This is a genomic window from Bacteroides sp. ZJ-18 (assembly GCF_011038705.2).
Classification (GTDB): Bacteria; Bacteroidota; Bacteroidia; order Bacteroidales; family Bacteroidaceae; genus Bacteroides; species Bacteroides hominis.
Window position 1 is genome coordinate 4,613,723 of record NZ_CP072198.1, and the last position, 57,671, is coordinate 4,671,393.

Below are 57,671 nucleotides of genomic sequence, written 5' to 3' on the forward strand. Positions count from 1 at the left end.
TATCACCGATGTCGGGGATGGCATCCACCGGGATCGGGTTTCTCGGCACGATGCCCCCATGCCAGTTGAAGGGTGCGGTAGAGACTCCCCAGACCACGACCAGCGCCAGCAGGAGCATGGTTATTACCCTGTTTTCGAGGAAATAACGGATTATTTTGTTGATCATATAGAAAGATATTTATTGTATAATAGTAAACACTTGGAATGCCCAAAAGGATATGGGAATCCCTGACAGAATGTCCCAGAGAATAGGATATTCCCTAATGAAATGCATCAAAAGGGTATACCAATTCCTGTCCCACATTGAAAATCAGAGGGGAATAACTTCTTTTCTTCTCTCCGGAAAGGAAGTAAAGTGAATACTAAATCAAATAAGTACAATGATAAACAAACAGAGGAACTCCCGTTTGCTTGGGTGGAGAATCAAAAGCAATAAAACTCTGGCAGGTATCTTCCACCTCCAACGACAGAAACCCTGCATAGAGCACCGGTAACAGTTCTGTCACCACAGGTACCAGGTTCGTCACCACCACATGGTTCACGTCCTGATCTACCGCCAGCTTGATGTAATGTGCCTCATCCTTACAACAATCCGAAGTCTTCTTCTGTCCACACATGGTGCAAGCAGATGCACTCCCCCATTCCACATCTGCCATACGGCCCATGCAGTAATGAACGTTGACTGTAATGCCTGATGACACCACAGCATATAATAACGTAAGGATGATTAATATGAACTTCTTCATGCGCGTTTTTGAGGTTGCGAAAATAAGTATCGGGATGGACACTTTCGAGCCCCGTTACATATAATTAACGTATGAATATCCTTTTTGGTTTAATCCTTTTGGTTATCTTTACCCCACCAACTAATAAAAAAACTGTCATGAAACATATATCTATCAACTATATCTTCACTACTGCCCTCGCCTTGGGCGCCGGTATCAGTATTCCTGTCCTCGTGGGGAGCACTTGCCTCAGCGAGCAACATTCTGTACAATCGGAAGTACCATACTGTGTCACTCCGCCTACCGTCCCCGAACAAGCAATCTTCGATGGCGACACCATCGACCTCCGTCGTTACGACCGACGTGAACGCATGGACCGTGAAATGATGTCGTTCACTTATATGCACTCCACCACCATGCTGATGTTGAAACGCGCCAACCGCTACTTCCCCATCATCGAACCACTATTGAAAGCCAACGGTATCCCCGACGACTTCAAATATCTGATGGTGATAGAAAGCAGTCTCAACCCTATCGCACGCTCCCCGGCAGGTGCCGCCGGCCTGTGGCAATTTATGCCCGCCACCGCCCGCGAATTCGGTCTCGAAGTCAACGATAACGTAGACGAACGCTACCACATCGAGAAAGCCACTGCAGCCGCCTGTCGCTATTTTAAGCAGGCTTATGCCAAATATGGTGACTGGATGGCCGTTTCCGCTGCCTATAATGCCGGACAGGGACGCATTTCTTCGCAACTGGACAAGCAGCTGGCTGATCATGCCATGGACCTCTGGCTGGTAGAAGAGACTTCCCGCTATATGTTCCGCCTGCTGGCCGTGAAAGAGGTATTCGGCAACCCGCAACGCTTCGGCTTCTTGCTGAAACGGGAGCATCTCTATCCCGTCATTCCTTACAAAGAAGTGACGGTAAATACCGAAATCAGTGACCTGAGCGACTTTGCACAGAAACAAGGCATCACCTATGCCCAATTACGTGACGCTAATCCCTGGTTACGCGGCTCTTCACTGAAAAACAAAACCGGAAAGAAATACGTTATCCATATACCCACACAAGAAGGTATGAATTATGACCCGAAAAAGACCGTTCCATACGAACGGAAATGGGTAATTGATTAATAATTGACTCTGGCAGTTACATTAACATATTAACACATTGAAAAGTGATTCTTGGCTCTATCGTTTTCTGCACAACCAGGCTCTGAAGCGTAAGTTGTACGTCATTATTTTCGAATCCGACACACCCGCAGGGAAGGCATTCGATGTAGCCCTTATCATATGTATCCTATTGAGTATTCTGCTCGCCATTATCGAAAGCCTGCAAGGTCTTCCTTCCTGGCTTTCGACTCCGTTCATCGTACTCGAATACCTTTTTACGGCTTTCTTCACTTTTGAATACGTCACCCGTATTTACTGTTCGCCTCAACCACAGAAATACATCTTCAGTTTTTTCGGTATCATCGACCTGCTCGCTACGTTACCGCTCTATCTTGCCTTCTTTCTGCCCGGTGCGCGTTACTTGCTTATCATCCGTGCTTTCCGCATCATACGGGTATTCCGTATCTTCAAGCTCTTTAACTTCTGGCTTGAAGGCGAACGATTGCTCACCTCACTCAAAGAAAGTAGTAAAAAGATAGCCGTTTTTTTTCTCTTTGTCGTCATCCTCGTCGTCGCCATCGGTACGCTGATGTACATGATCGAGGGAACTCAGCCCAATACACAATTCAATAATATCCCGAACAGTATTTACTGGGCCATCGTCACCATGACCACCGTCGGTTATGGAGACATTACCCCCGCTACCGCCCTCGGCAAATTCCTATCCGCCTGCGTTATGCTGATCGGCTACACTATTATTGCCGTACCCACAGGTATCGTCTCTGTATCTATGATGAAGGAGTACAAAAAACTTAAAGATTTGCAATGTCCCAACTGTCACAAAACGGGGCATGAAGAGAATGCAACATATTGTAAATATTGCGGACATAAACTAAAAAACGAAGAAACGCCCCAACAAGAATCCCAGACTAACGGACCGCGCCGGACTACTTCATAAGTATCTTGTCACCTTCAATTTTAGCCTCTTCCCTGTCCAACAACATCTGGACTCCCCTACGCATAGCAGTCTCCACATTCAGTCCGAAACGAGCATAACCTAATAACTGGGCAGTTATTTTCATTAAGTCAGTCAAAGGTAAAGCTATTTGTTGTTCCAATATACTCAGAGCTGCATTGGCCACCTCACGTGGAGGTAAATCTGCCACCTCACGTTTGGAATCAATACGAAATTTAGTATATGCCTCTGCTTCCTCTTTCGTATTCCAATAAAAAGTCAGTCCGTCAACTTCTTGCTTGTAATAAGGGGTTCTACTCAATATATCATCCATCCAGGCAATCAAACGGGCTGTTTTACGAAGAATTCCATAAGCACTGAAAATTCTGTTACTCAACAATGAACGACTGATAGGCGCTTCTGTATGCATAATTTCATCCAACTGTTTTCTGATACGGGGTTCTCGTCGAGGCATCATAAAGTCCCAGGAAGAAAGATTCACTGAAACCAAAGAAGCTGTTTCATAGATCTCCGATTCCACAGACTTTACTCCCTCCCGAATCACCTGTTCCGGAACGTTTACCAAACAAGGTTGTGCACTACATAGCAATCCGGCTTTCTGTCCTTGATTCAATACAGGAACAGGAAGAGAAACCGATGCCGGAATCTCCGATTTACTGCAACGTGCTTTCTCCAATTCTCCCTCTATACGGTCAATCACTTTTTGAGAATTTTCCCACCAGTCCATTGTCCATACCTTACAGATATTCCATCCCAGCATCTTCAAGACACTGCTTTGCACAATTTCCCGATCCCGGGCAGTTTTCGCAGCCCGATAATTTTCACCGTCACACAAAATTCCGAGCAAATAACGGGAAGAATTATCCGGATCGACAACACCTACATCTACCCGGAATCCGGAACATCCGATTTTAGTTTTTACCTGATACCCCCTCTCACGAAGCTTTGAGGCCACCAGTGTACCGATATCAATACTCTCGGACGCCATTGCATTAGAGTGATTCAAAACACCGGTGCCTTTACCGGCATATTCGAGGAAGTATTTCAAACCTGCCACTCCTACGGAAGATGTTTTTTTCAGGTCAATCTGATCAGCCTTTAATGTAGAAAAGACTTTCATCTCATACCGGGCACGAGATACCGCTACATTCAAACGACGTTCACCACCATCACGGTTCAGCGGACCAAAATTAAGGCTGACCCGTCCGTTGATATCCGGACCATAACCTACTGAAAACAAAATGACATCCCGTTCATCTCCCTGTACATTCTCCAGATTCTTAATGAAAACAGGTTCTTCACGGTTAAAAGCAAGATTCTCCAAATCGGCATTTTGCATAACAACATCCGACAACATATCTTCAATCAGAGTCTGCTGTACAGAACTGAATGTTACCACTCCAATACTTTGACGACTCAGCTTCGGATCGGAAAGCCTACGAACAATCTCGTCGACTACAGCCTGTGCCTCAGCTTGATTCTGCCGGCTTTTTCCTTTATCATAATATCCCTCAACAGATACCAGCGTAACTTTTGCAGCCAGATCGTCAGGAGACGGAAAAGTCAACAATTTATTATCATAATACTGTGAATTACTAAAAGCAATCAGGCTCTCATGTTTACTGCGATAATGCCATAACAAATATTTGGAAGGCATAGACAAAGCCAGACAATCATCCAGGATACTTTCCAGATCTTCCATCTCGATATGCTCTTCATCTACAGAGTTGCTGGTGAAGAAACTGGTTGGCGGCATCTGCTTCGGGTCACCTACAACGACCACATGGTTTCCACGGGCAATGGCACCAACAGCTTCGCATGTAGGCATTTGGGAAGCTTCATCAAATACAACCAAATCGAACTTATCATGGTTCACATCGATATATTGCGCTACAGACATAGGGCTCATCAGCATACATGGGCACATGCGTGGCAATAAATTAGGGATAGAATCAAACAGTTTACGGATAGGTACCCCACGCCCATTACTACGGATACACTTCTGCAAAATTCCCACTTCCGAACTTTGGGCAGCCGCATACACAAACGATGGAATGTTAGAAGCCAATTTTGCATAAAGTTCTTTCTTTATCAATTCCTGATACTGTTCATTCAGTTCACGAAAACGGAGAATGCTGTCATTGAACAACTCTCCACTAAAGAACTGCAGTACCTGTTCCGTACCAATGGCATATTCCGTAAAACTACGATAAAATCCTTTCAAGTAAATATTCATCATCCGTTCGGTAGGCAGGTTACACTCCGTATACGCTGTAAATACAGACTCCAAGCCACAAGCTTCGAACCGACGGGACACATTCAGCCAACGATACCAGTCCTTCAATTTATCCGTGTTCTTTGCCCAAATTTCACACTGATGTAACGCTCCCGCCAGCCAATTGTCTTCACTGACATGAAGCACCTCTTTGGAAATACCCAGCAGTTGCAGCATCGATTCCTCCAATTGCTTTTCACGTTCCCAGTCCTGTACCACTCCCTCAAGTTGTTCCTTGTTCATTTGCCGGAATGAAGAATAGCCTTCTGAAAGCTGTTCTGCCAACTTCTCCTTAACCAAGCGTACTGATGACGCATCTTCGGCTAATCCCATCAACAATCTGTTCAACTGAAGCAGTCCCTCACTCATCGCTTCTATATCAGCCCACTGCTCTTCGCCTGAATGGGCCTTAGCACCAAACAAATTCTGCAGCCAACTGCTTTTGCTGTCCACTTCCTGCTTTTCTTGCTGATAAGAAAGCAATTGCTGCAATACCGGAAGTACCTGTTCTTTGCCTATACGCCCTTGCAACGAAAAGAGAGACATCTCTTTACAGAACTTACGTTGCTTCAGCCAACGGGGAAGGAACCAACTTTGTGTAATCTCTTTCCACTCCGCCAACTTTTGCTGTGCTGGAAAAGTAAAAAAAGCATCTTCAAACGATTGTTTCAGCAAACTGTAGACAGCATCCCTTTTTCGCCCATGTTCAATGATACGGCGTATCTTCTCAACATTCTCATTTGGCTCGGTCATCAATACCAAATTGGCAGTCATCCCCGGAAGTTGCATTAAGATACGAATAAACCGAACCAGACTCTCCAACAACTTCTCCGTATATTTATTACCTATTCCATATATTGAAAAGCACTTTCCCACCTTTTTCTCCATCACCTGTAAAAGAGTTATATACTCTTTCAAAAGCTTATCCGTTTCCTCTTTCAGTTGCGAAGAGTACTCCTTTATATTAATTCCGGTGAGGGGATGATGATAAGAATGTCCGCTTACTTTTCCAACTCCCACCAATTCTTCCACAGCATGGTTCCACTCGTTCAACTGTTCTTTGGTCAATGTGGTAAGCAGAAAAGCGGGTATCATTATTTCTTCTTTTTCGTCAATAGAACTGTAACGTGTGACCGCTTCATAAACGGAAATACCGCAAGGATATACCCGGTGCAGCGCCTCTACATATCCATTGATCTGCTGACGCATTTTAAACAGTCTCTCCGACTCTTCCTTAAACTCTTCCGGTTCTTTATACCGGAAAATCTCTGTTGACTCTTTTAACTGTCTGAGCACATCTGTTTTACGTGCTTTATTGGAATGTAATTCCAGACAAAAAGGAGCCAAGCCAATATTTGTAAGCCTTTTTTGTACCACAGAAAGTGCAGCCATCTTTTCGGCCACAAACAACACCCGTTTGCCTTGATACAATGCATTGGCTATAATGTTCGTAATGGTTTGCGACTTACCGGTTCCGGGGGGGCCGTGTAAAATGAAACTCTTTTCACTCACAGCTTCATAAACCGCTTCAAGCTGCGATGAATCCGCACTGACAGGCAGAGCAATATCAGTAGGCGTCAAAGTGTGGTCCAGCTCTATGGCACTGGCATCGACATCTGCAACTTCCCACTCCATTTTACCACTCATCAGGCTCCCGACTATCTTATTTTTACTTAACTCTTCAGCATTTGAATGAATGTCATTCCACATAATGAACTTACTGAACGAAAAAGTACCCAAAATAGCCTGTTCTTCCACATCCCAGCGTTTCTCATTCATCACTGCCTTCCTGAAAATAGAAAAGACACGTTTCACATCGGCACCATTCTCATCTTTCGGCAACGATTCGAGTCCGGAAATAGTAATGCCGAAGTTTTGTCTCAGCATCTCCAACAGAGTGATATTGAGCATACTCTCTTCTTCACGGGCACGGATGATGTACCCTTTGGACACAGACTTGCGAATCATCTCAACAGGAAGCAGCAAGATAGGTGCATAGCGGGGACGCTCACTATGTTCGGTTTCATACCATCTCAACAAGCCCAGAGCAAGATATAAGGTGTTTGCCCCATTCTCCTCCAGAGCTATTCTGGAAGAACGGTATAAATAAGTAAGCGACTTTTTCAGATCCTGTTCGTTCAAATAGGTTCTCAATCTTTTCTGTGTCAATTCCTGCTTAATCAAACCGAGCATCGGATCAGATTCCGTCAAAGCTCCATAAAGTCCGAAATCATACAATGGATTATCCCAGTCAGAGGGTTTGCCCAAGATCTGAAATTCCGTTCCGTCAGAAAAAGCATCCTCCATCTTATCCACATCCGCCGAAATCACCTGAAGAGCATTTCGGGTAATGCGAAGGTTCAGAAAATTATTACGGAGACTCAAGTCCAATAACTTTCTCTCCCATAAAAGTTGTTTGGTGACTTCCACGTAACAGTCCTGATTTCCCCAATCATATTGCTTAATCTCTTCCGGGGCATTGCTGTAACTGACGTGCGACTCGTCTTCCGGTGTCTGAATCATCTCCGGATTTACGCTCCATGCTTTCCCATGCATTATCCTCTGAGGCAAAGGCAGGATATGGGCAAAACGGCTACGTGCCACATCAATAAAACAAATAAAATCGTTCACCGCTAACATTTTACCATTAGCCAATCCGACTGCTGCATCGAAAGTCACATTTTTTCCATCGTTCATGCAGGTAGCTTCCAGCAAAATAATTTCGTTGATCCCGTCTGCAGTTCGTTTTGTCAACAGCGAAGGATCATCATTCACCGCATCAGGAAATGTTCCGTCAATCAGCCAGCATCCCACCAAAGCATGTCCTTGAATAACCACCAGTAATGGATGCAATCCCATAGCTTCGGCACACGAAGCATACAATAAGGACATATCCAGGCAAGTTCCCAATTTGCCGGAAAGCACATTATCCGAAAGTCTGATTCTCTGCCCGGCATCTCCAAAACTGGCAGGAGGTGTACAATAAGCAATGTGCTGCTCCTTAACAGCCTCGTACAAAGCAGCTAATTGTATCTTTACCCTATTAGGATTACAACTCTGATAAGCATCCAACGAGGAGCTACCTGACCACTCTTTCAGAATGGATGCTGTACGAGAAATAATTCCTGTAAGTATGGGATGATTGGGGACCACAAACGCCGACAAAAGTTCGGGCAACACCTGAATACCTCCCCACTGATCGAAGGCCAATATATCAATGGGATATTTACTTTGGAAGACTACTTCTTCATCACAAGAAACAATCAGTCCGATAGCACCGGAAAAACGTTCGGTTTGCCGAATGAAAAAAGAAGGATCCAAAAGTAGGTTCAATGTGGTTATTTTGATCATTTCACCTGGAGATAACCTTTCTATCATCACAGGTGAAGCTGCTGCAAACTCAGGTTCAAAAATCAAAGATACCTTTAAATCCGCAAGTGGATGTTCCGTATTATTTTTGATAGAAAACAACCGTACAACAGGTATCCGGTTTTGCTGCATGGAATAATTGACGACAGGCAAATAAATAAACTCCACATCCAATTTGGAAGAAGGATTCTCTTGACTCATGACAAACAAGATTAATTAGTTCACACTCAAACAATAACATGCAGCAAAATTACATAATAATTTATAAACGAAGCCTACTTATTTCAAAGAATTTACAAAACAAGCAGAAAAACCGTTCTTATTTTCCTTTCTTACCCCAAAAACGTTCCACCAACAGAATAAATACATATCCGCCGGCATAACTGACTATATCTTTCAAATCGAAAGTAGACCCAAGTATAATACGGGTCACAGGGTTCGTTATTCCCAACACATCGACTAACTGGAAGTACTGAAGAACCTCAATAAAACAGGCAAAAGCAAATACATAGAAAGGTAATTGAGATAAACCTTTCGGAATAAAAATCCGTATAAAGCAATAAATCAACACAACAACCAATGCATCACCCATATAAGGACGTACAAAACGATCGTGAACATACATACCGATTATGATTTCAACTGCCAATATTATAGCAAAGCCAATCAAATAAAAAAGTCTTTTATTCATTGTGTGTTTTAAGTTTTATGCAGTACTGAATATATAGTCTTTCCGAAAGAAATAATCTTTTAGCTGCGAATATACGTTATTTCTAAAAACAATCGTATCTTTAGGTTACGAATAAATTATTGGAATAAAGACAGAAAGGAGATTTTCGTATAATGTTGAACTTCGATTTTGTATTAAGATTATTGGTTGCCGGCATCTTGGGTGCCGTCATCGGTCTGGATAGAGAATACCGTGCCAAGGAAGCCGGCTATCGCACACACTTCCTGGTTTCACTGGGAAGTGCACTGATAATGATCGTTTCCCAATATGGCTTTCAAGAGATAATAAAAGAGGATAGTGTTACGCTCGACCCAAGTCGTGTAGCGGCGCAGGTAGTAAGTGGCATTGGCTTCATCGGTGCCGGAACAATTATCTTCCAAAAGCAGATAGTGCGGGGACTGACTACAGCGGCCGGTATCTGGGCGACAGCGGGAATCGGTCTGGCAGTAGGTGCGGGCATGTACGTTATAGGCATTGCCGCCATGGTACTGACTCTCGTGGGTCTTGAAGTATTAAGCTACTTGTTCAAAAGTATAGGGATGAAAAGTTCAATGATTACATTCTCCACCGACAATAAACAAGTATTGAAAGGAATAGCGGACCGTTTTAACTCCAAGGATTATCTGATAGTGTCGTATCAGATGGATAAGCAAGAACACGGAGGAATAGAAACTTATCAGGTGACTATGGTCATTAAGTCCAAACGGAACAATGACGAAGGGCATTTATTATCATTGATACAGGAGTTTCCCGAGGTGACAGTAGAACGGATTGAATAAGGTCATTTCTGTTTCTCAGTGATATACTTCCAATAACGTACCGGCATATCTTGCTTGTGTTTCCGGGGATTCAGCCTCTCTCTGATCGTGATAGATTTAAAATAAGTCTTCCAAAGCTGCTGAAACAGTTTTTCGTCTTTATCCATCAGGCTTTCGTCGAGCATACCGGTAACCAGGTGGGCGGCTGGGGTATCCTGATCAAACGTCACCTCTTCCACTGTATGCAGGTCATAATAAAACCCATAACGCCGTTTCATATCATAAATCAGCCACCGCTGATCGGCAAACCGATCTTTAAAGTGAGCAACCGTCAATGGTAATGCGTTGTGCTGAGGTTCAAAAGCAGCAAAGAAAGTGCCATCCGCTGCTTTCTGAAAGCGAACGAACTGCAACATACGCAGCCGCTCCCAATCCACTCGTTTCCATATCCTGGAAAGGGCAAGTACATCCGGATCACCAAAATTCGTTTCAATGGATACAGGGGAATCAATGGCTTTACGGATGTACCGGAACAGGAGTAAACCCACCTCGGGCAATTCCGACAGCCAACACCAGGTAATGGCCGAAAGTGCAGACGCCGATACTTTTTTTTGCAATCCCCGCCAGACACGTCCTGCCTTTTCGTCATCGGTAATAACCGTAAAAACTTCATCATAAAAAAGTGGCAACGCCTCCCCATCCGTAAGTAAAACATCGGGGAAAGTCTTGCGGTAATAAGCATCAAATACTGCTGTCAACAAGCCATCAAGCGTTTTATCGTAAATAAAAAGAGTCATAACAATCTCAATCGGAAAAAACAAACGACAACTGATTTTCATCCGTCTTTTTCCTAACAGGCTTAGGCAGCAACAGGCTGCGTACGGTCTGTGGTGTCATCTCATTCACTGTCCGTACAGGCAATTCACTGCAAGTAATAAAGTATTGTGCTTTTTTCATGACCACACCTATCTTTTTAAGTTGATAATATCCCAACTTTGAGTAGCGGCGAGAAGCAACAATCAATTTAGCTGATTTCACTCCTATTCCCGGAACACGGAGTATCATTTCATAATCCGCTCTATTGATATCGACAGGAAACTGTTCCGGATGACGCAACGCCCAAGACAACTTGGGATCTATCTCCAAATCAAGATCGGGATAAGCGTCATCCACAATTTCATCAACCTTAAACTGATAAAAACGCATCAGCCAATCCGCCTGATAAAGGCGGTTTTCGCGTACCAGAGGAGGTTGCTTAAGTGCCGGCAAACGGGTATCGTATGTATTCACTGATACATAACCGGAGTAATAAACCCGTTTCATCGTAGGGCGTTGGTAAAGAGCCGAAGAGAGAAAAAGGATATCCTTATCAGTTTCGGCTGTGGCACCGACAATCATTTGTGTACTCTGCCCTGCCGGAGCAAAACGAGGAGCATAGCGAAACTTTTTCCGTTCTTCACTACTCTCCAGTACCCCTTGCTGGATATAAAGCATCGGTGCAAACACGCTCTTATGATCTTTTTCCGGAGCCAGCAGTTTCAGATTCTCTTCTTTAGGTATCTCCACATTCACACTCAGGCGGTCGGCATAACGCCCGGCTTCATTCACCAGTTCACGGCTGGCTCCGGGAATGCTTTTCAAGTGGATATATCCATTAAAACGGTGCACTTCACGCAAATCTTTTGCCACACGTACCAGACGCTCCATGGTATAGTCAGGGTTACGCACCACACCAGAGCTTAAAAACAGTCCTTCAATATAATTCCGGCGATAAAACTCAATCGTCAGATCTACCAGTTCGGATACGGAAAGCGTAGCTCTGGGCAAGTCGTTACTTCTCCGATTGATGCAATAAGCACAATCATATATACAATAGTTGGTGAGCATCACCTTTAATAGCGAAATGCAGCGACCGTCTTCCGCAAAACTATGGCAGATGCCCCAGCCTCCCACAGTATTGCCCAACATGCCGGGTTTGTTGGAGCGCACCGTACCACTGGAAGCACAAGAAACATCATACTTGGCCGACTCTGCCAGTATCTTCAGTTTTTCAAGTACATTCGCATTCATAAGTGATAAAGGGTTTGCATATTTCTTATCTCATCTTTTATCGTATCCCTTAATGACCGGGGCTCTAACACCTCCAATGCCGCTCCCTTAGACAACAACTCCTGTACAAAATCATACGTATGTGATATATACAACTCAAAATCAACGTAATTCTCGGTAACAGCAATTTCCTTCTGACTGGAGTGTAAAGGAAGGTTTCTCAGATATGGTGCCTGCGAAATTGTGGCCCTAAGTACTGTACGCTGAGGAAGCAGACTCTCATCTCGAATGATACCAAAACTATTGCGGAAATGATCTTGGGGAGTGAATTTACGCGGAAAACTGAAAGTATCTTCTGAAAGGCTGATCTCCCTGACCCGATCGAGAGAATAAGAACGGAAAGCCTTATATTCCCGATTCACTCCTACCAGGTACCAACGGTGCCGAAAAAGTTTCAGGAAATAAGGTTCAAGCAATACACTCTTGGATTGCTCCCAATTATATGCCTGATATTCCATAACAAGCACATTCCCGCTACGCATAGCATTGATAATGGTATCCATAAATTGTATTCCTGAAGGAACTTCTTCAAACACAATCCGGTTCTTCATATCTACATTTTCTTGCAGTACATTGTTTAATGAAAAACTATTCAGTAACCACATCTTCAACTTATCGCCCAACATACCCTCGGCATCTGCTATATAATAGGTATTATCCCGCTTATCGCATTCAATGTTGATGTCGAACATCTCCTCGATAGCTTGTCGATGGTTGTGGAAAGTCCGCAAAGGAATATCCACACGGCTACCGTCTCCCGCCCGCCAGCGACGGTTGATTTCGGCGAATGTCACAGGTCCGTTCCGAAAGATCGTATCCACCAGCCAAATTAGTTTATTGAATTGTTGTTTTGCCATACTGAACTCTTTTTCTGCTGCAAAGCAAGAGAATGTTTATGCCAAAAGTAAGCACAATCCCTTGAAAGAACAAAAGATAATCTCTTTTTAACCACTTTATGGAAGGATACAACAGTTCTTAATAATCAGAAATTGATGTTCATTTGTTATTTATAAAAGAGACCAAGGATTATGAAAAAGAAGTTCACTATATTTGTCGTGCTGTTGGCAGGTATCATTTATACCGGCTATGCACAAGGCGTACAATGGATTTATCAACAAAAACAGGAGAAAAAAAGTATGAAAAATCAGAGTGAGATATATTTTGCGGGCGGCTGCTTTTGGGGAACTGAACATTTCCTGAAACAAATCAGAGGAGTAAAGTCAACCCAGACCGGATATGCCAATGGAAACATTGCCAACCCAACCTACCAACAGGTATGTACAGGGAAAACCAATTTTGCGGAAACCGTTAAAGTGGACTATAACCCACAAGAGGTGTCATTGAAACTTCTGATTGACCTGTTTTTTAAAACGATTGATCCCACAAGCCTGAACCGGCAGGGAAATGACCGTGGAACACAATACCGCACCGGTATCTATTATACGGACGAAGCAGATCTGCCTGCAATCCGGAGCGCCATCGGTGAATTGGCCAAAGAATACTCTAAACCTATTATAGTGGAAGTGAAGCCTTTGTCCAATTTCTATAAAGCAGAGGAATACCATCAGGATTATCTGGATAAGAATCCCGGAGGATACTGCCACATAAATCCGGCACTCTTTGAATTGGCAAAGAAGGCCAATGCACAGGGTGCCGAAACACCACAGGCAAGTTATAAAAAGCCGGATGATGCCACACTTCGCAACAAGCTGACAGCCGAACAATATGCCGTCACACAAAAGAATGCAACCGAACCAGCCTTCCATAACGAATACTGGAATGAAAAACGAGATGGCATCTACGTAGATATCACCACCGGAGAGCCCCTTTTTATTTCAACAGATAAGTTCGATTCCGGATGTGGTTGGCCCAGCTTCACCAAACCGATCGAAAAAGAGTCAGTGAAAGAAAAGACGGATACATCACACGGAATGGTGCGGACGGAGGTACGGAGTAAAACGGGAGACGCACATCTGGGACATGTTTTCACCGATGGTCCCAAAGACAAAGGAGGATTGCGCTATTGTATCAACAGTGCATCCTTACGCTTCATCCCCAAAGAGAAAATGCAGGAAGAAGGATATGGAGAATACTTGAAACTTTTACCTCAGAAATAAAAGAGGAAACAGTATCTGCAAAAAAAGAGGATACCTGCTAATTTACTATTTCTGCCAATAGATACAAGCTTAGTTTCTGTAAAATAAAAAAGCCGGTCACAAAACTGAGACCGGCTTTTCATTTTCTTCTATTCGTAAGATTACTTCTTTGATTCTTCTAAAGATACTTTACGGAATTCTTTCATTGCTTTTTCGATTTCCAATGAAGCTTTACGGGCACGAGTTCCTGCAGCTTTGTTACCATTTTCGATCTGAGCATTTGCATCTTTGTTGAACTCAGCTACCAAAGTAGCAATCTTTTCTACTAATTCTTTCATAATCCTTATTTATTTCTTCGTTAATAATGATGGGCAAAAATACATCCTTTCCCGAAATAAACGCATAAAAACGATATTTTTTTTGAAATTATCGGCTAAAAATCGGCAAAAAAATGAGGTTTAGTCTTTTTTATCTACTTTTGCAAGCATGAAACCGCTTACAGATACTGATTACATACACGCATTGATAGCCGAAGGGGAGCATCAGCAACAAGACTTTAAATTTGAAATATCCGATGCCCGCAAGATTGCCAAAACGCTGTCGGCCTTTGCCAACACCGATGGAGGACGGTTGTTGATCGGAGTAAAAGACAATGGGAAAATTGCCGGTGTACGTTCGGACGAAGAAAAATACATGATAGAAGCAGCTGCCCAACTTTACTGTCAGCCGAAAGTGCATTATTCCATGCAAACATTTCACGTCGAGGGACGTTCTGTATTAGTCGTACAAATAGAGGAAAGTGAGAACAAGCCTGTTTATGCCAAGGATGAAACCGGTAAACCACTGGCATATATCCGCATTAAAGACGAGAATATCCTGGCTACTCCGGTACATCTGCGCATTTGGCAGCAAAGTGGAAATCCGGCAGGTGAACTGATCCAATATACCGAGCGAGAACAGTTATTACTCGACTTACTGGAAAAAAACACCTCACTCTCACTGAATCGCTATTGCCGGCAAGCAGGTATTTCCCGACGGGCCGCAGAGCATTTATTGGCTAAGTTAATCCGGTTCGACATTGTGGAACCAATATTCGAAAACCACAAATTCTACTTCCGACTGAAATAGAAGGGGGGGCCGGAGAATACGGTGTTTTGACGCGCACCCTAAGGGAGAGCATCTGCTGCCTTGAATGCCAGTTCCATTTACATGCCGAGGTAAATGCTTTTACATACCGAGGTAAATGGATTTACATGCCGAGGTAAATGCTTTTACACGCCGAAGTAAATGGATTTACATACCGAGAAAAAAGCAGGTAAATATAATCTACTGATTATCAACATTATTAAAACGATGGTTCAACTACGTATCGGCCGGATGAACCATAGCACAATGCACCGATGATTTAATTAACAAAGACATGGATCTGATTAACGATATATTATGGACCTACATCCTTATTGCAATGCTGTTGGGGTGCGCCGTTTGGTTCACGCTTAAAACCCGTTTCGTACAATTCCGGATGATTGGCGAAATGGTACGTCTTCTGAAAGATTCCGGCGGAAAAGAGGAGAACGGAGAAAAACATATTTCTTCATTCCAGGCTTTCGCCATATCACTGGCAAGTCGTGTCGGGACAGGAAATCTTGCAGGCGTAGCTACAGCTATTGCCGTAGGCGGACCGGGTGCGATATTCTGGATGTGGATCATTGCCTTGTTAGGAGCATCAAGTGCTTTTGTCGAATCTACCCTTGCACAGTTATATAAAGAAAAAGGAAAGGAATCATTTATAGGAGGTCCTGCTTATTACATGAAGAAGGGATTGAAGAAGCCATGGATGGGAATTCTTTTTGCCATACTAATTACCATTACTTTCGGTTTCGCTTTCAATTCGGTACAGAGTAATACCATTTGTGCGGCCGTAGAGCATGCATTCGGCATCAACCACATACCGATGGGAATCATCCTGACCGGACTCACTTTATTGATCATCTTCGGAGGCATTCAGCGCATCGCCAAAGTAAGCAGCATCATTGTCCCCATTATGGCACTGGGATATGTAGGGCTGGCACTGGCCATTGTACTCCTGAACATCACGCATCTGCCAGGTGTTATCGAAACCATCATCAGTCATGCTTTTGGTTGGCAACAAGCTTTGGGAGGCGGTATGGGAGCTGCTCTGATGCAAGGCATCAAACGGGGCCTGTTCAGCAATGAAGCCGGTATGGGTTCCGCACCCAATGCAGCCGCCACAGCATACGTGTCACATCCCGTCAAGCAGGGCCTGATCCAGACTTTAGGAGTTTTTACAGATACACTTATCATCTGTTCGTGTACGGCATTTATCATTCTTTTCAGTGGTGCTCCGCTCGACGGTTCGACCAATGGAGTGCAACTTACCCAGCATGCACTGAACAATGAAATAGGGAGCCTCGGAGGTATTTTTGTGGCAATCGCTCTCTTCTTTTTTGCGTTCAGCAGTATCATTGGAAATTATTATTACGGTGAAGCAAACATCCGCTATCTTACCCACAGGAGATGGGTGGTATACCTCTACCGGATATTGGTAGGCGCCATGGTATGGGTAGGTGCCATGTCCACACTCGACTTCGTATGGGGACTGGCAGATATTACCATGGGATTAATGGCTGTCTGCAACCTGATAGCAATTTCCTTCCTCGGAAAATATGCTTTCCGCTTATTGCAGGACTATCGTGAACAGAAGAAAGCGGGCATCCAAAGTCCGGTATTCACCAAAAACAAAATGAAAGACATAGAGCAGGACATCGAATGTTGGTAAAGTACCTCAAAAAGAATAGATGTTATCCATATAATCTGTAGCAATTTAACAAGTTATTTAGTAAATTTGCAGCCTCAATCTATAAATTGACCAAATGACTTATGAGCATATTCGCTAACTTATTCAAGAAACAAGCCGACGCTGACGCAAAAGTAGTGGGCAATGTCGAAGACTTCGTATCACTGACACGTGTATATTTTCAATCTGTAATTGCAGTAAATTTGGGTATCACAAATATCCGCTTCCTGCCGGATGTAGCCAACTTCAAACGTTTGTTCAAAGTAGCCACGCAAGGAGGTAAGTTAGGATTAGCCGAGAAATCGGCATCCCGCAAGATGCTGATGCAGGATTACGGCATCAGTGAATCATTCTTTAAAGAGATAGACACATCTATCAAAAAAAACTGCCGTACGCAAAACGATGTACAAGCATACCTTTTCATGTATCAGGGATTCTCAAGCGACCTGATGATGCTGATGGGCAACCTGATGCAATGGAAATTCCGTATGCCGGCCATATTTAAAAAGGCCCTGCGCTCCATGACAGAAAAAACAGTACATGATGTATGTACCAAAACGGTATGGAAAGCAGATGACGTACACAAAACGGCAGCGGCTGTACGTCAATACAAAGAACGTCTCGGATTCTCGGAACAATGGATGTCAGAGTACGTTTATAACATTGTCTTGTTGGCTAAAAAGGAGCCTAAACACAAGGACGAAGAAGCAAAAACAAAATGAAAAGCTGAATGTTATTAAACAAAAAAGAATCGTAAAGAATAGCACGAATAGCAAAGCGGAGGTTTTCTACCTCCGCTTTTTTTATTATATTTATGCAAATATTTCAATTTTAACAACTTAAAAACAATCGCGTATGAAACAAAAGAAAATGCTTTCACTCACACTTTCCCAAATCCGTCAACTATACTGTCAGGAGTTACCCGAACTCACAGCAATGGCCCGGCAAAGTCTTGATGACACAGACTTTAAAAGCCACCTGCAAGAGTTCCTTGCTTCTCACATATCCGGAGGGAACAAAGCGGGTGAGCAAATTCGACTCCTTATCAACTACGACGGAAAGACAGTTCATGAATTGTCTAACGAACAGGATATGCAAATACAGACCTTATCCCTTCTCCGACGCTTCTTGACCGGGAATCTGGAAAATGCAGAAATGCCTACTGACTTGTTCCTGGATCTGTATAACCTCTTCAAAAGACTGGAGGACCCGGAAATGCCCCTACCCTCTCCGCAACGAATCAAAAACAGAACCGAACGCTGGGCCACGGGACTGGACGAAGACGTGATAGAGCTACGCACCGAAAACAAAGAACGAATGCTGCATCTGCTGATACAGAAAATAGAGAACCGGAAATCAAAGCCATCCTCCCGGTTCCACTTTGAAGAAGGATTGAGTTATGAGGAGAAATACCATCAGGTCTGCCGGTGGTGGGATGATTTCCGCTTCCACCTTTCGATGGCTATCAAAACTCCTGCCGAACTCAACCGCTTCCTCGGAAATTCTCTTTCCAGCGAAACAATGTATTTATTGTCCAGAGCCCGTAAAAAAGGGATGCCTTTCTTCGCCACGCCCTATTATCTTTCTTTGCTCAACACCAACGGCGAAGGATACAATGACGAAGCTATCCGAAGCTACATCCTCTATTCACCCCGTTTGGTGGAAACCTACGGCAATATCCGTGCCTGGGAGCGCGAAGATATTGTAGAAGCCGGAAAACCGAACGCTGCGGGATGGCTATTGCCGGACGGGCATAACATTCACCGTCGCTATCCGGAAGTAGCTATCCTGATTCCCGATACAATGGGACGTGCCTGCGGAGGACTGTGCGCTTCATGTCAACGTATGTACGACTTCCAAAGCGAACGACTGAATTTTGAATTCGACGCACTCCGCCCTAAAGAAAGTTGGGATAAGAAACTACGCAGGTTGATGACTTATTTTGAAGAAGACACCCAGTTACGAGATATATTGATTACCGGAGGAGATGCTCTGATGAGTCAGAACAAGACTTTGCGAAACATTCTTGAAGCCGTATATCGCATGGCCGCACGAAAACGAAAAGCAAACCAAGAACGTCCGGAAGGAGAAAAATACGCTGAATTACAGCGTGTCCGTTTAGGATCGAGATTACTGGCTTACCTGCCTATGCGCATCAATGACGAACTGATAGAGATTCTGAGAGAATTCAAAGAAAAAGCCTCTGCCATCGGAATGAAGCAATTTATAATTCAAACCCACTTCCAGAGCCCGTTGGAGGTGACACCACAAACCCGGGAAGCCATCCGGAAAATCCTTTCCGCCGGATGGCTTATCACTAATCAGCTCGTATATACCGTGGCAGCATCCCGACGAGGACATACCACAAGGCTACGCCAAGTGCTCAACTCGCTGGGAGTGGTCTGTTACTATACCTTCTCTGTCAAAGGATTCAATGAAAATTATGCTGTATTCACACCTAACAGCCGGTCGATGCAGGAACAGCATGAGGAAAAAACATTTGGTAAACTAACTCCGGAACAAGCTGACGAACTATATTCTCTTCTCGAAACAGGTGAAGACACAGCCGCCCGTATACGCCGTTTCATGAAGAAACACCATCTACCGTTCATGGCTACAGACCGAAGCGTACTCAATCTGCCTGCTATCGGCAAGAGCATGACATTCAACCTGGTGGGAATCACCGAAGAAGGTAAACGCATCCTTCGCTTTGACCATGACAGTACCCGACGCCACAGTTCTATTATTGACAAGTTGGGGAAAATATATATCGTGGAAAATAAATCGCTCGCAGCTTATTTAAGGCAATTAAGCAAAATGGGGGAAGATCCGGAAGACTATGCCAGCATCTGGAGCTATACGGAAGGAGAAACAGAGCCCCGCTTCAAACTATATGAATATCCGGAATTTGAATTCCACACAACAGACCGGATGAGTAATCTGGAAGTATTATAAACGATAAACGAGGGTGTGTCGAAACTTCTTTCACCACGGAGTAACACAGAGTATCACAGAGTCTTTTTATTGATAATCAACAACCTAAAATCGTCTCTATGTTACTCTGTGTACTCTGTGGTGAGTTTTGACACAGTCCCGTTCATCATTCATCGTTCTTCTTCCTCTTTCACCCGAATTACGATATTTGCTATAATCGCAGTCAAGCCACCGGTAGTGATGCCTGACGAAAAGATACTGCGGATAGCTTCGGGAGCCTGACTCAATACATCAGGCATCAATTCCACTCCCAGCCCTAATGAAAGACTGACAGCCAGCACCAATGTCTCCTTACGTCCGATGTTTTGTGACGAAACGATGCGGATTCCGGCTGCTGCCACTGTTCCGAACATCAGCAAAGTAGCTCCGCCCAACACCGGGTCCGGCATCAACGAAAAAACAGCTCCTACAATCGGGAATAATCCTAAAAGAATCAGCATTGCCGCTATATAGTAACCCACATACCGACTGGCTACTCCTGTCAGCTGAATAATTCCATTATTCTGCGCAAAAATAGAGTTCGGGAAAGAGTTGAAAATACCTGCCAGGAAAGAATTAAAACCATCGGCCATCACACCACCCGAAACCCGTTTCAGGTAGTCGTCACCTTCAATCTTCAAACCTGAAATCATTGAATTCGCCGTCACATCTCCGGTCGCCTCAATAGCTGTAATCATATACACCAGCCCGATAGCGATAAAAGAAGACACATTAAAATCAAGTCCGTATTTAAATGGTTGAGGAATATTAAAACTCATCAACATCTCTACATTCAAAGCACTCATATCTACTTTTCCTAAAGCAAAAGCGAGCCCATATCCTAAACAAAGTCCCAGCACAATAGAACTCATACGCAAATATTTATTTTTGCAACGATTGAAAAACAAAACGCTGAGCAAAACCACACCTGCAATCGAAAGGTTCTCCCAAGAAGCAAATGTTCCATTATCCATCGCAGCATAACCACCTCCACAAGAAACAATGCCTACCTTTATCAGACTCAACCCGATAAGCAATACCACAATACCCGAAACCAGCGGAGTGATGATATTGCGCATATACTTGAAGGTACGACTAATAACCATTTCAATGGGAGCTGCCGCCATACAGACACCAAAAATAAGAGGAAGTCCGCCTACAAGCCCCGTAGCAATGATGGGACCAATAAACGAAAAGCTCGTGCCTTGTATACAAAGCAGTCTCGCCCCGATAGGGCCAAAACGTCGGCACTGGATAAAAGTAGACACTCCCGAAGCAAAAAGAGACATCGATACCAAAAATCCGGTTTTCTCTACATCCAGTTTCAGAGCACTGGCAATAATCAACGGAGGAGTAATAATAGCTACAAAAATAGCAAGCAGATGTTGCAATGCCGCAAATAAAGCATCTTTAAACGGCGGACGGTCCTCAATACCGTATATCAAATCAGTTTTCATCAGTTTTTTAGTTTATTGTCCATTTTAGCGCCAGTGTAGGGATGACATAAAAACCATCGCGTCCACCGAAATTATTACTCAGCTCGACTTCTGAACCTACACTCAGATTAAACTTGTCACTGATACCTTTTATACGGTTCAGATTCACCCAAAACTGAGGTTCGGTAAGAAAAATCGTTTTGCCATAAGCCGTCTCTTCGCGCCACCAATCAGCAAATCCGGAGAAAGTAAGCAAGTTCCTGCTGAAATTCATGTACCAGGTCCCGGTCAACTGGAAGTTATGGGGAGAACGATGTTTCTGAATATACTTATACAGGACCGACAATGAAAATCCACGTGAAAAAGAAGCATTATTATAAGTATATGTTGCACCACCCAAATAGGCGTTATTATAAGAAAAACCTTTGGCAAGTCCACCGTTATATTCCACATGTACCGAAAATGGATTCTTCCAGAATTTCAATTCACGTGCTATTTCCCAATAAGCGGCAGCCACTCCGTCCGAAGTATAATCCATATCGACAAAGAAATAAGTGCTTCCCCACTTGTCGGGATGAAACTTCTCCACAGTAGAGGTTAGTACAGGACGACCTTTTAAATCTTTATCATACAAAGAACGTCCAAAATCATAATGCAACTGGATGTTCTGTGCCTTTAACCCGACGCCGACAGACAAGATAAACAGACAGAAAATAGCAATAGCGGTTCTTCTCATGTTGAATGTTTTTTGAATTAAGGCGCAAAAGTAATTAAAAATCGTGGGAGTACGTTTCTATAAAATAGATATTATCACTATTTTTGTTCCCAATCAAATAGCGAATAATGGACATAGAAATAGAAAACCACCCGTTAGAACCTTTTCTCCCGGCCAATGCCCGATTGCTGATGCTGGGAAGTTTTCCGCCCCAGAAAAAGCGATGGTCAATGGATTTTTATTACCCGAACCTGAACAATGATATGTGGAGAATCGTTGGACTTTTATTCTTCAACAACAAGGATTATTTTCTGAACGAAAACAGGAAGGCCTTCTGTCGTGAACGGATAACAGACTTCCTTAACGACAAAGGAATAGCACTGTTCGATACCGCATCATCCATCCGACGATTACAGGACAATGCTTCCGATAAGTTTCTGGAAGTGGTGCAGCCCACTGACATAAGCCGGCTCCTCAGGTTAATTCCGGAATGCAAAGCCATCGTCACAACAGGACAAAAGGCAACAGACACTCTCCGGACACAATTCGAAGTGAGAGAACCCAAAGTGGGAGATTTCTCTGAATTTGTTTTTGAAGGACGTCCGATGCGACTATACCGGATGCCTTCTTCTTCACGGGCATACCCATTGGCACTGGATAAAAAAGCGGCAGCTTACCGTGTCATGTATCAAGATTTACAAATGCTTAATATAGAATAAATATGAAACCTCTTTTTTTGCAATATCCTGCATGCAGTACTTGCCAAAAAGCCAAAAAGTGGCTGACGGAAAACAAAATTGAGTATACCAACCGCCTTATAGTGGAAGATAATCCCACGACAGAGGAGTTGAAAGCCTGGATTCCATTGAGCGGACTACCCGTTAAGAAGTTTTTCAACACCAGCGGAGTAGTATATAAAGAGCTGAAGCTCAGCAGCAAGCTCCCGACAATGAGCGAAGAAGAACAGATCGCCCTTTTGGCCACTAACGGCAAACTGGTGAAACGGCCATTAGTAGTAACAGACCATTTCGTATTGGTAGGCTTCAAACCCGAAGAATGGGAAAAATTAAAATAATTAGCAACTTCTTTGCATAAAAGCTTGCCAATTCAGAAGTTTATTCTACCTTTGCAGCCGCAAACACGGGAGTAGCTCAGTTGGTAGAGCACCGGTCTCCAAAACCGGGTGTCGGGAGTTCGAGCCTCTCCTCCCGTGCAAAAAAATCCCGCTTAAGTCATATGACCTAAGCGGGATTTTCGTTTATCAGAAACGGATACTCACCTCTACCGGTTCATCACCAATAGTCCAGTCAGGTCCCTCTTCAATCAGACGAATGGCCTCTTTATCGGCCGAAGCACAAAGTCCCTTTTTAACATTAATGGATTCCGGACGTCCATCCTTATCTACCCGGAAAGTAAGAATCACTTTTCCCTTGGCACGTGCACACTCTTTGTCGGAAGGATGCACCAGATTCTCTTTCAGATACCTCCGAAAAGCTTTTCGCCCTATAGACGGTTGCGGCGTACCTGACATCTTTAAGCTCGTTATAGCACCTGTAACGCTACTCTTCGGCTGCGAACCGTATCCTACCACTACAACCTCGTCAAGTGTAGCATCATCTACGTTCATAGCTATCAATAAATCTTTAGTCGTATCAACAGGAAGGACAACAGATTCATAACCGATATAATCGACTGAAAGTTCCCGATTCCCATCTGTCTTTAAAGTAAAATCACCATTTTCATCTGAGATAGTCCCCTGATTAGTCCCTTTCACCCTGACTGTGGCACCAACAAGAGGTTCACCACTGGGATCGGTCACTTTACCACGCACCTTACCAACAACAGCCACTTTAGCGTTAAAACTACTATCATTAGCCACCGAAGCTCTCATAACCATTTTTTTGTCCATAGCCGAAGGTTCGTCGTCAATGGTGGCTTCCAGCGCTTCTTCCATCAATTCCTGAGTCATTATTTGAGGAACCTCAGATGAAGGTGCAAGCATTTTTTTCTTCTTACTCTCTGAAATCAATTTCTTCGACGGGCCTGCCGAATCCTTTATTACCGCCTCAGCCAACTCATCTTTCTTCTCTTCCTCATATACCGACAAGGGTTTCGGATGAACCGCTTGTTCCATTGCCATCCGTGCTTCATCCGACAAAGGTTTCTCCTGAAAAAGGAAATAAGAGCCGATACAAACTCCAATCAGCAGGCTGGCGGCGATACTCCAGACCACAGCATGGTTACGCTTTTGCACAGCACGGGCTCTAATCCGACGGCGCAACTCCTCAATCTGTTCGTCGGCTCCATTCCCTACACGGCTGTAACCTTCGAGCGCGTCGGCCAGAAAAGGATCACGCATAGCCTCTTTCTCCAGCCGATGCGCCTCTTTTCCTTTGCGGGCTCCCCGTATGTAGTCTAATAGTTTCATTCCTTAAGCTGATTTTTAATACAAATCTTCAAATTACGTTTTCCGTTCTGGATATAGCTCTTTACGTTATTCAGCGTAAAACCGGTTTGCGCAACTATATCGGCATAAGACATTTCTTCTATAAAGAAATGCCGTATGCTGACGCGTTGGGGTTCAGAAAGTTTCTTCAGACAATGATGCAAAGCTTCCAATTGGTCCGCATTACTTTCCTCTTCACATAAAAGATGCAAAAATTCATCGGATTCCACAATATGAACAGTATAATCCAATGAAATCTCTTTAGAGTCTTTCCGTAATATTTGCAAGCAATGATTCTTTACTACCCGGTATATCCAGGTCCGGAAAGTTTTTATTTCATAATGGGTGACTTTAGGAAGCAAATCTTCAAAAAGTTCCATCACCGCATCCTGAGCCCGGGCTTCATCTTTGAGATACTTCAGACACACGCCATACAACAACGGAATATAACGGTTATAAAGTTCACCGAAATACTCTGTTTCACCGGACTTCATATAATGCTGCAATAGTTCCTCGTCCGTCTGTTCCGATATGTTTCTTCTGAAAAACAGGATTTTTTTTTGCAAAGTTAAAAAAAAGAGGAATCTATTTATGGAATCTATAAGAGAATTGCATCTATTGAGTAAAACAAGGAATCAAATTTATCCACTTAAAACAATAAAAGTATGAAAACGAATCAATTCAGAGCTTTGATGCTTATACTGCTAATGACAGTAATTTCATGGGGAGCAGTCAGTGCACAGCCTTTCATAGTAAAAGGTATAGTTACAGACGCTGAAAGCGGAGAAGCGGTGGCCGGTTGCTCCGTTGTAATAAACGGTACACAGAACGGAACCATTACCGGCACAGACGGTACCTATTCCATTCGTGCAAACAAAGGAGCAACCTTAGTATTCTCTTTCATAGGATATCGCACTCAAAAAATAAAAGTGACTTCTGCCCGTTTAGATGTCGCCTTGGAAACGGATACACAACAGTTGGAAGAATGCGTAGTGATAGGTTATGGGGTAGAAACACAAAAAATGATTTGCGGTGCTACCCCCATCGCAATGAACCACAGCCTGTTATACAACGTAGGGATGTCTGCCGAAGAATATAAAGCAATACAGGAAAATGGATTTAAGAAAGTGTGGGATAATCCGCTATCTACTTTCTCGATCGATGTGGACGTAGCTTCATATAGCAATATGCGCCGATTCCTTAATAAAGGAGAGCTACCTCCGGCTGATGCCATCCGTACAGAAGAATTAATAAACTACTTCTCTTACAATTATGCACAACCAACAGGGAACGATCCGGTAAGAATCACATCAGAAATAGGTACTTGTCCTTGGAACGAACAGCATCGGTTAGTCCGCATCGGATTGAAAGCAAAAGAAATTCCTACCGAAAACTTACCTGCTTCGAACCTAATCTTCCTGATCGATGTATCCGGTTCGATGTATGGTCCCGAACGTCTGGATCTGGTAAAATCATCATTAAAGTTATTAGTTAACAATCTGAGAGATAAAGATAAAGTAGCAATCGTGGTATATTCGGGCGCTGCCGGAGAGAAACTGGCATCCACACCGGGAAACGATAAACAAAAAATACGCGAAGCCATTGACGAACTGGAGGCAGGAGGCTCTACAGCGGGAGGAGAAGGAATTAAACTGGCTTATAAAATTGCCCGGAAAAACTTTATAACCGGTGGCAATAACCGCATCATCCTCTGTACCGATGGTGATTTCAATGTGGGCGTATCATCGGATCAGGAACTGGAGAAACTGATTGAGCAAAAACGTAAGAGCGGTGTATTCCTCACCGTATTAGGATATGGGATGGGAAACTATAAAGACAGCAAGATGCAGACTCTTGCCGAAAAGGGAAACGGCAATCATGCCTATATCGACAATCTGCAAGAAGCCAACCGGGTATTGGTGAACGAGTTTGGAGCAACTTTACATACGGTCGCCAAAGACGTAAAACTACAAGTGGAGTTTAACCCGACACAGGTACAAGCCTATCGGTTGATTGGCTATGAAAGTCGTTTGCTGGCAGATGAAGACTTCAACAACGACACAAAAGATGCAGGAGAAATGGGAGCCGGACATACAGTCACAGCTTTCTATGAAGTGATTCCTGTAGGGGTAAAAAGTGATTTTACCGGAAAAGTGGACGATTTGAAATATCAGAAGAAACAAAAGACTGCCACCTCTGTCAACGACTCTAATGAATTACTAACCGTCAAACTACGCTACAAAACACCGGACGGCAATGCCAGCAAAAAGATAGAACAGGCGTTGACTGACTCTAAAAACAACCGGGTTTCCGCCGATTTTCGTTTCGCAGCCGCAGTAGCCATGTTCGGACAACTGCTGAGAGATTCTGAATTCAAGGGAAATGCCAATTATGACAAAGTGATTTCTTTGGCAAAGACCGGCTTGGAAAACGACGAAAAGGGATATAAAAGAGAATTTATACGGCTCGCAGAAACTGCCAAAGGTATCTGATACTGTGGAAGTTTTCCACGTTATCCACACCCCAAAACCCCAATTTCCACAGATTGAGATTTAGACCTTTGAATATAACAATCTAATAATCAGCAGAATAATACATATACCTTTATTCTGGCACACCGCTTGCACTACTATTATCGTAAGCAAACGGCTTACAGAAAAACAAACCCCATTTATTAACTCAAAACTTACAATTATGAAAAAGGTATTAGTAGCAATAGCATTGGTTATGGGATTAGGTAGCTCAGTAGCATTCGCACAGAACGTAGAAAACGCTAACGCAGTAGTAGCGACTGCACAGGCTCCACAAGACGAGTATACAAAGATTGAAGTAAAAGATCTCCCTGCAGCAGTAACCGAAGCCCTCGGAAAAGCTTATCCTGAATCGACTATCAAAGAAGCATCAGTAACAGCTAAAGAAGACGGCAAACTCTACAAAGTAGTCGTTACACAGAAAGACGGTACAGAGACAACTGTAGTAATGAACGAAAAAGGTGAAGAAGTAAAATAAAAAAGATGCATCTTTAAAGGGCAAAAAGCACTGTTTCATTTTTGGAGCAGTGCTTTTTTATGAATAGATGTACTCCGGAAAACATTTAAATCAGCTCGTAACTGCTACTCTGAATTGGCATATCAAGATTATGGAGTATCTTTTCTAACAGAATACCTTCACGGTTATCATACTCATAACCGAAAGTGGCACGAATTCCCTGCAGGATAAACTGGGTAGCACGATCCAAAGCAATGGGAAGGCTGTCTCCCTGCAGCAAAGCTCCGGTAATGACACTCGTAAATGTATCTCCCGTACCCGGATAATGGGCAGGCAGATAAGGGCAAGTGATTTTCCAATAGCGATTTCCTGTCCGGTTATAAGCATAAACCGAAGTTTTATGAGGTTCATCCAACACAGGCACACTGGTTATGATCACCACCTCAGGCCCTTTTTCCGACAGGCTATGCAGATAATCCTTTAATTCCTGATCGGTATTGGTCTCTTTATACGGACGGCCGAGCAGATAGAAAAGTTCCGTCAGATTGGGGGTTATCACATCGGCATGTGTGATTAACTGCTGCATCTCTGCCACCATCGCTTCATCAAAATTTGAATAGAGTTTACCATTGTCTCCCAAGACAGGATCTATCACCGTCAAGCTATCTTTCCGGCGAAAATCACGGATAAAGTCAGATACAATCTGAATCTGCCTGGGTGATCCTAAATAACCGGTATAGATAGCATCGAACTCCACCTCCAAACGTTTCCACTCGGCAATAATACGAGGCATTTCATCCGTCAGATCAAGAAAAGTGAAATGCGGATATTGCGTGTGATTAGAAAGGATGGCCGTAGGCAACGGACATACCTGAAACCCCATAGACGACAGAATAGGAATTACGACTGTCAGAGAAACCCTTCCCATACCGGAAAGGTCGTGAATGGCAGCCACTTTCTTTACTTTATTTGCAAACATATATTTGTACAAGAGGATATTGCAGAAATCTGTTTCACCACAGATAAACATTCCCTCATCACTTCAATATTACCAATACATCTCTCGCACCGTGCGCTCCCATCACCAACGCTTGCTCTATATCAGCAGTTTTTGAAGGGCCGGAGATAAATGTACCAAATTTATATTTTTCATCTTTTATCAGCTCGTAAGCCTGATGCATATTGCTCACAATACGGTTCTTGTCCAAAACAATCACCAGTTTTTCGGCTATAAAATAGAGCGCTTTGTACTTCACCGTTTGGGGAATCCAGACAGCTGCATTCTCGGCCACCCCAATTTCGCCTTTAACAACAGCTATATCGGTTCCATCCAGATCTTGTGCGCGAGTCAGCAAATCAGGATTGAATGTAGCGCAGGTGATTTCCTCCAGATCGGAAGCAATACTGGCAGCATCAGGGTAAGTACGACGGATGACAGCATTGATATCTTCTCCCTCCCCCAATACAATAGCTTCACCTCCGACGGCAAAACTCATCTCGCAGAATTTGGCAACCACATCCGGATAAGTAGTGGTTTTGATTTGCCAGTCAGGGTATTCATAACGGTTCTTCGTATTTTTACGGATACTCGCCAATATCTCTTCTTTACTACTCATTTGTTTTCCTCCTTTCCTTGCACTTTATTTTTCTTCCACATCTCGTTGAACGATTCGCTGGCAAACTCAGGCAGTTCGCGACCCTTACCCCAAGCATCCAAGTCATTGTATTTGATAAAACGCGGCAGATAATTAACTGCCGGAGCAGCCCAAAGAGCCGCATTGAATAGAGCTGGATGGTCCATCAATACTTTCATGCCACCGGACATTATTTTTTTACCCGTATTAGCTTTTCCAATCTTATCCAGATCCTGCCGCCATTTATAAATCTGTTCAGCCAGGTCTACCTTTGCCGGACAAACATCCGAACAAGACATACACAGCGAACAGGCTGACAGGTTATCATAATACTTTTCCGGATCATGTGCCATACCCAGATTGATACCGATAGGACCGGGAATAAAGTAGGTGTAGGAATATCCCCCGCTCCGACGATACACCGGACAAGTATTCATACAAGCACCGCATCGGATGCAATTCAAAGTCTTGATATGATCGGGATGGGCAAGCAAAGCGCTTCGTCCGTTATCTACAATGATAATATGATATTCGCCTCCTTCACGGGGATTGCGATATTGAGAGGTATAGGTAGTGATAGGTTGCCCTGTTGCCGAACGCGCCAACAAACGGGTAAACACTCCCAAAGCCTCCATATCCGGCACGATCTTCTCCATACCGAAAGCAGCAATATTCAGTGTCGGGCACGATGTCCCCATATCAGCATTTCCTTCATTCGTGCAAACCACTATATCTCCAGTGGATGCTACGGCAAAGTTGGCTCCCGTCATGGCAGCTTCCGCATTCAGGAAGATGTTCCGCAAGCTTTTTCGAGCGGCATGGGTCAGATAAGTAGGATCAAAATTACCTTTCTCCGTTCCCATTTCCTTTTCAAACAGCTCTCCCACCTGTTCACGCTTGATGTGAATAGCCGGAAGCACAATATGACTTGGCGCCAGATTCATCAACTGAAGAATGCGCTCTCCGAGATCAGACTCCACAACGTCTATTCCTTTCTCTATCAGGAACGGGTTTAGTTCACACTCTTCCGCCAACATCGATTTGCTTTTCACAAAATGTTTCACTCCATGACTGCTCAATATTTCATAAACAATGGCACGATACTCTTCCGCATCCTTTGCCCAATGAACGATGGCTCCGTTGGCTGTGGCGTTTTTCTCAAATTCCAGCAAGAGTTCCTCAAGGTGGCTGTTGGAATAAAGTTTCAACGCACATGCCTTGTCACGCAATTCTTCCCACTCGGGTACTTCCTTGCTCATCTTGTCTCTTTTGGCACGGACCATCCAAAGGGTCTCATTGTGCCATGCTGCCATCACCGGATTTTCCAGAAACTTCTCGGCAGCTTTTGCATGCTTGGTACTCATAATTGTGATGCTAATATTTCTACAACATGAATAATTCGGATAGGCAGGTGTTCACGCTCAATGATACCCTGCATATGCATCAGACAGGAGCTATCGGCTCCGGTTATGTATTCGGCCCCAGTCTCCATGTGGTGCCGTATCTTATCACGTCCCATGCAGACGGATACAGCCTGCTCTTCGACTGCAAACATACCGCCGAAACCACAACATTCGTCCACGTGGCTGGGTTCAAACACTTCAATCCCCTCGACCATCTGGAGCAAATCGCGCAATTTATTGAAATAAGGTATGTTCAATTCACTCGGAGCAGATAGAAAAAGTTCACGTACACCGTGACAGCTGTTATGAATACTGACTTTATGGGGAAAACGAGCAGGGATTTTCGTAGGTTTTATCACATCGTGAATAAAGGCACAGAGGTCGTAAATCTTATCTGCACTCTGGCATTGATGACCCTCTTTAGCCAAAATACCGGGATGGTTTTCTTTCACAAAAGCCACACAACTGGCAGACGGGCCTACAATGTAATCATACTTCTGAAATAAATCATTGAAACGGATAGCCATCTTTAAAGATTCATCTTGAAAACCGGCGTTTGCCATGGGCTGTCCGCAACAAGTCTGATCAAGAGGATAATCGACATCCACCCCTAAGCTCTTCAGTAATTTATATGATGCCACCCCTACCTGCGGATAGATGGCATTGATATAACAGGGGATAAACAAACCTACTTTCATAATATATCATTAATTAGTTACAAGTCACGAGTCATAAGCCACGAGTTATCAACAATGAAATACGTACGGGGACAGCAAAGCCACTCATAATGCACAGCTTATGACATGCAGCCCTCGTATCAGCTTCCGTAGCTCACAAAATATTTATCAGTTTGTGCGTTTGCAGGCTAAGTCTCCATCTGGGATGTCGCATCACGCAATCCACCGTTTCTGCGGTGTTATTACAAGAACAAGGCTGAAGGAAGAAATGTTCGGCAGGAAGCTGTTCATAAACGTCAATATTTTGTCCTTCGTAAACAACTTTAACTTCATCCATCCGGTTTAAAGCTAATTTGACACCCTGCTTAGGCGAACAAGTTACCCAGTCGATAGCAGCAGGCAAAGGTTTCGTTCCATTGGTTTCGATACACACATACTTGCCCGCCCCGTGCAACAAATCGATAAAGGCATCGTCAATCCAAAGCGAAGGCTCTCCCCCAGTAAGAATCACCATGACAGCCGGATACTTCTTTACTTCATTTACAATTTCTTCGTCTGTCATCATTTCACCGATTTCATGCCGGGTATCACAAAAGTCACACTTCAGATTACACCCTGAGAAACGTATGAAAACAGCAGGGGTACCTGTATGATACCCCTCTCCCTGTAAACTATAAAAAATCTCGTTAATCTTTCTCATAAATCACCGTATTTGCTTCCGACTCCTGTACCTCTACCTTATAACACTGTGGAATCTGCTTGCATACCCAACGGGCAATATTTTCCGCCGTGGGATTAAAAGGAAGTACTTCATTCAGATTCTGGTGATCCAGTTTTTCCTTGACGGTCTGTTTTATCTGGGTAAAATCCACTACCATTCCATCCGAGTTGAGCCGTTCTGAACGGCAATAGACAGTGATAATCCAGTTGTGACCGTGAAGAGTGGCGCATTTACTCCGGTACGGAAGAATCAGCTTATGTGCAGCCGATATTTCCATTCGTTTAATTACTGTAAACATCGTTATATGTATTATTAATGGTTACTGCACCTAATGTCACCTCGGTGCGGCTACAAAGATAATACAAAAGATAGTTTTCATTCAGCGAGAAAAGTTATTTTTCCTATTTTTGCGGAATGAAAACGATCTGTATTATATTAGGTACTCTTTCGCTGGGACTTGGCATTCTCGGTATTTTCCTGCCATTGTTACCCACTACTCCTTTCTTGCTGCTCACTGCCGCCCTCTACTTCAAAGGATCTCCGCGCCTATACCAATGGCTGCTGAATCACAAATATTTCGGTACCTATATACGTAACTTCCGTGAAAATAAGGCAATCCCCTTACGCGCTAAAATCATCTCACTCCTGCTAATGTGGGGCACGATGCTCTATTGCATTTTTTTCCTGATTCCGTTGGTTTGGGTCAAAGTACTCCTCTTCCTGATAGCCGTAGGAGTGACTTATCATATACTTTCTTTCAAAACATTGAAGAAGTGAGACAATCCCGCACGAGCATCTTCCAGCCGGTCTTGCCAATGCTTCACAGAATTCTGCCCGATCACATCCGAAACATATTTCACCGAAATAAAAGGAATTTCCTTAGCCCTGCACACAAAGGCCTGTGCATAGGCTTCCATATCTACCACATCTCCTTCAATATCCGTCAGTTCGGTCAGGAAGCTATCACCGGTATTGCAAGTTGCCGATTCGGTCCAGTGCCGGCAAAAGCCTCTGGCGGCAAGCAACTCTGACGAATCAATGTGGCACTCCATTCCTAATCCGGACATTTTATGCATATCCCGGTCGACAAAATGACGGCAGACAAAGACATCCCCCACCTGATGGTTAATCGTTCCGGCTGTTCCCTGATTGATCACAATATCCGGCTTCACCTGCTGAATGGCTTCCGCCAAATGAAAAGCCGCTTTCACTTTTCCAATGCCTGTCCGTACATAATATACTTCCACATCGGGCCACTTGATTTCTGTAAATTCGCCTTGTACGGCATAAGTCACTAATATCTTCAACATAAATACTATCTTTAATTTTATACATTCTATATCGAATGCAAAAGTAGTCAATTAAAGACAATTTGACCAGATATTATCTTTAAATGGTCAGATTCTGCACATATCCGCCCTGTTTTCTTCCTATCTTTGCCTGAAACTTAAAACACAAAATATCATGATTCAAAACTCTATCTCCGACAATCGTATTGTCTGGCTCGACGTCATCCGTTGCGTTGCAATGATAATGGTCATAGGCGTTCATTGCATCGATCCTTTTTACATTTCACCCACGATGCGGGCAATCCCCGAATACACGCACTGGGCAGCAATTTACGGTTCACTCCTCCGCCCGTCGGTTCCCTTGTTTGTTATGATGACCGGGCTACTTCTGCTCCCTGTGAAAAAACAGCCATTAGGTCAGTTCTACAAAAAACGCATATATCGTGTTTTGTTTCCCTTCCTCATCTGGTCGGTGTTATATAGTCTGTTTCCCTGGTTTACGGGAGTACTCGGATTGCCGAAAGAAATTATCGGGGACTTCTTCTGTTATACGCAAGGACAAGAATCACAAAGCCTGATAGATTCTCTGAAGGATGTAGCCATGATTCCGTTCAATTTCAGCCATAAAGAGAACCACATGTGGTACATCTACCTGCTCATCGGCCTGTATCTCTATATGCCATTCTTCTCGGCATGGATAGACAACGCTGATCAAAAGACCAAACGAACATTTCTCCTGATATGGATTATTTCACTCTTCATTCCTTATCTAAAGGAGTATGTTGCCAATTGTTTGTTCGACAGAAGCGGTTATGTATTCGGTACTGATACATGGAATGAATTCGGACTCTTCTACTATTTTGCCGGATTCAATGGATATTTATTACTGGGGCATTACGTCAAGAAGGGTAACAACTGGAGTCTGATGAAAACATTCACTCTTTGCATACTCATGTTTGCCGTCGGATATTATGTCACTTATACAGGTTTCAGCACCACAGCAGCCAATCCTAACGCAACAGAAACGGAAATGGAACTCTTCTTTACCTTCTGTAGCCCCAACGTATTGTTAATGACCTTAGCCACCTTCTTACTGCTACAAAAAGTAGTCATCACCAATCAGACTGTCATAAAAGCACTGGCCAACATGACCAAATGCGGTTTCGGCATCTATATGGTTCACTACTTCGTCGTAGGTCCTTTTTTCCTTCTAATAGGGCCCTCATCGTTACCTATCCCTCTACAGGTTCCACTGATGGCTATCTGTATATTCCTCTGCAGCTGGGCATTCACTGCGTTCATTTATAAGCTTATGCCCCAAAAAGCTGTCTGGCTTATGGGATAAGACCAATAATTTACGTGTAAGGTGGAAAAAGTTTAAGAACTCTTCGCACCTTACACGTAAGTCATTGATAGGAGACTACAGTTACAAGAATGTACCCGGTCCCAATATATCATCCATATAACTCACATTACGGGTACGCAGCAATGCCCCGTTCGGACTATAAAACAGCTGATATTGAATGTCTACATTTTGTTGCCCTACCTTGATGACAATAATCGGTTGCCATTTGGGAAACTCGACATAAGTAACATCTTCCACCTGCCAGCCGGAATAAGGACCGGAAGCAAACGCATTATATACCGTAGCAGAAAGTTCATCGGTATCCCCCCACTCCGTCTGGGTCATCTGCCATTGTCCCTGCGCATTGAACCAGACATTCTTTTCATAACCATTCATCATGAAATCGGCACAATAGTAACCGCTGTCCTGTGACCAGGCGATACCATCAGCTTTGGGATACATTTTTTTCAAAGCCGCCTGCGCCTTGGCAGGAGCATTATCTGCCCAAACAGACATGACAACCATCAACAGAGTCATTAACAAGCTGAATCTCAATTTTATCATAGCTAAAGCATTTTAATCGGATGAATACTTTTCGCTAACTAACAACTTACAAGGTTGCTTTGTTTCAGGCTGCCACAACTACACTGTCAGATGACAGAAGTGAGGTTTCCAATCGTATCCTTCACACGCTTCACAGTTGTCACATTCCGCTCATACTCGCTGATATGAACAGTTCCTCCCATAGATACAGCCTCGTTCTTGTATGCCATTCCGCTTTTGATACTCTCCCGTGCGGAGAAATGGAATTCCTGAATACCGGTCTCTTTTGCAATCCGGCAGATATTCTTTTCGTTCACCCCACAACCTGCAAGGAGAATGATTCTGCCGTTCGCCCTTTCACGGAGTTCCTTCAACAAAGGTATGCCAAGTTCAGCCGTTGCCTGTTGCCCCGAAGTCAGAATACGGTCACATCCCAGGTTAATTATCTGCTCCAAAGCCTTAGATGCATCACGGCACACATCGAATGCCCGGTGGAAAGTGACGGACAAACCTTCAGAAGCTTCCATCAACTGTTCCATCACCGGCACATCTATCTCTCCGTTTGCTGTCAGGCATCCAAACACCACCCCATCAGCTCCAAGTCGACGAGCCATTTCAATATCCTTCAACATAGTCTTTATTTCGATGGGAGAATAAAGAAAATCTCCTCCACGCGGACGGATAATGACATGCAACCGTGTAGTTGTCAGCACCTCACGTGCCATCGCGATTTCGCCATACGAGGGAGTCGTTCCGCCCTCCGGGATGCCTGCACAAAGTTCCACGCGGTTTGCTCCACCTTCCTGTGCAGCAATGCAACTCTCTACGGAGTTGGTACAAACTTCAAATAGGTAGTTCTTCATATTTCATGAATATTAAAATAACTGTTTAACGAGGAATTAAAAAAGGGCGAATTGCTTCGCCCTTATCATAAACATTTTCTTTTTCAGTCTTTATTTTGCAAAGCTCACCGCACGTGTTTCGCGGATAACGGTTATCTTCACCTGTCCCGGGTAAGTCATCTCATCCTGAATCTTCTTCGCAATTTCACCCGACAGATTTTCCGTCTGCTTGTCGTCTATTTTGTCTGCCCCGACAATAACACGAAGCTCGCGTCCTGCCTGGATAGCATAAGTCTTGGTTACACCCGGATAAGACATAGCCAACTGTTCCAGATCGTTCAGACGCTTGATGTAAGCCTCAACAATTTCGCGGCGTGCACCCGGACGTGCTCCGGAGATGGCATCACACACCTGTACGATAGGCGCAAGCAGGCTGGTCATCTCTACTTCATCGTGGTGGGCACCGATAGCGTTACAAATATCCGGTTTTTCCTTGAATTTCTCAGCAAGTTTCATACCCAGCAAAGCGTGTGGCAATTCCGGTTCTTCATCGGGCACCTTACCAATATCATGCAACAATCCGGCACGTTTTGCTTTCTTCGGATTCAAGCCCAGTTCAGAGGCCATCACAGCACAAAGGTTGGCAGTCTCACGTGCATGCTGCAACAGGTTCTGTCCATAAGATGAACGATATTTCATCTTACCGATGATTCGAATCAGTTCCGGATGCAATCCGTGGATACCTAAGTCGATGGTAGTACGTTTACCTGTTTCAATAATTTCTTCTTCCACTTGTTTACGCACTTTGGCAACCACCTCTTCGATGCGTGCCGGGTGAATACGTCCGTCAGTAACCAACTGGTGCAATGCCAGACGGGCTATTTCACGACGAACGGGGTCGAATGCGGAAAGAACAATTGCTTCAGGAGTATCGTCTACTACGATTTCAACTCCGGTAGCAGCTTCAAGAGCACGGATATTACGGCCTTCACGTCCGATGATACGTCCCTTGATTTCATCCGATTCAATATGGAATACAGTTACAGAATTCTCGATGGCAGTTTCCGTAGCCACACGTTGTATCGACTGTATCACGATGCGTTTAGCCTCTTTACTTGCAGTCAGTTTGGCATCGTCCATGATATCATTGATATAAGACTGCGCCTGAGTCTTTGCCTCTTCTTTCAACGACTCTACCAAGCGTTCTTTTGCCTCTTCGGCCGACAACCCGGAAAGTGCTTCCAGTTTTTCAATTTCCTGATGCTGGAGTTTGTCCAGTTCCTCTTTCTTTTTATCCACGATTCCCAACTGTGCTTCCAGATTCTCTCTGACAGCATCGGCTTCGGCTCTTTTACGCTGAATCTCTTCCTGACGCTGGCTCAGCACCATTTCACGTTGTTTCAGCTTATTTTCGGCCTGTTGGATCTTTTGGTTACGCAGGGCTACCTCCTTTTCCAAATCTGCTTTCTTATTGAGAAACTTCTCTTTTACTTCCAGCAGTTTGTTCTTCTTAATCACTTCTGCTTCTGTCTCTGCTTCTTTCAGGACATTATCATATTTGGCCTTCAGTCCGTATTTAAACAATACGTACGATAAGATTCCTCCTACGATGAAGCATGCAATGGATGCTACTATTGTTACTAACATTGTAATTTAATTTAAATATAAATAAAAACGCACTGCCAAATACTCGAAAGCTTCTTCTTCCGGGCATCTTTAGCAGTGCGTGGATTTTCTTTTATAAAAATGGAAACAGTTATTCCTCGTTCCTGAAATACTCTTCCAGCATTTCTGTAAGTTCTTCTATCTTGGCCGTATACGGTTGGGTATCATTACGTTGCAGCAGATGCAGCTTTTCCAGTGAAAACTGATATGCCACCATAGCTATAATCTTTTCCGGAGCTATGTTCCTGTAGTGCTCCCGATACGCATTGAGCCTGATATTTACCTGCTTTGCCGCTTCTCTTACGGTCTCTTCCTCGTCACGATTGATGGTGAGGGGATAATAAGAATCTGCTATTTGCAGGTTTATTTTTATTTTATCGTTCATACATCCTTTTTTATGTTATTCATTCAACAAAGCGATGCATTTATCGACTTCACGCACTAATTTAGACAATCGCAGCTTCGTCTCTTTTACGTCGCTGCCGTTAAGGCTGATTGCCGTAGCTGTTTTTAGGTCTGTGTAGTTTGATTCTAACGCTTTGTATTCAGCTTTCACCTTTTCGAGTTCGGCCTTCTCTTCTTCGAGAAGTTGCTTTAACTCAGCATTTTCGCGCTTTAATTCATCATGCAGATAGATTAAATGCCGCAGCCTTGCTTCAAAGGTACTTAATAGCTTCTTTTCTTCTTCTGTCATCACTACACCAAAATTGTACACAAAAATACGATTAACTCTGATATTACAAAAACTTTTCGGCGGAAAATAGTCATTTATAGTGAAAATAGTTGTCCGAGGCAACTTTTATTTATTTTTTTTAGCTATATGTCTTCTATTATAAGGATATTTATTTTCTGCACACAAACGTTCATTATAGAAAAGAGTATGGGTATAAATACAATTATTCAGAATCATCATCTCGTTTGTAATAAATATGCAGAAAGAAGAGAAAAAGCTGGATACATTTTCATCTTTTTGTGCCTTTTTGTTATTAATTTAATAGAATTTATATCAAATAGACTACGATTCCGAAGTTTTATTCCTACATTTGCGGGCAAATGATAACCTTTATAAAAACGCATAATCATGGCTAAAATAACCAAAGAAGCCGCTTTGCTCTATCACTCACAGGGCAAACCCGGTAAAATTGAGGTAGTACCTACCAAACCCTACAGTACACAAACCGACTTATCTCTCGCTTACTCTCCCGGTGTGGCAGAACCATGCCTCGAAATAGAAAAGAACCCACAGGATGCTTATAAATATACAGCCAAAGGTAATCTGGTAGCCGTAATCTCAAACGGTACAGCAGTTTTGGGATTGGGCGACATCGGCGCCTTAAGCGGTAAACCGGTAATGGAAGGTAAAGGTTTACTTTTCAAAATCTATGCAGGTATCGATGTGTTCGACATCGAAGTCAACGAAAAAGATCCTGATAAATTTATCGAAGCCGTAAAAGCCATCGCTCCTACTTTCGGAGGTATCAACCTGGAAGATATCAAAGCACCCGAATGTTTTGAGATAGAACGCCGCCTGAAAGAAGAGCTCGACATCCCTGTGATGCACGACGACCAACACGGAACGGCCATCATCTCGAGTGCCGGACTGGTAAACGCCTTGCAAGTGGCCGGTAAGAAGATAGAAGATGTGAAAATCGTTGTCAATGGTGCAGGTGCTTCCGCCGTATCGTGCACGAAGCTCTACGTATCATTGGGCGCCCGCCTCGAAAATATCGTCATGCTCGACAGCAAAGGCGTTATCAGCAAGGCACGCACCGACTTGAACGAACAGAAACGTTATTTCGCAACCGACCGTACCGACATTCATACACTGGCCGAAGCAATCAAGGGAGCAGACGTATTCCTCGGCCTGTCAAAAGGAAATGTATTATCTCAGGATATGGTGCGCAGCATGGCCTCCTCGCCCATCGTGTTCGCTTTGGCAAACCCCACACCCGAGATTTCATATGAAGACGCCATGGCTGCCCGTCCCGACGTATTGATGGCAACCGGACGTTCGGACTATCCGAACCAGATTAATAATGTAATCGGTTTCCCGTATATCTTCCGCGGAGCGCTCGACACTCAGGCAAAAGCAATCAACGAAGAGATGAAGATTGCCGCCGTACACGCCATTGCCAATCTGGCCAAACAACCCGTGCCCGATGTGGTGAACGAAGCTTACCATGTGAACAACTTCACTTTCGGTCCGGAATACTTTATCCCGAAACCGGTAGATCCGCGTCTGATTACGGAAGTATCTATCGCCGTGGCCCGTGCCGCTATGGAGAGTGGTGTGGCCCGCAAGAATATCGAGAACTGGGATGAATATAAAACGCATCTCCGCGAATTGATGGGACAGGAATCCCAGTTGACCCGCCAGCTCTACGATACCGCCCGCCGCAACCCGCAACGTGTGGTATTTGCCGAAGGCGGACACCCCAACATGCTGAAAGCCGCTGTCGAAGCTAAATCGGAAGGAATCTGCCACCCTATTATATTAGGTAACGAAGAACGCATCGAGAAACTGGCCAAGGAACTCGACCTGAGCCTGGACGGAATCGAAATCATCAACCTTCGCCACGACCGTGAGGCAGAACGACGCGAACGTTATGCCCACATCCTCTCTCAGAAACGTGCCCGCGAAGGTGCTACATACGAAGAAGCCAACGACAAGATGTTCGAGCGCAACTACTTCGGTATGATGATGGTTGAAACCGGAGACGCGGATGCTTTCATCACCGGATTATACACCAAATACAGCAATACCATCAAAGTAGCGAAAGAAGTTATCGGCATCCGTCCGGAATACAAGCATTTCGGAACCATGCACATCCTGAATTCCAAAAAGGGAACTTACTTCCTGGCTGACACTTTGATCAACCGCCATCCGGATACTTCCACTCTGATAGATATAGCCAAGCTGGCCGACCAAACTGTCAGATTCTTCAATCATACCCCGGTGATCTCCATGCTGAGCTATTCTAACTTCGGTTCCGACCAGGCAGGAAGCCCGCTGAAGGTACACGAAGCAGTAGCTTATATGCAGAAAGAATATCCCGAACTGGCTATTGACGGTGAAATGCAGGTGAATTTTGCCATGAACCGCGAACTCCGTGACTCCAAGTACCCCTTCACCCGCCTCAACGGAAAGGATGTGAATACATTGGTATTCCCCAACCTAAGCTCTGCCAATGCAGGATATCAGTTGTTGCAGGCCATGGACCCGGATACCGAATTTATCGGCCCGATCCAAATGGGGCTGAACAAACCGATCCATTTTACAGATATCGAAAGCTCGGTACGCGACATCGTGAACATCACCGCCGTGGCTGTTATCGACGCTATTGTAGAAAAGAAAAAAGCTAATAAATGAAACGTCCTTTATCCAAATCACAAATAGTTTGTATCATTCTGCTTTGGGTGGCGCTTTGTTACATAGTATTGGTATACGCCGAACGTATTGACGGTCCTACCATACTTATGCTTATCATTTCGGCAGCATTAGTCTTTATTCCCGTCTACAAATCACTTAAAAAGAATAAATAATATCTTTTTATTCCTTTTTTGCGGCATAAAATATCAATTTTGATGTTTTATGCCGTTTTTCTTTATAAAATGCTTGTTAGTTCGATTTTTATGTTTACTTTTGCAACGTCATCAACAGAGAGACGATAGAATTTAAAAACAATCATATTAAAAGAAAAAAGAATTATGAATGCAGCTAAGGTATTAGAAGATTTGAAGAGAAGGTTCCCCAACGAACCGGAGTATCATCAGGCAGTAGAAGAAGTTCTTTCTACGATTGAAGAAGAATACAACCAACATCCTGAATTCGACAAAGCCAATCTGATTGAACGTCTTTGCATTCCAGACAGAGTATACCAGTTCCGTGTGACTTGGGTAGACGATAAAGGCAACGTGCAGACCAACATGGGGTACCGTGTTCAGCACAACAACGCCATCGGCCCGTACAAAGGAGGTATCCGCTTCCATGCTTCTGTAAACCTTGGTATTCTTAAATTCCTTGCTTTCGAGCAAACCTTTAAAAACTCACTGACTACCCTGCCGATGGGTGGTGGTAAAGGTGGTTCGGACTTCTCTCCGCGCGGAAAGTCAAATGCCGAAGTAATGCGTTTCACTCAGGCCTTCATGCTTGAACTGTGGCGCCACATCGGTCCTGAAACCGACGTACCTGCCGGTGACATCGGTGTGGGTGGCCGCGAAGTAGGTTTCATGTTCGGTATGTACAAAAAGCTCTCTCACGAGTTCACCGGAACATTCACCGGTAAAGGTCGCGAGTTCGGCGGTTCACTGATCCGTCCGGAAGCTACAGGTTATGGTAACATCTACTTCCTGATGGAAATGCTGAAGACAAAAGGAACTGACCTGAAAGGTAAAGTCTGTCTGATCTCTGGTTCGGGTAACGTGGCTCAGTATACCGCCGAAAAAGTGTTGGAACTGGGCGGTAAAGTGGTTACCATGTCTGATTCCGATGGTTACATCTACGATCCGGACGGTATTGACCGCGCTAAACTGGACTACATCATGGAGCTGAAGAACCTCTACCGCGGACGCATCCGCGAATATGCCGAAACTTACGGATGTAAATACGTTGAAGGAGCCCGTCCCTGGGGTGAGAAAGGCGATATCGCATTGCCTTCGGCCACTCAGAACGAACTTAACGGTGACGATGCACGCAAACTGGTTGCCAACGGTGTCATGGCAGTATCCGAAGGTGCCAACATGCCTTCTACTCCGGAAGCTATCAAAGTGTTCCAGGATGCCAAGATCCTGTATGCTCCGGGTAAAGCAGCCAATGCGGGTGGTGTATCCGTTTCAGGATTGGAAATGACCCAGAACTCTATCAAACTGAGCTGGAGCTCTGAAGAGGTAGACGAAAAGCTGAAGAGCATCATGAAGAATATCCATGAAGCTTGCGTACAATACGGTACAGAACCGGACGGATACGTAAACTATGTGAAAGGTGCTAACGTGGCCGGATTTATGAAGGTTGCCAAAGCAATGATGGCACAGGGAATCTTATAATCAGCAAAGAATTCAATCATAATGTCATAGTAGAAGTCCCCGTATCTCTGTAACAGGAGTACGGGGATTTTCATTTCAAACTGTCAATGCAAGTGCTTGAAGAGAAAGAGCACAAAGATGGGATACTAAAAAATGTACTCAAGCTCCGGAACAGCAAAATAAAATATCTCCTTATTCAACATCACCTCCGCATTCCATTAATCGTTCAGCAACAAAAAAAATAATATTAACAGACTATTTAAACAGACAGTCCGGACAGTTTGCTATAAAAGAACTTATTGACATCAAAAAAATAAAAACAATCGTCCCAATCTTTCATAAAACGAAAAAGTAATCTCTTTTTTTAGTTCATTAAAAATTTGCTTGTTTGTTTTAAACCATTTACTTTTGGAATTTTAAAAACCAAAGCCTTATTTTTGAAAAAATCACAATCAGCCTTATATTCTACTAAATGATTTTAAATAACGAGCCTAAGAAGAAGAAATTTGAGCAGTTTTTCATTATGACTTACCCAAAAGTCAAAGCGTTTGCATGGAAATTGTTGAAATCAGAAGAAGATGCAGAAGATATTGCCCAAGATATATTCGCAAAATTATGGACCCATCCTGAGATTTGGGAAAACCAGGAAACTTGGAACAGCTACATTTACACTATGGTCCGCAATCATATTTATAACTTTCTAAAACATAAATCAATCGAACAGACCTATCAGGAGCAATATACAAAAGAGGATCTGTCTATATCCGAAGCCGACATTCACGATCAACTTTATGCCAGGGAAAGCGAACTTCTGATGAAACTCACGATTGCCAATATGCCCGAACAGAGAAGAAAGATCTTCCGGATGAGCCGCACACAAGAAAAAAGCAATCAGGAAATTGCCGATGAACTGAATATTTCAGTTCGTACGGTAGAGCGTCACATCTATTTGGCATTAATCGACTTAAAAAAAGTGCTCCTCACCCTATTTTTTTTCTACATCGGTTGAGTAATCAGCCACAACTAATTGTCTTATCTATATAAAGGCTATAAAAATGAAGAATTATATTCAGAGAATCATCCGTTTGTTTGCCGCTTCCGATCCCGACAAAAAAGTCACCGGAGAGATCCATCAATGGTTGCTCGACCAGGAACATACCGAGGAAAAGGAAACGGCCCTGCACGACTTATGGAACGAAACGGAAGGAAAGGTCGACCAGACCACCTGGGACTCTCTCGCATCAGTATATGCCAAAGTCGGAGCCAACTCCGGAGGCAGACATCAGCCACGCATCCGTTTTGCATATTACGCGGCTGCCATAGCGTTGTTGATCGTGTCTGTTTCGGTTACTTTTCAAATGACCAAACAGCACTTCACCGAGACTCCCCTAATTGAGAACATAACACCGGACGGGCGCCTGAGCACCCTCCGGCTTCCGGACGGCAGTATAGTGGAAACTAACTCAGGCAGCATCCTCCTTTATCCTGAAAAGTTCAAAGGTGAAACCCGCACGGTTTACTTAATCGGTGAGGCCAACTTCAAAGTAAAGAAAAACACCGGCCAGCCTTTTATAGTCAGATCGGGCACCATGGCAGTGACAGCCTTGGGAACCGAGTTCAATGTCGCCGCTTATCCGGGAGAGAACGAAATGATTGCAACCCTGATTCATGGAAAAATAAAAGTGGAATGCGACAATGGAAAAGAGAGTTATATTGTCACTCCCGGACAACAGGTCACTTACCATAAGAGCACGGGAAAAAGCAAGCTCGCCGAAGCAAATATTGAAGACGTTACGGCCTGGCAAAAAGGGATGTACGTATTCAGAGGAGTTACTATGTCGGCAATTCTAAACGAACTGGAAAGACGCTACGCAGTCACCTTCCAGTATAACGCCAATTTATTTAATGATGATAAATTCAACTTCCGTTTCCGTGAGAAATCCACTTTAGAAGATATCCTGAATATCATGCAGGAAGTCGTGGGAGGATTCAACCATGAACTGAAGGGAAATATATGTTACATTAAACGGGATGCAAAAAAATAAAATGATTTAGTATATTTATTTGTTTAACCTTAAAAACAACTATTTAGCATGTAAAAAAGTATCCGGAAAGAGGCGGCCACCTAATTCCGGATATGAAATCTGAATTCTTAGCGTTAAAGCTTATGCTTTACTTTTTGGGAAATAAATATTATGATTTAACACTAAAATTCGTTCAAATCTATGAATTTTTATCGATTAAAGTCTATTTTTTTTATAATTTTTAGCTGTTTTATTCTACAAACAGCTGCCTTTGCTCAAAACAACGTAAAAATAACGATCAAAAAAAAGAATATCACGTTGCAGGAAGCATTGCGGGAAGTTGAGAAACAATCTGATTATCTGATTGCTTTCAACGAATCCAAACTTGAGAAAACCAAACGCGTTAACCTGAATATTAATGCTGAATCTCTGGATAAGACGCTGACTTCTATCCTGTCCGGAACAGGTCTTTCCTACAAAATCAAAGACAAATATATCATGATTATTCCGCAATCAAAAGTGGAAGTTGAACACAAAAAGCTGTCGGGGATAGTGAAAGATGACAAAGGAGATCCCTTGATCGGAGTCAACGTCTCATTCAAAGGCAGCCCCACAGGAACCGTCACCGGTCTTGACGGACGATTTTCCATCCTGGCTGCCAAAGGAAATGTAATTGAATTCTCCTATGTGGGCTATACCACCAAATATATTACAGTGGGTGATGCTTCTTCACTGACTGTCGTATTGGACGAAGACGCCAAAGCGCTGGACGAGGTTGTCGTCACCGCACTGGGTATCAAACGTGCAGAAAAAGCGCTGAGTTACAGTGTTCAGCAGGTAAAGTCGGATGCTATCAACAGAGTGAAAGATGCCAACTTCGTAAACGGATTAACCGGAAAAGTAGCGGGTGTGTCCATCAACCGGAGCTCCTCGGGCATCGGCGGAGCAACCCGCGTAGTCATGCGCGGGGCCAAGTCCATTGTAGGAAACAATAATGTGCTCTATGTGGTGGACGGTATGCCCATCGGCAACCCTTCAAAAGGCGAAATCAACAATGACTATAGCACTCCGGGAGGAGGTGAAGGTATTTCCGACTTCAACCCGGAGGACATCGAAAGTCTATCGATACTGACAGGTCCGGCCGCCGCAGCCCTGTATGGTTCATCGGCTGCCAACGGTGTTATCCTGATTAACACCAAGAAAGGGCAGGAAGGCAAACTGAAAATCTCGATCTCCAACAATACGGAGTTTATGACCCCGTATGTAATGCCGGAATTTCAAAACCGATACGGTAATGCAAAAGGATCATACAAGAGTTGGGGTGAGATGCTGCAACAGCCTTCAACGTTCCGCCCGAAAGACTTCTTCAAGACAGGCGCCAATATCATGAATGCCGCCAATTTTTCAGTAGGAAACAAAAATAATCAAACGTTTGTATCGGTGGCAACAACAAACTCCACCGGCATCATTCCCAACAACGAATACTATCGTTACAACTTCACATTACGCAACACCGCGAGTATGCTGAATGACAAACTCCATCTCGACCTGGGAGCCAGTTATGTTCTGCAGGGAGACCAGAATATGCTGTCGGCAGGGCGTTACTTTAATCCGCTGGTACCTCTGTATCTCTTTCCGCGGGGTGAAGATTTCGAAGCAGTCAAGGTGTACGAGCGCTATGACACCAACCGAAAATTCCCCATACAGGAATGGTCTTATGGCGATCAGGGCCTGAATCTGGAAAACCCGTACTGGATTGTGAACCGCGAAATGTTTGTTTCCAAAAAGAAACGTTACATGTTTTATGCCAACGTAAAATACGACATTCTGAGCTGGCTGAACATAGCAGGACGTATACGTGTGGATAACACCAACACTACTTCCGAGCGCAAATTACACGCTTCGACAATCAAGCTGCATGCCCAATCGGACAAAGGAGCCTACAACCGGAGCATGGAAGAATATCAGCAGACCTATGCGGATATTATGCTGAATGTGAACAAGAATTTCGGTAACTTCAACCTGACGGCAAATGCCGGATTCAGTTATGAAGATCACCTGACCACCGGCATGGGCATCGGAGGAAAACTGTTTACCGTCCCCAACCTGTTCTCTGCCTATAACTTCGATCCGGCTTCCGGACCCGGTTCGCAATCGCACACCCATACACGTAACAATTCGGTTTTTGTAAGCACCGAGCTGGGATATAAAAGCATGCTTTACCTTACACTTACCGGACGACAGGAATGGGCTTCCCAATTAGTCAACTCTGACCAGCCCACCTATTTCTATCCTTCCGTCGGAGTGTCGGGCGTAATCTCCGAAATGGTAAGTCTGCCTAAATTCATTTCATTCTGGAAGATGAGAGCTTCCTTCGCCGAAGTAGGAGGACCGATCAATTATACCGGATTGACTCCCGGAACCGTCACCGATCCCATGAAAGGCGGAGTCATCAATCCGATATCGATTTACCCTTTCCCGAACTTCAAAGCAGAACAAACCAAATCGTATGAGTTGGGAACTAACCTGAGACTTTTCAACAATAAAATCAATATCGACGCCACGGTTTATCTGACAGATACCTATAATCAGACCTTCCTCTCCAGTATGTCTCCTGCTTCGGGATATTCGGGTTTCTATGTACAGGCAGGTAAGGTACGCAACAAAGGTATCGAACTGTCATTGGGTTATAACGACCGGTTCGGAAAAGTGGGATATGCCACCAATCTGACTTACACAGCCAACCGAAATAAAATCATGAAGATGGTGCATGACTACAGGAACCCGGCGGACGGCTCGCTGTTCAGCATCACCGAACTGACCCTGCAGGATAAAGGAGGAGTTTACCTGCGGGAGAAGGACGCAATCGGGGATGTATACGTAAAAGGTATCCTTGCCAGAGGCAAAGACGGTAAACTGATCGAAGAAGAAGGAGGGTATAAAGTAGACCGCTCACAACGTATCAAGATAGGATCGGTCAACCCGGATTTTTCAATAGGCTGGAGACATAATGTAACCTGGAACAACCTTACTCTGGACCTGTTGTTCAACGGACGCTTCGGAGGTATCGTAACTTCTTCCACCCAAGCCTTCCTCGACGACTACGGTGTATCGAAAGACACTTATAAAGCGCGTCAGAACGGTGGTGTATGGGTGAACGGAACACAATATGATGCGGAAAAATATTATACGACCATCGGTGGCGAACAACTGATGGCATATTACGCGTATAAAGCGACCAACATCCGCCTTCAAGAAGCCAGCCTGAGCTATACACTGCCGGGCAAATGGTTCGGTAATGTGATCAACCGGCTGACGGTTTCCGCCATCGGACGCAATTTGTGGATGATCTATAATAAAGCTCCATTCGATCCGGAAATGACCTCTTCGACAGGTACCTATAACCGGGGAGATGTCTTTATGCCACCCAGTTTGCGTAGTGTGGGATTTAGCGTAAAGATTGAATTATAACCTTTAAAAAATGCAACACTATGAAATTAAATAAAATAAAGAATATGTGTAGAACGCTATCGGCCATAGCCCTTTTAGGTTCAACACTATGCACCTCGTGTATATCCGAAGATATCAACCGGAACCCGTTGCTCCCGACGAAAGAAGACGAAAAGATGGACGGAGTTATTTACGGAGCCTACCTGCCCAATCTTGAAAAAAGTGTAATCCCCATCGGCACCGCTTCAGAAAGTACAGAACCGGTAAACCGCTATCAGATCGGAGTAAATCTGGCCGGTGACGCCTGGGCGGGATACATGTCTCCCCGAGACAACAAATTCAACGGCAGCAAGAATTTCACCAACTATTTCATGTACGAAAACTGGGTGAACTATGTGTATTCTTTTATGGTGACGGATGTTTATTCGCCATGGATGCAGATAAAACGCATCTCGCAGGATGAAGGAACAAGAAATGACGAGATTTATGCCTTAGCCCAGATCATTAAGATCGCGGCTCTGCACCGCACTACGGATATGTTTGGCCCGATTCCCTACTCACAAGTGGGCAAAGGTTCTTTTAAAGTGGCATACGACTCTCAGGAAAGCGTATACCGCTCTTTTCTGAAAGAGCTGGAAGAGGCTGTCCAAACCTTGGACGATTACTCGAATAAGAGCAAAGAAGTATTGCCTGCCTTCGACATTGTTTATAACGGCGATGTCAATAAATGGATGCGCTTTGCCAATTCGCTGATGCTTCGCCTGGCCATCCGTGTCCGCTTTGCCGATGCAGGACTTGCCAAAGAATATGCGGAGAAAGCCGTGAAACATCCCGCAGGCATGATCGACAGCAAAGAACTGGCAGCCCAGATGGGTAAAGGGGCCGGCCTGCAAATGAAGAATCCGCTGAAAGTGATTAATGAAGAATACAATGACACCCGCATGGGAGCCACCATCTATTCTTATCTGGCAGGATATAATGACGCCCGTGCTTCCGTATACTTTGTCAACAACAATGGCTTCAAGGCCGTACGGTGCGGAATCGCCAAGTCCGGAGACGCTTACAACGGGTTCACACGCCCCAACGTGCATGAAGACGATCCCCTCTATTGGATGAAAGCGTCCGAAGTATGCTTCTTGAAAGCCGAAGGAGCATTGGCCGGATTCGATATGGGCGGCAGTGCCGGTGACTTCTACAACGCAGGCATCCGTATGTCGTTCAACGAAAATGGGCTGAGCAGTTCATCGGCCGAGAACTATCTGAAGGATCACACCCGTAAACCGGCCAATTATACCGACACCGCCAATGGTGAGTTAAGTGCAAACGCTCCAAGCAGCATCACTATCCGCTGGGAAAACGGAGCTACGGAAGAAGAAAAGCTGGAACGTATCATCACTCAAAAATATCTCGCCATCTTCCCCAACGGACAGGAAGCATGGACAGAGTGGAGACGTACCGGATATCCCCGCCAAATAGTCGTTGCCGAAAACAAAACGAACTCCGCAGTATTGATCGGAAACGGATACGATGTGGGAGGTGTAAGAAGAATGCCCTACCCCCGCACCGAGTATGAACAAAACAGCGAAAACCTGCACAATGCCATCAACCAGCATTTAGGAGGAGCAGACAATGCCGCCGCTAAAGTGTGGTGGGACAAAAAAAGCAAATAGTAATGAACCTGAAAATTAAAGAAACATGAATATGAGAAATACCATTTTTGCATTTATCGGAACGGCACTCTTAGTAAGCTTTGCCGCATGCGATGACTGGACCTCACCGGAGAAACTTGATGTGGAAAACGAAGCCGTGGGCGATCTTTATTCCAAACGGGACTCCGTAAAATGGGCTGAAGAAGATAAAAGACATAAAGAGAATGAAGTTGCCTACGAAAAATATCTGGAAAACCTGAGAGCTTACAAAAGCACCAAACACCCCATTATGTTCGGGTGGTTCAATGCCTGGCAACCGGACGGAGCGGGAAAATATCCCCGGCTGTCTCTTTTACCGGACAGTATGGATGTTGTTTCGATATGGGGAAACTGGCACTCTTTGAGCGAAGAAAAAATCAAAGAGCTGCGGAGTGTGCAGGCCAAAGGAACCAAAGTCATTATCGGCTGGATTATAGAAGACATAGGTGACCAGATAAAATGGGGGCGCGACCAATGGCCCGCCGACGACACACAAGCCATCAAAGAGTATGCGCAAGCCATCGTAGATACAATCAATAAATATGGTTACGACGGATTCGACTATGACTATGAACCCTCGTACGCATCGCCGTTCAAGCCGGGCAACCATTGCGGTAATTTGACTTCTTGCTCACGCGATTATAATAAAGAGAAAGAAATCTTGTTTATGAAGACCATGCGCGAGCTGCTGGGACCGGACAAACTGTTTCATCTGAACGGCTCTATCCATTGGCTGGACCCGCGTGCGGCACAGTATTTCGACCGTTTTGTCGTTCAATCTTACAGCGGATCGGCTTCCAGTTTCGAGAGATGGACCAATGATATCCAAAACCGGTTGAATATCAAACCCGAACAGATCATTTTTACGGAAAGTTTTCAGAACAAGCCCGGTGCACGAAGCAGATTTCCGGGCACATACGCCGGTTATGTGGCTTCCAAACAAGGCAATGTGGGAGGAATCGGAGTTTTTCATATTAACGAAGACGCATTTGAAGACGAAGCTTATGTTAATATCAGAAAAGCAATATCGATCATGAATCCTCCCGTAAAATAATTAACCTAAAAACAGTTTGAAACATGAAATGTAACGTATCTTACAAATATCTGTTTATTGCGATCGGCATACTTTGCCCGTTCTTTTCTGCCTGTGACTATGCCGACGGAGAAGGTTCAGGCTCGGAAAACGCAGTATACATGGAAACACCCGATAATAAAGGCATCGTCAACTTCACTTTAGAGCCCGATGGCGGAACAACCTATCTGACTCCCCGGCTGGCCAATATCAGCCAAAGCCCGGTGACTATACAAGTGGGTTATGACAAAGAGGCCTTGGATAAATACAACAAGGACAACGGGGCCTCGTATGAACCCCTTCCCCCCTCCGCTTTTAAACTGGCAGATGCAGAGGGAAACGACCTATCTGGCTCCGAAGGCATACGGGTACCCGCCGGTGACTTTTCAGCAAAAATAATGGTGAAAGTAGGACAACTGGATTCCAAGGATTTCCCCGACAGTAAGAAATACGCCATTCCCCTGAGCATCACGGGTGCTTCCAACTATTCGCTGATTCCCTCACAACGCAGTGCGGTCTTGCTCCTGAATCGCTCCATCCTTTCGTCAGTAGCCAAAGTCAGTGGTGGAGAAGGCATCCGGATAAAACCTGTCGGAATGCACGCAAAGGCCGAATGGACCATTCAAATGAGCGCCATCTATTCCAGCCTGACCCGAAGCAACCTGACCACAGCCTATCTAAGCAACGGAACAGGAGGAGCATTCTATACCCGTATTTCATCTACTGCCGGCATACAAGTGAAAAACGGACGCGACGGGGACGACACATGGACTCAAATGCCCCTGCAAGCGGGTAAATGGCTGCATATCACCTATGTGCACAAGGATAAGAAAACGACAGTCTATGTCAACGGAAAAGTCCAGAAGGTTTTCGAGAACAGTGCCATCACCTTTGGCGAGAACAGCATGATCGTAGTCGGAAACTCCGGTTACCGTAACGACTATCTCCGCGAGATACGTTTATGGGACAAGGCGCTGACAGAGTCGGAAATCAACGATTACTTATACCTCCCGATGGATCCGGAAACACCACATCTCATTTCGTATCTGCCACTAAGCAAAGAGGCGGGGATCAAAGACCTGAAAGCTCCCGCCGATATGGAGAATGTGACCACGAAAGCCCGTATTGAATATGTGGAAAACGTTAAATTTCCGGCAGATGAATTAGTAATTGTAAATCAAGAATAAAAAAGAGTTCAGAATGAAAAGAAGAATAAAATCCACCCCAAGCATTTTATGGGTTCTATTGCTCGTCTTGTCGGCATCGTGCAGTAAAGATGAAATACAGATAGTAGATCAGGATACAAGTTGGCAAATGGACAATAAGTATATCGAAGAAGATATCCGTGAGCAACTCGGCATCGACCCGTTCACTGATCTGGTGTACCTGGGATACTATGGCAAGCCTTATATACAGCTGGAAGCAACCAACGACCTGGTAAGTACCACCCTGGTAGGAAAGAACGAACTTTCGTTCAAAGTAAAAGTGACAAAGCCCTACAAAGAAGACATCCAGGTCAATCTTATCAAAGAAGACAAATTGATGGCCGATTTTCCTGAAATGGTGGAAGGTATCCCCCTCTTTCCGAACGAAAGCTGCACCTTTGAGGGTAGTGTGCTGAAAGCGGGTGAACTGGAAACGACAGTCAAACTGACCCTCAAGGATGTTGAGAAGTTAAACAACCTATCGGGTTATGTGATGGCAATAAAGCTGACGATGGAAGGATCGCATGAACATTTGGCAATCGCCCGGACCCGCTCGGCATACTTTGTGAAACTAAATCTTTCTATACGCCTGGACAATATCGATTCAAGCAATAAAAAGATCGAAGGAAAAGGCTTCAACAAAGAAATCGGGTTTAAATCGGATATACGACCGGAGAAATTAGGTTCGCTAAACGATGGTAACTTTACAGCCAACAACTGGTATACTTCCAACGCCCACAATTATCTGACGATTATTCTGCCGGAAAAACAGTTACTCAAAGGGTTCAGGCTGGACACCAACAAATCGACAAGTGGCTCGTATATGCTTAAGTCCTGTAGAGTGATGGTTGAAACACCGGACGGAAATTGGGTGAACCATGGAGTATTCGACCGTAAGGTCATGGATGGAACTGCTTATATAAGCTTTAAAAAACCGGTGGAATGTACTAAAGTACGTTTCGAGAATATGATGGCCTTCAATGGCAGATTTTCCGTTGATGTAAATGAAGTCACAGCTTTCCGGTAAAGCAAGATTTCATTACTTTTTATTCACACCGTGAAGGGGCGGGACTGTTAATTCATAAGTCCCGCCCCTTCCTTAAAACCATGTGACAGCACATTAATATACAAACAGGTGAAGCTGTACCCTTCTCCATATTATGCCTCTAAATGCATTTCATATCCCTTACTATCTTTAGTGAAAATGGTCTGCCATTGATCCGGCCTGATCGTCCGGCTGAGATAGTTCTCCTTCGGGAACAGCCTCAGCTACTTCACGTTCGATAATCTCCCCGATCCGTTTTCTGTTTTTGCGCAACAGATCATAAATCTCATTTTCATCAAAGCTATCCTCAAATATAATGGGATATTTTTCCGCATCTTCGTTGTCACCGTGATAAGCAAGAATATGCACTTCACCACAATGACCGTGGGAAATTACGGCGCAGTATTCTTTCAAAAGTTCAGCCAGTTTGGTGAGGAAATCAATTTCTTTAGTTGTCAGTAGTCCGATCATAGTGTGTAAATAGGATTGTTGTTATTTCAATAGCCGTAAAATAAGCGCAAAATAGTTGATTCTGCAAGCATATACACATTCCTTATATTCTATTTTTGAGCAAAGTAATATTCATTTTATTCATCTTATTCCATTTTTTCGTATATTTGCTTCGAACGGAACATTTTAACGGAAATCATTGTTCAAAAAGCAAAAAGAACATGGAAACAGAAGAAGAAATACAGAATGTAAATGTCCATCACGGACATAACATAAGGCGCACCCGGATCGAGAAAAACATCAAGCAGGACGCATTGGCAGCACTCGTAAACATGACACAACCGAATGTATCCAAATACGAGAAGATGCGGGTGATTGAGGATGAAATGCTAAATAGATTCGCAAGGGCGCTGAATGTGCCGGTGGAATATCTGAAAACGCTGGAAGAGGATGCACCTTCTGTGGTATTTGAGAATATCACAAACAATGTGCATGACAATAAAGATAGCTCAGTGCCCATTACGGGTTATAAAGGACAGGATGCCACAACTAACAGCTTCAATCCGATTGATAAAATTACCGAACTCTACGAGCGTCTTCTCAAAGAGAAAGATGAAAAATATGCCGCGCTTGAAAAACGGATTCAAAGTCTGGAACAGCAAAATAACAGCGGAAAGTAATTCCGTAAACATATCTCTCCATATAAATGGGTGTAGCCATCCGACACTTAGGGTGTAGCCATACCGGGGTTAGGGTGTAGCTATCCGTCCCGGATGGCTACACCCTAATTATTATGTGCAAGTTCCATCGGGGCGGGCATCCCTCACCCGTTTCTCCGGACAATTCTTCGATCCGGATGCATTCCACATGACATTGCATACATATATCTGTTTCCGCTAATCTATCATTAAATAAAAAAACATCATATTTGCATATTATATGATACGTTGAGTATATTGACAAAGAAGTATCCGAAGGGGGAAAGCAAAATGTCAAAATGATAATCCAATGGCTCTATATCCCGTTCTTTCGGACACGTCTCTGATGAAGTTCGGAAAAACGACTCACAGACGATTTCCCGATTATCGTTTTAACAGGTCGTTCAACTACTTCCTTATCAAATAGAAACAATAAAGGAGAATTATTCGCCGGAATCTCCTTATTAGAGTAAAATACCATTCCTTTACACACTTCGTACAGGATACTTCCCGGCGAGCAACGGGAAGAAAACACGTCCTCTTATTGCCCGATTTGCATAACAATATATGTAATCTGCCAAAACATTAGGAGATATTTAAAAAAGAAGTAAGCAAATTGGGAAAATGTAACCGTCTTTCGAAGCAAATGCTTACTTGTTTTGGGGTAAATGCTTACTTGTTTTCCGGAAAAGCAAGGCTCTACCGACTCAAAAGACCGGTTCTTCGCCTCCGGAAGTTCCTTGATATGCTTCTTTTCCCTCCGGTTCATCCGGAAAAAAAATTGGGAGAGTCAGAGGAAAGAGGTATTTCACACCTTTTTGATAGTTGAATAGGATAATAGAGAACAAAACGTTTTACCTGCCACAAAGCATACAAAGGGCACAAAGGCTTATTAATAAATAAAACCTCCATGCCCTCTGTGTACTCTGTAGTGAAAAAGGGATTTCGCAACGGTTCCTGTTTTACACTATTTTTTCTTTCCCGTTCCTTTGCCGGAATGGATATCGCCAGCACTGCCGGATGCAGCAGCTTTTTCCTTTACTTTGTCCTCAGACATCAGATGCCTGTTCTTCTCATATTCTTCATGGATCTGAACTTCCCGATTCTCCATGTCCTTCTTCAATTGCCTGTCTCTATTCATACTTTCTACGTTTTAAAGATTGGCAATATGACAAATCCGGAAGAAGAAAGTTTGGAGGTTTAAGGAAGTTTAGGAGTAACCGGACTGCTTTTCATCGACCTTCCTTACTGAACCAGGCCGATCCGGACTTTATAATTTCCGGAAGTAAGTTCCGCTCCCGATTCCTGAAGGATGGAACGCGCTTCGGAAGTCATTGTTTCTCCATCGGCATTGGTGGCGGTAAGTGTATAACTTAAATGGGTTCCACCGGTCGGGACATTAAAATATAAAAGGTCTGTCACATTACCTGTCAGGCTTGCCTGACGTCCTGTAGGACTACTTACGGTAATGGAGAAGTCTGTAAAGTTTGCCATAAATTCATCCGAATACTCAACGCCAATCCCGATATTAATTTGGGGCGCTTTCACCGAAATCAGAGTTACATCCTCTGATACAATGGCGAAAGGGTAGTCGACGCTGTAAGTGGGTGTGCCCGATTCATTGTCCGGCGCCTCGGTCTGATCGGGAGTAAAGGCCTTCAGGGTATATTCACCAACCGGAAGAACGATCCTTTTGGAAAGTTCCGCAGCTCCCGGATCGTAACTACGGACACACTCAGAACCTTGCCAGATTTCAAGCTTAAGTCCGGCATCGACGGCACGAGTGATGGGAAGCGTTTCGGTATCACAAGTGAGGATGATGTTTTCTACGCGGAGATAACCGACAGAGTGATCGGGAGTAGTTTGCTCGCTACAAGAGGCTGTAGCAAGCAAAAGGAGAAAGAGGTATATATAGGTTTTCATATTTATTTGTCGTAAATTAGTTCCACATCGTCGATGAATAATTCGTTTCCACGGAATGTCGCATCAGCAGTCTTATCTGTAGTACTCCATTTTCCTATAAATCCTTTAAGATCATCAACTGATAATGGTTCTTTAGTACCAGACTTAAACAGAACCAATAATTTGTTAGGAACAAGCCTTATCTTATCTAAATCTTCAGAATAATTGATCATTAACTTATTGTATTGATAAGAATCAATCGCACCCGTTGTAAAAGAATTCTCACCGAGAATTATATCATCATGAAGTAATTGTACTTTTATCAAAGAGACATCATTTCCTTTATTTGAAATACATTTATACCAAACACCTAAGGCTGTTGGACGGGAATTGAAACGAATGCCATACTCTCTATTTCCATCATCATCAGCATTTGTACCTAAATACAATTCACTATGCATAGCAGCTTTAGGCTTAGCAAAACCTCCCATTACATAACCAAGAGTAATTACTCTAACACCTTTACCCATATGTCCATCATCGGTTGGACGACAGCCAGAGCGTGAATTAAATGAATATGCAGTTATTCCACTTGGAGTTGAAATCCTATTTAAAGTAGCCCAGCCATCCCAACCATAAACAGTTCCACGAGATATGCCACTATCATCTCCAGCCAAAACTGTAGCACCCTCCAAACTCCCATTCTCCAACGGTGTCTGAGGATACGTTTTCACCTCCACTTTCTCTCCCGGCACTTCTCCCCTATACTTCGCTCTCACATAATAAGAGGTTCCCGGACTCAGCCCTGCCTTTCGCAAATCTCCGGGCATCGCCTCCCAACTATTACCATCGGCACTAAATTCGTAAGCAATATCGGTAAACTTATCCAAGTTACCGGTTTTCACACTATCGGCAGTAAGTGTATTCAAAGTAAACTCTTTCGTCCAAACATTGCCCGGATAATAACCCACTTTAAAGACGGGTTTCACAGTCCGGATGGTATACATCCCGGCATCACTCCAACGGTCATTTGCTTTTACGCGAACGGCTATTATATTATCCGTATCCTGTCCTCCATCGTGAGTCAACATGCCGGGAGTCACTCCCGCAAAGTCGATAACTCCCTCAGTACTTCCTGCTGCCAGGTCGGGCAACACAATATTCACAGCAGCCAAAGCCCGCCGATCTTCTTCGGAAAGCTCCGACAGCAGATATGTCTTATTCAGATGTTCCAAATGCTTATCCGCAAAGTTGAGGGCAAACTCCACATCCTGAATCGGACGCAAAGCAGTATACGAAACGCCGGCTCTCGACAAAGCGTCCGCTGTTTCCGTATAAGTCAGCACATGATTTTCATCGAAATCCTCACTGAAGACCTTAGCTTTCGGCAACCAACTGTCGGGTACGGTTTCATTGATAGTGACAGGTTCCTGCCGGGCTTCCGTAGTGACCTCAAAACCAACATTG

53 protein-coding genes and 1 tRNA gene (2 of these 54 running past the window's edge) are annotated in these 57,671 nt (G+C 44.0%); 26 read left to right on the top strand and 28 right to left on the bottom strand.

Annotation, left to right across the window (positions count from 1 at the left end; all coding sequences use genetic code 11):
• Both G7Y45_RS18620 and G7Y45_RS18625 read right to left on the bottom strand, forming a co-directional pair.
• Nucleotides 1-166: the beginning of an efflux RND transporter permease subunit gene (locus G7Y45_RS18620; protein ID WP_032539513.1), read on the bottom strand. The gene continues 3,569 nt to the left of window position 1, outside the view; only the first 166 of its 3,735 coding nucleotides appear in the window; the start codon lies at nucleotides 164-166; the stop codon falls past the left edge of the window.
• A 196-nt stretch (nucleotides 167-362) separates the two neighbouring features.
• A complete protein-coding gene (locus G7Y45_RS18625; protein ID WP_032531627.1) occupies nucleotides 363-746 on the bottom strand; it encodes a hypothetical protein in 384 nt (127 codons plus the stop codon).
• A gap of 137 nt (nucleotides 747-883) precedes the next feature.
• Here G7Y45_RS18625 and G7Y45_RS18630 point away from each other — a divergent pair, with 137 nt between their 5' ends.
• Both G7Y45_RS18630 and G7Y45_RS18635 read left to right on the top strand, forming a co-directional pair.
• Nucleotides 884-1,861, top strand: a complete 978-nt coding sequence (locus tag G7Y45_RS18630) for a lytic transglycosylase domain-containing protein (RefSeq protein WP_005780989.1) — start codon at nucleotides 884-886, stop codon at nucleotides 1,859-1,861.
• 37 nt (nucleotides 1,862-1,898) lie between these two features.
• On the top strand, nucleotides 1,899-2,798 hold the full coding sequence (locus tag G7Y45_RS18635; RefSeq protein WP_032531628.1) for an ion transporter: 900 nt from the start codon (nucleotides 1,899-1,901) through the stop codon (nucleotides 2,796-2,798).
• On the opposite strand, the gene G7Y45_RS18640 is transcribed toward G7Y45_RS18635, so the two are convergent.
• Nucleotides 2,788-8,661, bottom strand: a complete 5,874-nt coding sequence (locus tag G7Y45_RS18640) for a DUF3320 domain-containing protein (protein WP_165016646.1) — start codon at nucleotides 8,659-8,661, stop codon at nucleotides 2,788-2,790. The two genes, G7Y45_RS18635 and G7Y45_RS18640, sit on opposite strands and share 11 nt — an antisense overlap.
• Before the next feature lie 118 nt (nucleotides 8,662-8,779).
• Complete coding sequence (locus tag G7Y45_RS18645; protein WP_005808086.1) at nucleotides 8,780-9,151, bottom strand: DUF2809 domain-containing protein; 372 nt, start codon at nucleotides 9,149-9,151, stop codon at nucleotides 8,780-8,782.
• Between the two features lie 149 nt (nucleotides 9,152-9,300).
• On the opposite strand from G7Y45_RS18645, the gene G7Y45_RS18650 reads away from it, so the two are divergent.
• Nucleotides 9,301-9,969, top strand: coding sequence for an MgtC/SapB family protein (locus G7Y45_RS18650; protein WP_032531631.1), 669 nt, complete (start codon nucleotides 9,301-9,303; stop codon nucleotides 9,967-9,969).
• Between the two features lie 2 nt (nucleotides 9,970-9,971).
• On the opposite strand, the gene G7Y45_RS18655 is transcribed toward G7Y45_RS18650, so the two are convergent.
• The 3 genes from G7Y45_RS18655 to G7Y45_RS18665 are packed head-to-tail and all read right to left on the bottom strand — an operon-like array spanning nucleotide 9,972 to nucleotide 12,914.
• Nucleotides 9,972-10,745: a TIGR03915 family putative DNA repair protein gene (locus G7Y45_RS18655; RefSeq protein WP_032531658.1), complete on the bottom strand. Its 774-nt coding sequence runs from the start codon at nucleotides 10,743-10,745 to the stop codon at nucleotides 9,972-9,974.
• A gap of 7 nt (nucleotides 10,746-10,752) precedes the next feature.
• Nucleotides 10,753-12,018: a putative DNA modification/repair radical SAM protein gene (locus tag G7Y45_RS18660; protein ID WP_005780995.1), complete on the bottom strand. Its 1,266-nt coding sequence runs from the start codon at nucleotides 12,016-12,018 to the stop codon at nucleotides 10,753-10,755.
• Entirely contained in the window at nucleotides 12,015-12,914 is a 900-nt protein-coding gene (locus tag G7Y45_RS18665) for a YafY family protein (protein WP_005808091.1), read from the bottom strand. Before G7Y45_RS18665 ends, G7Y45_RS18660 begins: the two co-directional genes overlap by 4 nt.
• A 171-nt stretch (nucleotides 12,915-13,085) precedes the next feature.
• Between G7Y45_RS18665 and msrB the strand changes: the two genes are divergently transcribed.
• On the top strand, nucleotides 13,086-14,174 hold the full coding sequence (gene msrB / locus G7Y45_RS18670) for a peptide-methionine (R)-S-oxide reductase MsrB (protein ID WP_005808092.1): 1,089 nt from the start codon (nucleotides 13,086-13,088) through the stop codon (nucleotides 14,172-14,174).
• 140 nt (nucleotides 14,175-14,314) lie between these two features.
• Here the strand turns inward: msrB and G7Y45_RS18675 are convergent, their stop codons facing one another.
• On the bottom strand, nucleotides 14,315-14,491 hold the full coding sequence (locus tag G7Y45_RS18675) for a histone H1 (RefSeq protein ID WP_005780999.1): 177 nt from the start codon (nucleotides 14,489-14,491) through the stop codon (nucleotides 14,315-14,317).
• A gap of 148 nt (nucleotides 14,492-14,639) precedes the next feature.
• Between G7Y45_RS18675 and G7Y45_RS18680 the strand changes: the two genes are divergently transcribed.
• The 4 genes from G7Y45_RS18680 to G7Y45_RS18695 all read left to right on the top strand — a co-directional run bounded on the left by G7Y45_RS18680 (nucleotide 14,640) and on the right by G7Y45_RS18695 (nucleotide 19,926).
• Nucleotides 14,640-15,281, top strand: coding sequence for a helix-turn-helix domain-containing protein (locus G7Y45_RS18680; protein ID WP_005781000.1), 642 nt, complete (start codon nucleotides 14,640-14,642; stop codon nucleotides 15,279-15,281).
• A gap of 292 nt (nucleotides 15,282-15,573) precedes the next feature.
• Nucleotides 15,574-16,953: a sodium:alanine symporter family protein gene (locus G7Y45_RS18685; RefSeq protein ID WP_005808095.1), complete on the top strand. Its 1,380-nt coding sequence runs from the start codon at nucleotides 15,574-15,576 to the stop codon at nucleotides 16,951-16,953.
• Between the two features lie 101 nt (nucleotides 16,954-17,054).
• On the top strand, nucleotides 17,055-17,693 hold the full coding sequence (locus G7Y45_RS18690) for a hypothetical protein (protein WP_005808096.1): 639 nt from the start codon (nucleotides 17,055-17,057) through the stop codon (nucleotides 17,691-17,693).
• A gap of 133 nt (nucleotides 17,694-17,826) precedes the next feature.
• A complete protein-coding gene (locus G7Y45_RS18695) occupies nucleotides 17,827-19,926 on the top strand; it encodes a KamA family radical SAM protein (protein ID WP_005821526.1) in 2,100 nt (699 codons plus the stop codon).
• 149 nt (nucleotides 19,927-20,075) lie between these two features.
• On the opposite strand, the gene G7Y45_RS18700 is transcribed toward G7Y45_RS18695, so the two are convergent.
• Nucleotides 20,076-21,401, bottom strand: a complete 1,326-nt coding sequence (locus G7Y45_RS18700) for a nucleobase:cation symporter-2 family protein (RefSeq protein ID WP_005781005.1) — start codon at nucleotides 21,399-21,401, stop codon at nucleotides 20,076-20,078.
• Nucleotides 21,402-21,408: 7 nt separating this feature from the next.
• Nucleotides 21,409-22,116, bottom strand: coding sequence for a DUF5020 family protein (locus G7Y45_RS18705; RefSeq protein ID WP_005781006.1), 708 nt, complete (start codon nucleotides 22,114-22,116; stop codon nucleotides 21,409-21,411).
• A 107-nt stretch (nucleotides 22,117-22,223) separates the two neighbouring features.
• Here G7Y45_RS18705 and G7Y45_RS18710 point away from each other — a divergent pair, with 107 nt between their 5' ends.
• The 3 genes from G7Y45_RS18710 (at nucleotide 22,224) to G7Y45_RS18720 (ending at nucleotide 23,308) form a co-directional block, all read left to right on the top strand.
• Nucleotides 22,224-22,814 carry a uracil-DNA glycosylase family protein gene (locus G7Y45_RS18710; protein ID WP_005781007.1) on the top strand — a complete coding sequence of 197 codons (591 nt, stop codon included), beginning with the start codon at nucleotides 22,224-22,226 and terminating at the stop codon, nucleotides 22,812-22,814.
• Between the two features lie 2 nt (nucleotides 22,815-22,816).
• Nucleotides 22,817-23,170, top strand: coding sequence for an arsenate reductase family protein (locus G7Y45_RS18715; RefSeq protein ID WP_005808101.1), 354 nt, complete (start codon nucleotides 22,817-22,819; stop codon nucleotides 23,168-23,170).
• A gap of 65 nt (nucleotides 23,171-23,235) precedes the next feature.
• Nucleotides 23,236-23,308: transfer RNA gene (locus tag G7Y45_RS18720), tRNA-Trp, on the top strand.
• A gap of 48 nt (nucleotides 23,309-23,356) precedes the next feature.
• Here the strand turns inward: G7Y45_RS18720 and G7Y45_RS18725 are convergent.
• Nucleotides 23,357-24,523 carry an energy transducer TonB gene (locus tag G7Y45_RS18725; RefSeq protein ID WP_165016644.1) on the bottom strand — a complete coding sequence of 389 codons (1,167 nt, stop codon included), beginning with the start codon at nucleotides 24,521-24,523 and terminating at the stop codon, nucleotides 23,357-23,359.
• A complete protein-coding gene (locus tag G7Y45_RS18730) occupies nucleotides 24,520-25,095 on the bottom strand; it encodes an RNA polymerase sigma factor (protein WP_032531659.1) in 576 nt (191 codons plus the stop codon). Before G7Y45_RS18730 ends, G7Y45_RS18725 begins: the two co-directional genes overlap by 4 nt.
• A gap of 111 nt (nucleotides 25,096-25,206) precedes the next feature.
• Between G7Y45_RS18730 and G7Y45_RS18735 the strand changes: the two genes are divergently transcribed.
• The gene (locus G7Y45_RS18735) at nucleotides 25,207-27,033 is read left to right on the top strand and encodes a VWA domain-containing protein (RefSeq protein WP_165016642.1); all 1,827 of its coding nucleotides are present in this window, start codon (nucleotides 25,207-25,209) and stop codon (nucleotides 27,031-27,033) included.
• Nucleotides 27,034-27,235: 202 nt separating this feature from the next.
• Complete coding sequence (locus tag G7Y45_RS18740) at nucleotides 27,236-27,550, top strand: hypothetical protein (RefSeq protein ID WP_005781014.1); 315 nt, start codon at nucleotides 27,236-27,238, stop codon at nucleotides 27,548-27,550.
• An 85-nt stretch (nucleotides 27,551-27,635) separates the two neighbouring features.
• Here G7Y45_RS18740 and G7Y45_RS18745 read toward each other — a convergent pair whose 3' ends face one another.
• The 6 genes from G7Y45_RS18745 to G7Y45_RS18770 all read right to left on the bottom strand — a co-directional run bounded on the left by G7Y45_RS18745 (nucleotide 27,636) and on the right by G7Y45_RS18770 (nucleotide 32,262).
• Nucleotides 27,636-28,508, bottom strand: a complete 873-nt coding sequence (locus tag G7Y45_RS18745) for a pyridoxamine kinase (protein ID WP_032539526.1) — start codon at nucleotides 28,506-28,508, stop codon at nucleotides 27,636-27,638.
• A gap of 58 nt (nucleotides 28,509-28,566) precedes the next feature.
• On the bottom strand, nucleotides 28,567-29,145 hold the full coding sequence (locus tag G7Y45_RS18750; protein WP_005781018.1) for an LUD domain-containing protein: 579 nt from the start codon (nucleotides 29,143-29,145) through the stop codon (nucleotides 28,567-28,569).
• Nucleotides 29,142-30,527 (bottom strand): lactate utilization protein B, encoded by a 1,386-nt coding sequence (locus G7Y45_RS18755; RefSeq protein WP_005808113.1) that lies wholly within the window; start codon nucleotides 30,525-30,527, stop codon nucleotides 29,142-29,144. The genes G7Y45_RS18750 and G7Y45_RS18755 overlap by 4 nt, the downstream gene beginning before the upstream one ends.
• Nucleotides 30,524-31,264 (bottom strand): (Fe-S)-binding protein, encoded by a 741-nt coding sequence (locus G7Y45_RS18760; protein ID WP_005781023.1) that lies wholly within the window; start codon nucleotides 31,262-31,264, stop codon nucleotides 30,524-30,526. The genes G7Y45_RS18755 and G7Y45_RS18760 overlap by 4 nt, the downstream gene beginning before the upstream one ends.
• Before the next feature lie 133 nt (nucleotides 31,265-31,397).
• Nucleotides 31,398-31,943 carry a radical SAM protein gene (locus tag G7Y45_RS18765; protein ID WP_032535463.1) on the bottom strand — a complete coding sequence of 182 codons (546 nt, stop codon included), beginning with the start codon at nucleotides 31,941-31,943 and terminating at the stop codon, nucleotides 31,398-31,400.
• Complete coding sequence (locus G7Y45_RS18770; RefSeq protein ID WP_005781027.1) at nucleotides 31,930-32,262, bottom strand: 6-carboxytetrahydropterin synthase; 333 nt, start codon at nucleotides 32,260-32,262, stop codon at nucleotides 31,930-31,932. The genes G7Y45_RS18765 and G7Y45_RS18770 overlap by 14 nt, the downstream gene beginning before the upstream one ends.
• A gap of 116 nt (nucleotides 32,263-32,378) precedes the next feature.
• On the opposite strand from G7Y45_RS18770, the gene G7Y45_RS18775 reads away from it, so the two are divergent.
• A complete protein-coding gene (locus G7Y45_RS18775) occupies nucleotides 32,379-32,741 on the top strand; it encodes a YbaN family protein (protein WP_005781029.1) in 363 nt (120 codons plus the stop codon).
• Here the strand turns inward: G7Y45_RS18775 and G7Y45_RS18780 are convergent.
• Nucleotides 32,708-33,274 (bottom strand): MTA/SAH nucleosidase, encoded by a 567-nt coding sequence (locus tag G7Y45_RS18780; RefSeq protein WP_005808116.1) that lies wholly within the window; start codon nucleotides 33,272-33,274, stop codon nucleotides 32,708-32,710. The genes G7Y45_RS18775 and G7Y45_RS18780 overlap by 34 nt on opposite strands.
• Nucleotides 33,275-33,428: 154 nt before the next feature.
• Here G7Y45_RS18780 and G7Y45_RS18785 point away from each other — a divergent pair, with 154 nt between their 5' ends.
• Complete coding sequence (locus G7Y45_RS18785) at nucleotides 33,429-34,598, top strand: acyltransferase (RefSeq protein WP_032539527.1); 1,170 nt, start codon at nucleotides 33,429-33,431, stop codon at nucleotides 34,596-34,598.
• Nucleotides 34,599-34,679: 81 nt separating this feature from the next.
• On the opposite strand, the gene G7Y45_RS18790 is transcribed toward G7Y45_RS18785, so the two are convergent.
• The 5 genes from G7Y45_RS18790 to G7Y45_RS18810 all read right to left on the bottom strand — a co-directional run bounded on the left by G7Y45_RS18790 (nucleotide 34,680) and on the right by G7Y45_RS18810 (nucleotide 38,342).
• Nucleotides 34,680-35,162, bottom strand: coding sequence for a PepSY-like domain-containing protein (locus G7Y45_RS18790; protein ID WP_005808119.1), 483 nt, complete (start codon nucleotides 35,160-35,162; stop codon nucleotides 34,680-34,682).
• Between the two features lie 86 nt (nucleotides 35,163-35,248).
• Nucleotides 35,249-36,004, bottom strand: a complete 756-nt coding sequence (locus G7Y45_RS18795; protein ID WP_165016639.1) for a copper homeostasis protein CutC — start codon at nucleotides 36,002-36,004, stop codon at nucleotides 35,249-35,251.
• A 90-nt stretch (nucleotides 36,005-36,094) separates the two neighbouring features.
• Entirely contained in the window at nucleotides 36,095-37,630 is a 1,536-nt protein-coding gene (rny, locus tag G7Y45_RS18800) for a ribonuclease Y (protein WP_005808123.1), read from the bottom strand.
• A 109-nt stretch (nucleotides 37,631-37,739) separates the two neighbouring features.
• On the bottom strand, nucleotides 37,740-38,033 hold the full coding sequence (locus G7Y45_RS18805; protein ID WP_005781039.1) for a cell division protein ZapA: 294 nt from the start codon (nucleotides 38,031-38,033) through the stop codon (nucleotides 37,740-37,742).
• 15 nt (nucleotides 38,034-38,048) lie between these two features.
• Nucleotides 38,049-38,342: a hypothetical protein gene (locus tag G7Y45_RS18810; RefSeq protein ID WP_165016637.1), complete on the bottom strand. Its 294-nt coding sequence runs from the start codon at nucleotides 38,340-38,342 to the stop codon at nucleotides 38,049-38,051.
• A gap of 387 nt (nucleotides 38,343-38,729) precedes the next feature.
• On the opposite strand from G7Y45_RS18810, the gene G7Y45_RS18815 reads away from it, so the two are divergent.
• The 10 genes from G7Y45_RS18815 to G7Y45_RS18860 all read left to right on the top strand — a co-directional run bounded on the left by G7Y45_RS18815 (nucleotide 38,730) and on the right by G7Y45_RS18860 (nucleotide 53,136).
• The gene (locus G7Y45_RS18815; RefSeq protein WP_005781044.1) at nucleotides 38,730-41,018 is read left to right on the top strand and encodes an NADP-dependent malic enzyme; all 2,289 of its coding nucleotides are present in this window, start codon (nucleotides 38,730-38,732) and stop codon (nucleotides 41,016-41,018) included.
• Nucleotides 41,015-41,191: a hypothetical protein gene (locus G7Y45_RS18820; protein WP_002562412.1), complete on the top strand. Its 177-nt coding sequence runs from the start codon at nucleotides 41,015-41,017 to the stop codon at nucleotides 41,189-41,191. The genes G7Y45_RS18815 and G7Y45_RS18820 overlap by 4 nt, the downstream gene beginning before the upstream one ends.
• A 165-nt stretch (nucleotides 41,192-41,356) precedes the next feature.
• On the top strand, nucleotides 41,357-42,691 hold the full coding sequence (locus G7Y45_RS18825) for an NADP-specific glutamate dehydrogenase (protein WP_005781046.1): 1,335 nt from the start codon (nucleotides 41,357-41,359) through the stop codon (nucleotides 42,689-42,691).
• Between the two features lie 451 nt (nucleotides 42,692-43,142).
• Nucleotides 43,143-43,679: an RNA polymerase sigma-70 factor gene (locus G7Y45_RS18830; RefSeq protein WP_005781047.1), complete on the top strand. Its 537-nt coding sequence runs from the start codon at nucleotides 43,143-43,145 to the stop codon at nucleotides 43,677-43,679.
• A gap of 46 nt (nucleotides 43,680-43,725) precedes the next feature.
• Nucleotides 43,726-44,715 (top strand): FecR family protein, encoded by a 990-nt coding sequence (locus G7Y45_RS18835; protein WP_165016635.1) that lies wholly within the window; start codon nucleotides 43,726-43,728, stop codon nucleotides 44,713-44,715.
• A 180-nt stretch (nucleotides 44,716-44,895) separates the two neighbouring features.
• Entirely contained in the window at nucleotides 44,896-48,165 is a 3,270-nt protein-coding gene (locus G7Y45_RS18840) for a SusC/RagA family TonB-linked outer membrane protein (RefSeq protein WP_165016633.1), read from the top strand.
• 20 nt (nucleotides 48,166-48,185) lie between these two features.
• Nucleotides 48,186-49,814, top strand: a complete 1,629-nt coding sequence (locus G7Y45_RS18845) for a RagB/SusD family nutrient uptake outer membrane protein (RefSeq protein ID WP_165016631.1) — start codon at nucleotides 48,186-48,188, stop codon at nucleotides 49,812-49,814.
• Between the two features lie 31 nt (nucleotides 49,815-49,845).
• Nucleotides 49,846-50,886 (top strand): endo-beta-N-acetylglucosaminidase family protein, encoded by a 1,041-nt coding sequence (locus G7Y45_RS18850; RefSeq protein ID WP_165016629.1) that lies wholly within the window; start codon nucleotides 49,846-49,848, stop codon nucleotides 50,884-50,886.
• 23 nt (nucleotides 50,887-50,909) lie between these two features.
• On the top strand, nucleotides 50,910-52,091 hold the full coding sequence (locus G7Y45_RS18855; RefSeq protein ID WP_165016628.1) for a DUF1735 and LamG domain-containing protein: 1,182 nt from the start codon (nucleotides 50,910-50,912) through the stop codon (nucleotides 52,089-52,091).
• A 13-nt stretch (nucleotides 52,092-52,104) separates the two neighbouring features.
• Nucleotides 52,105-53,136, top strand: coding sequence for a BT_3987 domain-containing protein (locus tag G7Y45_RS18860; protein WP_165016626.1), 1,032 nt, complete (start codon nucleotides 52,105-52,107; stop codon nucleotides 53,134-53,136).
• Between the two features lie 168 nt (nucleotides 53,137-53,304).
• Here the strand turns inward: G7Y45_RS18860 and G7Y45_RS18865 are convergent, their stop codons facing one another.
• Nucleotides 53,305-53,625 (bottom strand): hypothetical protein, encoded by a 321-nt coding sequence (locus tag G7Y45_RS18865; protein ID WP_165016624.1) that lies wholly within the window; start codon nucleotides 53,623-53,625, stop codon nucleotides 53,305-53,307.
• A 200-nt stretch (nucleotides 53,626-53,825) separates the two neighbouring features.
• Between G7Y45_RS18865 and G7Y45_RS18870 the strand changes: the two genes are divergently transcribed.
• Nucleotides 53,826-54,284 (top strand): helix-turn-helix domain-containing protein, encoded by a 459-nt coding sequence (locus tag G7Y45_RS18870; RefSeq protein ID WP_005808133.1) that lies wholly within the window; start codon nucleotides 53,826-53,828, stop codon nucleotides 54,282-54,284.
• Nucleotides 54,285-55,269: 985 nt separating this feature from the next.
• Here G7Y45_RS18870 and G7Y45_RS18875 read toward each other — a convergent pair.
• From G7Y45_RS18875 to G7Y45_RS18885, 3 genes are all read right to left on the bottom strand, one after another.
• On the bottom strand, nucleotides 55,270-55,443 hold the full coding sequence (locus G7Y45_RS18875; protein ID WP_165016622.1) for a hypothetical protein: 174 nt from the start codon (nucleotides 55,441-55,443) through the stop codon (nucleotides 55,270-55,272).
• A 104-nt stretch (nucleotides 55,444-55,547) separates the two neighbouring features.
• Nucleotides 55,548-56,225, bottom strand: coding sequence for a DUF4493 domain-containing protein (locus tag G7Y45_RS18880; protein WP_165016620.1), 678 nt, complete (start codon nucleotides 56,223-56,225; stop codon nucleotides 55,548-55,550).
• 2 nt (nucleotides 56,226-56,227) lie between these two features.
• Nucleotides 56,228-57,671, bottom strand: the 3' portion of a protein-coding gene (locus G7Y45_RS18885) for a DUF4493 domain-containing protein (protein WP_165016618.1). 668 nt of this gene lie beyond the right edge of the window; the window shows 1,444 of its 2,112 coding nt (coding positions 669-2,112); its start codon lies beyond the right edge, outside the window; its stop codon occupies nucleotides 56,228-56,230.

What these genes read in the sequence shown, in the direction of transcription:
- msrB (WP_005808092.1), top strand. Translation starts at nt 13,086, where the DNA reads ATGAAAAAGAAGTTCACTATATTTGTCGTGCTGTTGGCAGGTATCATT.
- G7Y45_RS18690 (WP_005808096.1), top strand. Translation starts at nt 17,055, where the DNA reads ATGAGCATATTCGCTAACTTATTCAAGAAACAAGCCGACGCTGACGCA.
- G7Y45_RS18795 (WP_165016639.1), bottom strand. Translation starts at nt 36,004, where the DNA reads ATGAAGAACTACCTATTTGAAGTTTGTACCAACTCCGTAGAGAGTTGC.
- G7Y45_RS18855 (WP_165016628.1), top strand. Translation starts at nt 50,910, where the DNA reads ATGAAATGTAACGTATCTTACAAATATCTGTTTATTGCGATCGGCATA.
- G7Y45_RS18740 (WP_005781014.1), top strand. Translation starts at nt 27,236, where the DNA reads ATGAAAAAGGTATTAGTAGCAATAGCATTGGTTATGGGATTAGGTAGC.
- G7Y45_RS18845 (WP_165016631.1), top strand. Translation starts at nt 48,186, where the DNA reads ATGAAATTAAATAAAATAAAGAATATGTGTAGAACGCTATCGGCCATA.
- G7Y45_RS18750 (WP_005781018.1), bottom strand. Translation starts at nt 29,145, where the DNA reads ATGAGTAGTAAAGAAGAGATATTGGCGAGTATCCGTAAAAATACGAAG.
- G7Y45_RS18755 (WP_005808113.1), bottom strand. Translation starts at nt 30,527, where the DNA reads ATGAGTACCAAGCATGCAAAAGCTGCCGAGAAGTTTCTGGAAAATCCG.
- G7Y45_RS18770 (WP_005781027.1), bottom strand. Translation starts at nt 32,262, where the DNA reads ATGTTTACAGTAATTAAACGAATGGAAATATCGGCTGCACATAAGCTG.
- G7Y45_RS18820 (WP_002562412.1), top strand. Translation starts at nt 41,015, where the DNA reads ATGAAACGTCCTTTATCCAAATCACAAATAGTTTGTATCATTCTGCTT.
- G7Y45_RS18875 (WP_165016622.1), bottom strand. Translation starts at nt 55,443, where the DNA reads ATGAATAGAGACAGGCAATTGAAGAAGGACATGGAGAATCGGGAAGTT.
- G7Y45_RS18810 (WP_165016637.1), bottom strand. Translation starts at nt 38,342, where the DNA reads ATGACAGAAGAAGAAAAGAAGCTATTAAGTACCTTTGAAGCAAGGCTG.
- G7Y45_RS18870 (WP_005808133.1), top strand. Translation starts at nt 53,826, where the DNA reads ATGGAAACAGAAGAAGAAATACAGAATGTAAATGTCCATCACGGACAT.
- G7Y45_RS18685 (WP_005808095.1), top strand. Translation starts at nt 15,574, where the DNA reads ATGGATCTGATTAACGATATATTATGGACCTACATCCTTATTGCAATG.
- rny (WP_005808123.1), bottom strand. Translation starts at nt 37,630, where the DNA reads ATGTTAGTAACAATAGTAGCATCCATTGCATGCTTCATCGTAGGAGGA.
- G7Y45_RS18705 (WP_005781006.1), bottom strand. Translation starts at nt 22,116, where the DNA reads ATGAGAAGAACCGCTATTGCTATTTTCTGTCTGTTTATCTTGTCTGTC.
- G7Y45_RS18785 (WP_032539527.1), top strand. Translation starts at nt 33,429, where the DNA reads ATGATTCAAAACTCTATCTCCGACAATCGTATTGTCTGGCTCGACGTC.
- G7Y45_RS18760 (WP_005781023.1), bottom strand. Translation starts at nt 31,264, where the DNA reads ATGAAAGTAGGTTTGTTTATCCCCTGTTATATCAATGCCATCTATCCG.
- G7Y45_RS18840 (WP_165016633.1), top strand. Translation starts at nt 44,896, where the DNA reads ATGAATTTTTATCGATTAAAGTCTATTTTTTTTATAATTTTTAGCTGT.
- G7Y45_RS18665 (WP_005808091.1), bottom strand. Translation starts at nt 12,914, where the DNA reads ATGGCAAAACAACAATTCAATAAACTAATTTGGCTGGTGGATACGATC.
- G7Y45_RS18775 (WP_005781029.1), top strand. Translation starts at nt 32,379, where the DNA reads ATGAAAACGATCTGTATTATATTAGGTACTCTTTCGCTGGGACTTGGC.
- G7Y45_RS18860 (WP_165016626.1), top strand. Translation starts at nt 52,105, where the DNA reads ATGAAAAGAAGAATAAAATCCACCCCAAGCATTTTATGGGTTCTATTG.
- G7Y45_RS18660 (WP_005780995.1), bottom strand. Translation starts at nt 12,018, where the DNA reads ATGAATGCGAATGTACTTGAAAAACTGAAGATACTGGCAGAGTCGGCC.
- G7Y45_RS18645 (WP_005808086.1), bottom strand. Translation starts at nt 9,151, where the DNA reads ATGAATAAAAGACTTTTTTATTTGATTGGCTTTGCTATAATATTGGCA.
- G7Y45_RS18865 (WP_165016624.1), bottom strand. Translation starts at nt 53,625, where the DNA reads ATGATCGGACTACTGACAACTAAAGAAATTGATTTCCTCACCAAACTG.
- G7Y45_RS18655 (WP_032531658.1), bottom strand. Translation starts at nt 10,745, where the DNA reads ATGACTCTTTTTATTTACGATAAAACGCTTGATGGCTTGTTGACAGCA.
- G7Y45_RS18695 (WP_005821526.1), top strand. Translation starts at nt 17,827, where the DNA reads ATGAAACAAAAGAAAATGCTTTCACTCACACTTTCCCAAATCCGTCAA.
- G7Y45_RS18710 (WP_005781007.1), top strand. Translation starts at nt 22,224, where the DNA reads ATGGACATAGAAATAGAAAACCACCCGTTAGAACCTTTTCTCCCGGCC.
- G7Y45_RS18745 (WP_032539526.1), bottom strand. Translation starts at nt 28,508, where the DNA reads ATGTTTGCAAATAAAGTAAAGAAAGTGGCTGCCATTCACGACCTTTCC.
- G7Y45_RS18680 (WP_005781000.1), top strand. Translation starts at nt 14,640, where the DNA reads ATGAAACCGCTTACAGATACTGATTACATACACGCATTGATAGCCGAA.
- G7Y45_RS18735 (WP_165016642.1), top strand. Translation starts at nt 25,207, where the DNA reads ATGAAAACGAATCAATTCAGAGCTTTGATGCTTATACTGCTAATGACA.
- G7Y45_RS18830 (WP_005781047.1), top strand. Translation starts at nt 43,143, where the DNA reads ATGATTTTAAATAACGAGCCTAAGAAGAAGAAATTTGAGCAGTTTTTC.
- G7Y45_RS18725 (WP_165016644.1), bottom strand. Translation starts at nt 24,523, where the DNA reads ATGAAACTATTAGACTACATACGGGGAGCCCGCAAAGGAAAAGAGGCG.
- G7Y45_RS18675 (WP_005780999.1), bottom strand. Translation starts at nt 14,491, where the DNA reads ATGAAAGAATTAGTAGAAAAGATTGCTACTTTGGTAGCTGAGTTCAAC.
- G7Y45_RS18765 (WP_032535463.1), bottom strand. Translation starts at nt 31,943, where the DNA reads ATGAGAAAGATTAACGAGATTTTTTATAGTTTACAGGGAGAGGGGTAT.
- G7Y45_RS18790 (WP_005808119.1), bottom strand. Translation starts at nt 35,162, where the DNA reads ATGATAAAATTGAGATTCAGCTTGTTAATGACTCTGTTGATGGTTGTC.
- G7Y45_RS18780 (WP_005808116.1), bottom strand. Translation starts at nt 33,274, where the DNA reads ATGTTGAAGATATTAGTGACTTATGCCGTACAAGGCGAATTTACAGAA.
- G7Y45_RS18805 (WP_005781039.1), bottom strand. Translation starts at nt 38,033, where the DNA reads ATGAACGATAAAATAAAAATAAACCTGCAAATAGCAGATTCTTATTAT.
- G7Y45_RS18835 (WP_165016635.1), top strand. Translation starts at nt 43,726, where the DNA reads ATGAAGAATTATATTCAGAGAATCATCCGTTTGTTTGCCGCTTCCGAT.
- G7Y45_RS18640 (WP_165016646.1), bottom strand. Translation starts at nt 8,661, where the DNA reads ATGAGTCAAGAGAATCCTTCTTCCAAATTGGATGTGGAGTTTATTTAT.
- G7Y45_RS18880 (WP_165016620.1), bottom strand. Translation starts at nt 56,225, where the DNA reads ATGAAAACCTATATATACCTCTTTCTCCTTTTGCTTGCTACAGCCTCT.
- G7Y45_RS18625 (WP_032531627.1), bottom strand. Translation starts at nt 746, where the DNA reads ATGAAGAAGTTCATATTAATCATCCTTACGTTATTATATGCTGTGGTG.
- G7Y45_RS18715 (WP_005808101.1), top strand. Translation starts at nt 22,817, where the DNA reads ATGAAACCTCTTTTTTTGCAATATCCTGCATGCAGTACTTGCCAAAAA.
- G7Y45_RS18850 (WP_165016629.1), top strand. Translation starts at nt 49,846, where the DNA reads ATGAGAAATACCATTTTTGCATTTATCGGAACGGCACTCTTAGTAAGC.
- G7Y45_RS18825 (WP_005781046.1), top strand. Translation starts at nt 41,357, where the DNA reads ATGAATGCAGCTAAGGTATTAGAAGATTTGAAGAGAAGGTTCCCCAAC.
- G7Y45_RS18700 (WP_005781005.1), bottom strand. Translation starts at nt 21,401, where the DNA reads ATGAAAACTGATTTGATATACGGTATTGAGGACCGTCCGCCGTTTAAA.
- G7Y45_RS18630 (WP_005780989.1), top strand. Translation starts at nt 884, where the DNA reads ATGAAACATATATCTATCAACTATATCTTCACTACTGCCCTCGCCTTG.
- G7Y45_RS18815 (WP_005781044.1), top strand. Translation starts at nt 38,730, where the DNA reads ATGGCTAAAATAACCAAAGAAGCCGCTTTGCTCTATCACTCACAGGGC.